This is a genomic window from Micromonospora coxensis (genome assembly GCF_900090295.1).
GTDB lineage: Bacteria > Actinomycetota > Actinomycetes > Mycobacteriales > Micromonosporaceae > Micromonospora > Micromonospora coxensis.
In genome coordinates, this window is record NZ_LT607753.1 from 4249995 (window position 1) to 4307665 (window position 57671).

50 protein-coding genes, 1 tRNA gene and 1 pseudogene (2 of these 52 cut by a window edge) are annotated in these 57671 nt (G+C 73.2%); 39 read left to right on the top strand and 13 right to left on the bottom strand.

The features are described 5' to 3' along the window. The 5 genes from rsmA to GA0070614_RS19540 form a co-directional block, all read left to right on the top strand. Positions 1–117: the 3' portion of a 16S rRNA (adenine(1518)-N(6)/adenine(1519)-N(6))-dimethyltransferase RsmA gene (rsmA, locus tag GA0070614_RS19520; RefSeq protein WP_088977317.1), read on the top strand. The gene continues 753 nt to the left of window position 1, outside the view; the window shows 117 of its 870 coding nt (coding positions 754–870); its start codon lies off the left edge, out of view; the stop codon is at positions 115–117. A 126-nt stretch (positions 118–243) separates the two neighbouring features. After that, positions 244–1200: a 4-(cytidine 5'-diphospho)-2-C-methyl-D-erythritol kinase gene (locus GA0070614_RS19525; RefSeq protein ID WP_088977318.1), complete on the top strand. Its 957-nt coding sequence runs from the start codon at positions 244–246 to the stop codon at positions 1198–1200. A gap of 230 nt (positions 1201–1430) precedes the next feature. Next, positions 1431–3230, top strand: coding sequence for an ABC-F family ATP-binding cassette domain-containing protein (locus GA0070614_RS19530; protein ID WP_088977319.1), 1800 nt, complete (start codon positions 1431–1433; stop codon positions 3228–3230). A 112-nt stretch (positions 3231–3342) separates the two neighbouring features. After that, entirely contained in the window at positions 3343–3798 is a 456-nt protein-coding gene (locus tag GA0070614_RS19535; RefSeq protein ID WP_088977320.1) for a DUF4383 domain-containing protein, read from the top strand. Positions 3799–3980: 182 nt separating this feature from the next. Continuing rightward, positions 3981–4457 carry a DUF4383 domain-containing protein gene (locus tag GA0070614_RS19540; protein ID WP_088977321.1) on the top strand — a complete coding sequence of 159 codons (477 nt, stop codon included), beginning with the start codon at positions 3981–3983 and terminating at the stop codon, positions 4455–4457. A gap of 9 nt (positions 4458–4466) precedes the next feature. On the opposite strand, the gene GA0070614_RS19545 is transcribed toward GA0070614_RS19540, so the two are convergent. Further along, complete coding sequence (locus GA0070614_RS19545) at positions 4467–5144, bottom strand: TetR/AcrR family transcriptional regulator (RefSeq protein WP_088977322.1); 678 nt, start codon at positions 5142–5144, stop codon at positions 4467–4469. Between the two features lie 284 nt (positions 5145–5428). On the opposite strand from GA0070614_RS19545, the gene GA0070614_RS19550 reads away from it, so the two are divergent. The 9 genes from GA0070614_RS19550 (at position 5429) to cysN (ending at position 13818) form a co-directional block, all read left to right on the top strand. Beyond that, the gene (locus GA0070614_RS19550) at positions 5429–6109 is read left to right on the top strand and encodes a helix-turn-helix domain-containing protein (protein WP_231933336.1); all 681 of its coding nucleotides are present in this window, start codon (positions 5429–5431) and stop codon (positions 6107–6109) included. 85 nt (positions 6110–6194) lie between these two features. After that, positions 6195–6265, top strand: a tRNA-Gln gene (locus GA0070614_RS19555). Positions 6266–6338: 73 nt separating this feature from the next. Continuing rightward, on the top strand, positions 6339–7862 hold the full coding sequence (gene glmU, locus GA0070614_RS19560; RefSeq protein WP_088977323.1) for a bifunctional UDP-N-acetylglucosamine diphosphorylase/glucosamine-1-phosphate N-acetyltransferase GlmU: 1524 nt from the start codon (positions 6339–6341) through the stop codon (positions 7860–7862). Positions 7863–7915: 53 nt separating this feature from the next. Continuing rightward, complete coding sequence (locus GA0070614_RS19565) at positions 7916–8896, top strand: ribose-phosphate diphosphokinase (protein WP_088977324.1); 981 nt, start codon at positions 7916–7918, stop codon at positions 8894–8896. Positions 8897–9189: 293 nt separating this feature from the next. Beyond that, on the top strand, positions 9190–9897 hold the full coding sequence (locus GA0070614_RS19570; RefSeq protein ID WP_088977325.1) for a 50S ribosomal protein L25/general stress protein Ctc: 708 nt from the start codon (positions 9190–9192) through the stop codon (positions 9895–9897). A 94-nt stretch (positions 9898–9991) separates the two neighbouring features. Further along, positions 9992–10582: an aminoacyl-tRNA hydrolase gene (gene pth, locus GA0070614_RS19575; RefSeq protein ID WP_088977326.1), complete on the top strand. Its 591-nt coding sequence runs from the start codon at positions 9992–9994 to the stop codon at positions 10580–10582. Positions 10583–10701: 119 nt separating this feature from the next. Then, positions 10702–11520, top strand: coding sequence for a 3'(2'),5'-bisphosphate nucleotidase CysQ (locus tag GA0070614_RS19580; protein WP_088977327.1), 819 nt, complete (start codon positions 10702–10704; stop codon positions 11518–11520). Positions 11521–11599: 79 nt separating this feature from the next. Further along, entirely contained in the window at positions 11600–12514 is a 915-nt protein-coding gene (gene cysD / locus GA0070614_RS19585; RefSeq protein ID WP_088977328.1) for a sulfate adenylyltransferase subunit CysD, read from the top strand. Continuing rightward, entirely contained in the window at positions 12514–13818 is a 1305-nt protein-coding gene (gene cysN / locus GA0070614_RS19590) for a sulfate adenylyltransferase subunit CysN (protein ID WP_088977329.1), read from the top strand. The genes cysD and cysN overlap by 1 nt, the downstream gene beginning before the upstream one ends. Before the next feature lie 183 nt (positions 13819–14001). Here the strand turns inward: cysN and galK are convergent, their stop codons facing one another. After that, positions 14002–15159 (bottom strand): galactokinase, encoded by a 1158-nt coding sequence (gene galK / locus GA0070614_RS19595; protein ID WP_088977330.1) that lies wholly within the window; start codon positions 15157–15159, stop codon positions 14002–14004. Further along, positions 15156–16085 carry a UDP-glucose 4-epimerase GalE gene (gene galE / locus GA0070614_RS19600; protein WP_231933721.1) on the bottom strand — a complete coding sequence of 310 codons (930 nt, stop codon included), beginning with the start codon at positions 16083–16085 and terminating at the stop codon, positions 15156–15158. Before galE ends, galK begins: the two co-directional genes overlap by 4 nt. Positions 16086–16315: 230 nt before the next feature. Here galE and GA0070614_RS19605 point away from each other — a divergent pair, with 230 nt between their 5' ends. From GA0070614_RS19605 to GA0070614_RS19635, 7 genes are all read left to right on the top strand, one after another. Beyond that, a complete protein-coding gene (locus tag GA0070614_RS19605) occupies positions 16316–17329 on the top strand; it encodes a hemolysin family protein (protein WP_088979527.1) in 1014 nt (337 codons plus the stop codon). Between the two features lie 33 nt (positions 17330–17362). Further along, entirely contained in the window at positions 17363–18388 is a 1026-nt protein-coding gene (gene trpS, locus GA0070614_RS19610) for a tryptophan--tRNA ligase (protein ID WP_088977332.1), read from the top strand. Positions 18389–18407: 19 nt separating this feature from the next. Next, complete coding sequence (locus tag GA0070614_RS19615) at positions 18408–18986, top strand: 2'-5' RNA ligase family protein (protein WP_088977333.1); 579 nt, start codon at positions 18408–18410, stop codon at positions 18984–18986. Between the two features lie 89 nt (positions 18987–19075). Beyond that, complete coding sequence (locus GA0070614_RS19620) at positions 19076–19981, top strand: YihY/virulence factor BrkB family protein (protein WP_088979528.1); 906 nt, start codon at positions 19076–19078, stop codon at positions 19979–19981. Position 19982: 1 nt separating this feature from the next. Next, a complete protein-coding gene (locus tag GA0070614_RS19625; protein WP_088977334.1) occupies positions 19983–20351 on the top strand; it encodes a GntR family transcriptional regulator in 369 nt (122 codons plus the stop codon). 272 nt (positions 20352–20623) lie between these two features. Beyond that, positions 20624–21250, top strand: a complete 627-nt coding sequence (locus tag GA0070614_RS19630) for an SRPBCC family protein (RefSeq protein WP_088977335.1) — start codon at positions 20624–20626, stop codon at positions 21248–21250. A gap of 88 nt (positions 21251–21338) precedes the next feature. Continuing rightward, complete coding sequence (locus GA0070614_RS19635; protein ID WP_088977336.1) at positions 21339–21785, top strand: hypothetical protein; 447 nt, start codon at positions 21339–21341, stop codon at positions 21783–21785. Positions 21786–22165: 380 nt separating this feature from the next. On the opposite strand, the gene GA0070614_RS19640 is transcribed toward GA0070614_RS19635, so the two are convergent. Together GA0070614_RS19640 and GA0070614_RS19645 are read right to left on the bottom strand one after the other, a co-directional pair. Next, a complete protein-coding gene (locus tag GA0070614_RS19640; protein WP_088977337.1) occupies positions 22166–23803 on the bottom strand; it encodes a glycoside hydrolase family 13 protein in 1638 nt (545 codons plus the stop codon). A 528-nt stretch (positions 23804–24331) separates the two neighbouring features. After that, positions 24332–25435 carry a LacI family DNA-binding transcriptional regulator gene (locus tag GA0070614_RS19645; protein ID WP_088977338.1) on the bottom strand — a complete coding sequence of 368 codons (1104 nt, stop codon included), beginning with the start codon at positions 25433–25435 and terminating at the stop codon, positions 24332–24334. Positions 25436–25633: 198 nt separating this feature from the next. Between GA0070614_RS19645 and GA0070614_RS19650 the strand changes: the two genes are divergently transcribed. The 12 genes from GA0070614_RS19650 (at position 25634) to GA0070614_RS19705 (ending at position 40837) form a co-directional block, all read left to right on the top strand. Further along, on the top strand, positions 25634–26884 hold the full coding sequence (locus GA0070614_RS19650) for a sugar ABC transporter substrate-binding protein (protein ID WP_088977339.1): 1251 nt from the start codon (positions 25634–25636) through the stop codon (positions 26882–26884). Further along, on the top strand, positions 26884–28524 hold the full coding sequence (locus GA0070614_RS19655) for an ABC transporter permease subunit (RefSeq protein WP_088977340.1): 1641 nt from the start codon (positions 26884–26886) through the stop codon (positions 28522–28524). Before GA0070614_RS19650 ends, GA0070614_RS19655 begins: the two co-directional genes overlap by 1 nt. Further along, a complete protein-coding gene (locus tag GA0070614_RS19660; protein WP_088977341.1) occupies positions 28521–29420 on the top strand; it encodes a sugar ABC transporter permease in 900 nt (299 codons plus the stop codon). Before GA0070614_RS19655 ends, GA0070614_RS19660 begins: the two co-directional genes overlap by 4 nt. Before the next feature lie 272 nt (positions 29421–29692). Next, the gene (locus GA0070614_RS19665) at positions 29693–31507 is read left to right on the top strand and encodes a glycoside hydrolase family 13 protein (protein WP_088977342.1); all 1815 of its coding nucleotides are present in this window, start codon (positions 29693–29695) and stop codon (positions 31505–31507) included. A gap of 126 nt (positions 31508–31633) precedes the next feature. Next, the gene (locus GA0070614_RS19670; RefSeq protein WP_088977343.1) at positions 31634–31975 is read left to right on the top strand and encodes a hypothetical protein; all 342 of its coding nucleotides are present in this window, start codon (positions 31634–31636) and stop codon (positions 31973–31975) included. 275 nt (positions 31976–32250) lie between these two features. Further along, on the top strand, positions 32251–33318 hold the full coding sequence (locus GA0070614_RS19675; protein WP_172892608.1) for a BMP family lipoprotein: 1068 nt from the start codon (positions 32251–32253) through the stop codon (positions 33316–33318). A 263-nt stretch (positions 33319–33581) separates the two neighbouring features. Then, positions 33582–35126 (top strand): ABC transporter ATP-binding protein, encoded by a 1545-nt coding sequence (locus GA0070614_RS19680; protein ID WP_331715114.1) that lies wholly within the window; start codon positions 33582–33584, stop codon positions 35124–35126. After that, positions 35123–36445 (top strand): ABC transporter permease, encoded by a 1323-nt coding sequence (locus tag GA0070614_RS19685; protein WP_088977346.1) that lies wholly within the window; start codon positions 35123–35125, stop codon positions 36443–36445. Before GA0070614_RS19680 ends, GA0070614_RS19685 begins: the two co-directional genes overlap by 4 nt. Before the next feature lie 3 nt (positions 36446–36448). After that, positions 36449–37729 (top strand): ABC transporter permease, encoded by a 1281-nt coding sequence (locus GA0070614_RS19690; RefSeq protein WP_088977347.1) that lies wholly within the window; start codon positions 36449–36451, stop codon positions 37727–37729. Between the two features lie 150 nt (positions 37730–37879). After that, positions 37880–38587, top strand: coding sequence for a cytidine deaminase (locus GA0070614_RS19695; protein ID WP_088977348.1), 708 nt, complete (start codon positions 37880–37882; stop codon positions 38585–38587). Positions 38588–38742: 155 nt separating this feature from the next. After that, a complete protein-coding gene (locus GA0070614_RS19700) occupies positions 38743–40023 on the top strand; it encodes a thymidine phosphorylase (protein WP_088977349.1) in 1281 nt (426 codons plus the stop codon). A 124-nt stretch (positions 40024–40147) separates the two neighbouring features. Then, complete coding sequence (locus GA0070614_RS19705; RefSeq protein ID WP_172892467.1) at positions 40148–40837, top strand: DUF4272 domain-containing protein; 690 nt, start codon at positions 40148–40150, stop codon at positions 40835–40837. A gap of 1 nt (position 40838) precedes the next feature. Here GA0070614_RS19705 and GA0070614_RS19710 read toward each other — a convergent pair whose 3' ends face one another. Then, positions 40839–41699 (bottom strand): putative RNA methyltransferase, encoded by an 861-nt coding sequence (locus GA0070614_RS19710; RefSeq protein WP_088979530.1) that lies wholly within the window; start codon positions 41697–41699, stop codon positions 40839–40841. A 149-nt stretch (positions 41700–41848) separates the two neighbouring features. Here GA0070614_RS19710 and GA0070614_RS19715 point away from each other — a divergent pair, with 149 nt between their 5' ends. Beyond that, positions 41849–42925 (top strand): adenosine deaminase, encoded by a 1077-nt coding sequence (locus tag GA0070614_RS19715; RefSeq protein WP_088977350.1) that lies wholly within the window; start codon positions 41849–41851, stop codon positions 42923–42925. On the opposite strand, the gene GA0070614_RS19720 is transcribed toward GA0070614_RS19715, so the two are convergent. After that, the gene (locus GA0070614_RS19720) at positions 42926–43444 is read right to left on the bottom strand and encodes an ATP-binding protein (RefSeq protein ID WP_231933337.1); all 519 of its coding nucleotides are present in this window, start codon (positions 43442–43444) and stop codon (positions 42926–42928) included. A gap of 277 nt (positions 43445–43721) precedes the next feature. Between GA0070614_RS19720 and GA0070614_RS19725 the strand changes: the two genes are divergently transcribed. The 4 genes from GA0070614_RS19725 to GA0070614_RS19740 all read left to right on the top strand — a co-directional run bounded on the left by GA0070614_RS19725 (position 43722) and on the right by GA0070614_RS19740 (position 48752). Beyond that, positions 43722–47276, top strand: a complete 3555-nt coding sequence (locus tag GA0070614_RS19725; protein WP_088977352.1) for a sensor histidine kinase — start codon at positions 43722–43724, stop codon at positions 47274–47276. Further along, positions 47273–47677 carry a roadblock/LC7 domain-containing protein gene (locus GA0070614_RS19730; RefSeq protein ID WP_013283992.1) on the top strand — a complete coding sequence of 135 codons (405 nt, stop codon included), beginning with the start codon at positions 47273–47275 and terminating at the stop codon, positions 47675–47677. The genes GA0070614_RS19725 and GA0070614_RS19730 overlap by 4 nt, the downstream gene beginning before the upstream one ends. A 102-nt stretch (positions 47678–47779) precedes the next feature. Next, positions 47780–48157: a DUF742 domain-containing protein gene (locus tag GA0070614_RS19735; protein ID WP_088964879.1), complete on the top strand. Its 378-nt coding sequence runs from the start codon at positions 47780–47782 to the stop codon at positions 48155–48157. A gap of 1 nt (position 48158) precedes the next feature. Beyond that, a complete protein-coding gene (locus GA0070614_RS19740; RefSeq protein WP_088977353.1) occupies positions 48159–48752 on the top strand; it encodes a GTP-binding protein in 594 nt (197 codons plus the stop codon). 190 nt (positions 48753–48942) lie between these two features. Here the strand turns inward: GA0070614_RS19740 and GA0070614_RS19745 are convergent, their stop codons facing one another. The 3 genes from GA0070614_RS19745 to GA0070614_RS19755 form a co-directional block, all read right to left on the bottom strand. Next, positions 48943–50157, bottom strand: a complete 1215-nt coding sequence (locus tag GA0070614_RS19745; protein ID WP_231933338.1) for an ABC transporter substrate-binding protein — start codon at positions 50155–50157, stop codon at positions 48943–48945. A 133-nt stretch (positions 50158–50290) separates the two neighbouring features. Further along, positions 50291–52675: a transposase gene (locus GA0070614_RS19750; protein WP_088977355.1), complete on the bottom strand. Its 2385-nt coding sequence runs from the start codon at positions 52673–52675 to the stop codon at positions 50291–50293. A 42-nt stretch (positions 52676–52717) separates the two neighbouring features. Next, the gene (locus GA0070614_RS19755) at positions 52718–53662 is read right to left on the bottom strand and encodes a DNA primase (protein WP_088977356.1); all 945 of its coding nucleotides are present in this window, start codon (positions 53660–53662) and stop codon (positions 52718–52720) included. Positions 53663–53780: 118 nt separating this feature from the next. Here GA0070614_RS19755 and GA0070614_RS19760 point away from each other — a divergent pair, with 118 nt between their 5' ends. Beyond that, positions 53781–54119, top strand: coding sequence for a PadR family transcriptional regulator (locus GA0070614_RS19760; protein WP_088977357.1), 339 nt, complete (start codon positions 53781–53783; stop codon positions 54117–54119). A gap of 116 nt (positions 54120–54235) precedes the next feature. On the opposite strand, the gene GA0070614_RS19765 is transcribed toward GA0070614_RS19760, so the two are convergent. From GA0070614_RS19765 to cydD, 3 genes and pseudogenes are all read right to left on the bottom strand, one after another. After that, on the bottom strand, positions 54236–54904 hold the full coding sequence (locus tag GA0070614_RS19765) for a permease prefix domain 1-containing protein (protein ID WP_088977358.1): 669 nt from the start codon (positions 54902–54904) through the stop codon (positions 54236–54238). 166 nt (positions 54905–55070) lie between these two features. Continuing rightward, positions 55071–56897: pseudogene (gene cydC / locus GA0070614_RS19770) on the bottom strand (thiol reductant ABC exporter subunit CydC); the annotation flags it as partial. Beyond that, positions 56822–57671 carry the 3' end of a thiol reductant ABC exporter subunit CydD gene (cydD, locus tag GA0070614_RS19775; protein ID WP_088977360.1) on the bottom strand. Its footprint extends 851 nt past the window's final position, so 850 of the gene's 1701 nt are visible here — the last part of the coding sequence; the start codon falls outside the window, past its right edge — the gene reads right to left on this strand; the stop codon is at positions 56822–56824. The gene cydD and the pseudogene cydC, both read right to left, overlap by 76 nt.

Here is a 57671-nt window from a genome sequence, read left to right on the forward strand (position 1 = left end):
GCCGCCGCGCTCACCGCCGCCGGGGTGGACCCCGGCGCACGCGGGGAGTCACTCACCGTGGAGCAGTTCGCCGCCATCGCCGCGTCGGCCCCGACCGCCGCCCCCACCGCCGGTTAGGCTGGCGCCGTTGCCCGCGCAGGGCCCACCGTTGTACGCCTACGACCCGGTCGACGCCCCCGCCGACCCTGCCGAGGAGCTGATCGTGAGCAAGCCGTTCGACATCCGCCTGCGGGACGTCGCTCCGTGACCGAGGCCTGGCGACCGGACGACGAGGACGAGCAGCGGCGGCGCGGGGCCGCCGGCCCGGTCAAGGTCCGGGTGCCCGCCAAGGTCAACCTGCACCTCGGGGTGGGGCCGCTGCGCCGCGACGGCTACCACGAGCTGAACACCGTCTACCACGCGATCTCCATCCACGACGAGCTGACCGCCCGGCGGGGTGACACGCTCACCCTGACCATGGAGGGCGAGGGCGCCGGCGAACTGGCCCTGGACGATTCCAACCTGGTCATCCGGGCGGCCCACGCCCTCGCCGGGTACGCCGGGGTCATGCCGCACGCCCGGCTGCACCTGCGCAAGCAGATCCCGCTGGCCGGCGGGCTGGCCGGCGGCAGCGCCGACGCGGCCGCCGCCCTGGTCGCCTGCGACGCCCTCTGGGGCACCGGCCTGTCCCGGGACGAGCTGGCCGGCATCGCCGCCGACCTCGGCTCCGACGTGCCCTTCCTGATCCACGGCGGCACCGCGCTCGGCACCGGGCGGGGCGAGGCGGTCAGCCCGGTGCTGGCCCGCCCCACCTCCTGGCACTGGGTGGTGGCCATCGCCGACGGCGGCCTGTCCACCCCCGCCGCCTACCGGGAGCTGGACCGGCTGCGGGACGCCGGCACCGCCGGTGAGCCGCTCGGCAGCACCGACGGGCTGCTCGCGGCGCTGCGCCAGCGCGACCCCCGGGTGCTCGCCGCCGCCCTCGGCAACGACCTGCAGGACGCCGCGCTGGCCATGCGCCCGTCGCTCGCCGACACCCTCAAGGCCGGCGAGGCGGCCGGCGCGCTCGCCGGCATCGTCTCCGGCTCCGGCCCGACCTGCGTCTTCCTCGCCACCGGCGCGGCCGACGCGGAGCGGATCGCCGGCGAGGTGGAGGCGGCCGGGGTGTGCCGGGAGGCGCGGGTGGCCCACGGCCCGGTGGCCGGGGCCCGCGTCGTCTGACCGTCGCACCCGCCCGACCCGGTCCACCCCCGAGGCCCGGACGCGAGATCGACCCGGTTTGCGGCGTGTCGCGCCTTCGCCCGCCAGGGACACCGCGACACGCCGCAAACGGAGTCGATCAAGAGCTGGGTCGGGCCGGAGTGGGGCGGGCTGGTCCGCGTACGCTGGGAGGCCAGGCGTCCCGAGGTGCCAGCCGGCACCGGGACGCCTTGATCATGGGAGGTGAGGTCGTGGCCAACATCGTCAACCTGGACCGGGTGTCCAAGGGGTACGGCGCCGCCGGGCCGCTGCTCACCGACGTCTCGCTCGGCCTCGACGACGCCGACCGGATCGGCGTGGTCGGCCTCAACGGCGCCGGCAAGTCCACCCTGCTGCGGCTGCTCACCAAGCAGGAGGAGCCGGACGACGGCCGGGTCACCCACCGCCGCGACCTGCGCGTCGCCTGGCTGCCGCAGTCCCTCCAGCTCGCCCCCGAGGCCACCGTCCGCGACGTCGTCCTCGGCACCGCGTGGCTCGGCCAGAGCATGGGCGCCGAGCACGAGTGGGCCGGCGACGCGGGCGTGCGCGCCATCCTCGACGGCCTCGGCATGCCCCACCTCGGCCTCGACCAGCCGGTCGGCCCGATGTCCGGTGGCGAGCGCCGCCGGGTGGCGCTGGCCGCGCTGCTGGTCCGCGAGGCCGACCTGCTGATCCTCGACGAGCCCACCAACCACCTCGACGTCGGCGGCGTCGACTGGCTGGCCAAGCACCTCATCGGCCGCAAGGGCGCCCTGGTCGTGGTCACCCACGACCGGTGGTTCCTCGACGCCGTCTGCACCACCACCTGGGAGGTCGCCGACCAGACCGTCCGGGCGTACGAGGGCGGCTTCGCCGCCTGGACCCTGGCCCGCGCCGAGCGGGAGCGGGTCGCCGCCGCCACCGAGGCCCGCCGGCAGAACCTGCTCCGCAAGGAGATCGCCTGGCTGCGCCGCGGCCCGCCCGCCCGCACCTCCAAGCCGCGGTTCCGTATCGACGCGGCCAACGCGCTCATCGCCGACGTCCCCCCGCCGCGCGACACCATGTCGCTGCAACGGATGGCCACCGCCCGGCTCGGCAAGCAGGTGTACGACCTGGAGCACGTCACGCTGCACGCCGGCCCCAAGGAGATCCTGCACGACGTCACCTGGCAGGTCGGCCCCGGCGACCGGATCGCGATCCTCGGCCGCAACGGCGCCGGCAAGACCACCCTGCTGCGCATGCTGGCCGGCGTCACCCGCCCCGACGGCGGGGGCCTGCGCACCGGCTCCACCGTCCGGCCCGCGTTCCTCTCCCAGGAGCTGGCCGAACTCCCCGGCCACCTGCGGGTCCTCGAAGCCGTCGAGGAGGTCGCCCGCCGGGTGCAGCTCGGCGACCGGGAGATCTCCGCCGCCCAGCTCGCCGAGGTCTTCGGCTTCGACGACCGGCGGCTCTGGACCCCGGTCAGCGACCTCTCCGGCGGGGAGCGCCGCCGCCTGCAGATGCTGCGGCTGCTCGCCGGCGAGCCCAACGTGCTCCTCTTCGACGAGCCCACCAACGACCTCGACACCGACACCCTGGCCTCGCTGGAGGACCTGCTCGACTCCTGGCCCGGCACCATCGTCGTGGCCAGCCACGACCGCTACCTGATCGAGCGGGTCACCGACGTCGCGTACGGGATGTTCGGCGACGGCCGGCTGGTGCACCTGCCCGGCGGCGTCGACGAGTACCTCGCCCGGGCCGCCGGCGCGAGCGCCCCGGCCAAGGCCGACACCGGTCCGGCCCCGGCCCCGGCGGCCACCACCGGGATGTCCGCCGCCGAGGCCCGGCAGGCCCGCAAGGAGCTGACCCGGCTGGAACGGCAGATCGGCAAGCTGGAGCAGAAGGAGGCGACGCTGCTCGACCAGCTCGCCACCCACGCCACCGACTACGGCAAGGTCGCCGAACTCGACGCGCAGCTCAAGGAGGTACGCGCCGAGCGGGAGCGGACCGAGGAGACCTGGCTCACCCTGGCCGACGAGATCCCGCCGCTCTGACCCCGCCCCGCGTCCCCCGCCCGCGACAGGCGGGGGCCGTGTGCGGCGTCACACTCCGGCGTGCGGGACAATCGTCGACGACCTCTCATCCGAACGCGTTGGAGACTCAGACATGGCCCATACCCCCGTCAACCACCCCGCGCGGCCGATCTACCGGGCGATCGGCGGGCTCGTTGGTCTGTACTTCGTGGTCTTCGGTGTGCTCGGCCTCATCACGAGCGCCGGCAACGACATCTTCGCCCAGGACGACACCAAGGTCCTCGGGCAGGGCACGAACCTCGGGTTCTCGCTGCTCAGCATCGTGATCGGCATCGCCGTCCTGGCCGGCACCGCGATCGGGCGCAACCTCGACGTGGCGATCAACCAGTTCATGGCGTACGCCCTGATGGTGCTCGGCCTGGCGGAGCTGGCGTTCCTGCAGACCGACGCCAACGTCCTCAACTTCACCATCCTCACCGACATCGTGGTGCTGACCCTCAGCCTCGTCCTGCTGATGGTCGGCATGTACAGCAAGGTCGGCACCGACGAGGAGAAGGAAGCCTGGCAGAAGGCCCGCCTGGTGCTCTGATCTCTGGTTACGGTTTCGGTTTCGCCGGAGCCCGACGCGTCGGGCTCCGGCGAAACCGTCCCTGGTCCCGCTCCACCCGTGCCTGCTGCCCGGTGGGGCGGGATCTTTCCGTTCGCCGGTCGTGCCGCCCCCAATGGGGGACAATCCTCCTGGACCGGTCATACCTGGACGGAGGAGGGACCATGGCGCACTTCCCGGTGAACCACCCGGCGCGCCCGCTCTACCGGGTCCTCGCCGGACTCGTCGGCCTCTACATCCTCGTCTTCGGGGTCTGGGGCGTCTTCCAGACCTGGGGCGACCCCCTCTTCGACCGGGGCAGCAACTGGGCCCTCGGACTCCGCACCAACCTGGCCTTCTCGCTGGCCTCCGTGGGCTTCGGGATCGTCCTCATCGTCGGCGCGTCCCGACGCGGCAACCTCGGCCACTACATGAACCTGACCGCCGGGGCGATCTTCCTGGTCACCAGCATCCTGATGATGTCCGTGCTGCAGACCTCGGCGAACTTCCTCAACTTCTCGATGTCGACCGTGATCGTGTCCATGCTCTTCGGCCTGCTCCTGCTCGGCACCGGCCTCTACGACAAGGTCGGCACCGACGAGCACGCCGAGGAGGAGCGACGCAAGCGCCAGCACCCGATCTCCGAGGCCGGCGCCCGCTGACCGCGCCGGTCAGGCCCGCTTGCGGGTGATCAGCCCCGGCTTCGCCTCCAGGTGCGACAACCCGTTCCAGGCCAGGTTCACCAGGTGCGCGGCCACCGTCTCCTTGCGCGGCTTGCGCACCTCCAGCCACCAGCGGCCGGTCAACGCCACCATCCCCACCAGCGCCTGCGAGTACAGCTCGGCCAGCTTCGGGTCGTACCCCCGGCTGGAGAACTCCGCGCCGAGGATGTGCTCCACCTGGTGCCCCACGTCGTTCATCACGCTGCTGAAGTTCCCCGTCGCCGACATCAGCGGCGACTCGCGGACCAGCACCCGGAATCCGGGCGTCTCCTCCTCGATGTACGTCAACAGCGCCAGCGCCGCCTGTTCCAGCAACTCGTGCGGGTGCCCGGCGGTCAGCGCGGTGGTGATCCGGTCCAGCAGGGCCCGCACCTCGCGGTCGACCACCACCGCGTACAGCCCTTCCTTGCCGCCGAAGTGCTCGTAGACCACCGGCTTGGAGACCTTGGCCCGCGACGCCACCTCCTCGATCGAGGTGGCGTCGAAGCCCTTCTCGGCGAACACCTGCCGGCCGATCGAGATCAACTGTTCGCGCCGCTGGGCCGCGGACATCCGCACCCGGGACGCCGGCTTCGCGCCCGCCGCCGGCACCGCCCGCCGCCGCGCGCCCGTGGTCCCGTCCGTCATGTCGTCACCTCGCCGGCGCTCGGTGACGCCCTGTCGTGGGATGTTCCTGCCGTCGTGCCCGTCTTCCTCGGTCACCCGGCCATCCTGCCAGGCTCGCTCCGAATCCACCGGCGGGATTCCCGCCGGGGTCGTACCTCCGTTCTAACGTCCCGTCGTGGATGACGTCACGGTGGGTGAGGTGCGGCGGCTGCGCGTGGAGGAGGGGCTCTCCGTGGCGCAGTCCGGGCTCGGACGGGGCTGGGGCGAAACCGGGTGCAGGACCTGCTGCGGGGGTGCTCCCGCCCGTGTGGACGCGGCGTCCGAGGGCCAAGGACGACCTGCGGGGGGCGGCGGTGGCGCTGCGCGGCGAGCGCCTGTCGGTGGGTGCGATCGCCGACCGGCTCGGTGTGGCGAAGTCGACCGCCTACTTGTGGGTACGACACTGCCGCTGGACCCGCGACGGTGCGGCCGAACGGGAGCGGCGCCGCGCCCACTCGAAGGTGGTGACGGACGCGCAGTGGGCCGCGCACCGCCAGACCCGCGACGCCGCGCGGGCGGAGCTGGCCGAGTTCGGCGCCGCATGGGTGTCCCGGCTGGACGGTCGGGAGTTGCTCCTGGTCGGGGCCGCCCTCTACTGGGTCGAAGGGGTCAAGGCGAAGCCCTGGCGACCCCACGACTGCCGGGTCCGGCTCACCAACAGCGATCCGGCGCTCATCGACCTCTTCGTCCGCTTCGTCGAGGAGTTGGGCGTGCCGCGCGGAGGTCTGCGGTTCCGGGTGAGCATCCACGAGACGGCCGACGCGGACGCGGCGGTCCGCTGGTGGGCTCGGCAGGTCGGCGTCGCCGTCGAGGCGTTCCAGCGCACCTCCCTCAAGCGGCACCGGCCCGCCACGGTCGGCACGACACCGGCGACGACTACCACGGCTGCCTGGTCGTCTCGGTGCCCGACTCCCGCCGGATGTACTGGGCCATCGAAGGGATCATGAAGGGAATGAGTGATGGCGTGGGCCGAGCGGGGCGCTAAGGTGTAGTGGAGTCCAGGCGCGCGAGCGTTTTGACCGTTTTAGACCGTCCCGGGTCGTCTAATGGCAGGACGTCAGGTTTTGGTCCTGATTGTAGGGGTTCGAGTCCTCTCCCGGGAGCTTCTGCTGATCGCCGGGTGATGTCTGGTTAGCATGGCCGCGAGACTGTCGCCTTCCCGACGGGAGCCACGTCGTGCCCCAGCCCCACCTCCGTACCGTCGTCGTGCTCGCCGCCGGTGAGGGCAAGCGGATGAAGTCGGCGCTGCCCAAGGTGCTGCACCCGCTGCTCGGCCGTACCCTGCTCGGCCACGTGCTGGCCGCGGCGGCGCCGCTGGCCGCGGACCGCACGGTGGTCGTGGTCGGTCACGGCGCCGAGCAGGTCCGGGCGCACCTGACCGAGATCGCCCCGGACGCCACCGCCGTCCTCCAGGCCGAGCAGCTCGGCACCGGTCACGCGGTACGGATCGCGCTGGACGCGGTGCCCGAGGTCTCCGGCACGGTGGTCGTGATCAACGGGGACGTCCCGCTGCTGCGCGCCGAGACGGTGGCCGCGCTGGTGCAGGCGCACGAGGGCGAGCGCGCGGCGGCGACCGTGCTGGCGGCCGAGGTGCCGGACCCGACCGGTCTGGGCCGGATCGTGCGGGACGCGGACGGCCGGCTGGAGCAGATCGTCGAGGAGCGGGACGCCAGCCCCGCGCAGCGCGCGCTGCGGGAGATCAACGCCGGCATCTACGCCTTCGACGTGGCCCGGCTGCGCGACGCGCTGGGCAAGCTCTCCACGGACAACGACCAGGGCGAGGAGTACCTCACCGACGTCTTCGGGCTGCTCGTCTCGGCGGGTGAGCCGGTGGGGGTGCACGTCGCGGCGGACCACGTGGAGACGCTGGGCTGCAACGACCGGGTGGAGCTGGCCGGCCTGCGCCGGCTGCTGCGCGACCGGGTCAACGAGGCGTGGATGCGCACCGGGGTGAGCATCCTGGACCCGGAGACCACCTGGATCGACGTCACCGTCACCGTCGAGCGGGACGCGGTGATCGACCAGAACACGCAGCTGCGCGGGACGACGGTGGTGGGCGCGGAGGCGGTCGTCGGGCCGGACGTCACGCTCGTCGACACGGTGGTCGGCGCGGCGGCGACGGTGCTGCGCAGCCACGCGATCAGCGCCGAGGTGGGGCCGGGCGCCAGCGTCGGACCGTACGCGTACCTGCGGCCGGCGGCGAAGCTGGCCGAGAAGGCGAAGATCGGCACCTTCGTCGAGGTGAAGAACTCCGAGGTGGGCGCGGGCGCGAAGGTGCCGCACCTGTCGTACGTGGGTGACGCCACGATCGGCGCGAAGGCGAACATCGGCGCGGCGACGATCTTCGTGAACTACGACGGGGTGAACAAGCACCGCACCACGGTCGGCGAGGCGGCCTTCATCGGCTGCGACACCAGCCTGATCGCCCCGGTCGAGGTGGGTCCGGGGGCGTACGTGGCGGCGGGCAGCGCGATCTCGCAGGACGTGCCGGCGGGCGCGCTCGGGGTGACCCGGGCGCCGCAGCGCAGCATCGAGGGCTGGGTGGCGCGCAAGCGGCCGGGCACGGCGTCGGCGGCGGCGGCCGAGCGGGCGCAGAGTGCGTCGGCGGACACGCCGGCCGCAAGGGAAGGTGAGGCAATCCACGAGGGCGCGGAGACCGTGGGTGGGCCGTCGTCGGCGGGGGATACTGCAACCGAATAGTCCCCGGCCACACCGCCGCCGGGCACCACCGACCAACGGGAGCAGACGGTTCCATGGGCAGCATCGTCGCCGAAAACCGCAAGAGCCTGATGCTCTTCTCCGGACGTGGCTTTCCGGAGCTGGCCAAGGAGATCGGTGAGGTGCTCGGCGTCGCGCCGACGCCTTCCGACGCGTACGAGTTCGCCAACGGCGAGATCTTCGTACGGTTCAAGGACTCGGTGCGCGGGTCGGACGCCTTCGTGGTGCAGTCCGTCACGCACGGCGTCAACACCTGGGTCATGGAGACCCTGATCATGATCGACGCGTTGAAGCGCGGTTCGGCCAAGCGGATCACCGTGGTGCTGCCGTTCTACCCGTACTCGCGGCAGGACAAGAAGCACCGCGGCCGGGAGCCGATCTCGGCCCGGCTGATCGCGGACCTGCTGAAGACGGCGGGGGCGAACCGGATCCTCACGGTCGACCTGCACACCGCGCAGATCCAGGGCTTCTTCGACGGCCCGGTGGACCACCTCTTCGCGATGGACGTGCTGGCCGAGTACGTGGAGCACAAGTTCAACGGCCGGCCGATGACGGTGGTGGCCCCGGACTCGGGCCGGGTGCGGGTGGCGGAGCGGTGGACGGACCGGCTGGGCGGCTGCCCGCTGGCGTTCATCCACAAGACCCGGGACCCGCTGAAGCCGAACCAGGTGGTGGCGAACCGGGTGGTCGGTGAGGTCGAGGGTCGGGTCTGCCTGATCGTCGACGACATGATCGACACCGGTGGGACGATCAGCAAGGCCGCCGACATCCTCAAGCAGTCGGGTGCGGCGGAGATCGTGGTGGCGTCCACCCACGCCCTGCTGTCGGACCCGGCGACCGAGCGGTTGAAGAACAGCCCGATCAGCGAGGTCGTGGTGACCAACACGCTGCCGCTGCCGCCGGAGAAGCAGCTCGACAAGATCACCGTGCTGTCGATCGCGCCGCTGCTGGCCCGGGCGATCCGGGAGGTCTTCGACGACGGTTCGGTGACCACCCTCTTCGGTGGCCTGAGCTGACCGGCTGATCCTGTCGGCCGGGGCGCCTCCGGCGCCTCGGCCGACGGCGTATTCGCGCTGCGCGCGAGACCGGACGGTGATAGAGGGGACTGCCGGCACCCTCGGAATCGGCTCGGGTAGACTGGCACGGTTGCCACGGCGAGGGTGTCCGGCGGGCCGCTGAGAGGCGCCGCACGGAGACACCGTCATCGACGCGGTGCTCCGGGCAGTCATGACGCACGAGCCCCAGCGAGCCCCTCGCCCAGCACCGCCAGTCGACAAGCCGCCGCAGCGAAAGCATCAGGAGTTTCCCCGTGTCCGAGGTAAAGATCAGCGCCGAGCCCCGTACCGAGTTCGGCAAGGGTGGTGCCCGTCGTACCCGCCGGGCCGGCAAGGTGCCCGCCGTGCTGTACGGCCACGGCGAGAAGCCGAAGCACATCGCGCTTCCGGCCCGTGAGTTCGCCGCCGCGATCCGCAAGGGCGGGGCCAACCAGCTCTTCGCGATCGAGGTCAGCGACGGCACCCAGGTGCTGGCGCTGCCGAAGGCGATCCAGCGTGACCCGATCCGGGACACCTTCGAGCACGTCGACCTGCTGCTGGTGCGCCGGGGCGAGAAGGTCACCGTCGAGGTTCCGGTCCAGCTGACCGGTGAGGCGGCCAAGGACACCCTGATCGTCCACGACCACGACACCCTGTCGGTGACCGCGGACGCCACCAAGGTTCCGGACCACCTGGAGGCCTCGATCGAGGGCCTGGAGGCCGGCAACCAGATCACCGCCGCCGACGTGGAGCTGCCGGCCGGTGTCGAGCTGGCCGCCGACCCGGAGACCCAGGTCGCCGCGGTGACCGCCGCGCCGACCGCCGAGCAGCTCGAGGCGACCCTGCCCGAGGTCGAGACCGCCGACGAGGAGGTCGAGGCCGGCGTCGGCGAGGAGACCGCCGAGTCGTCCGAGGGCGCCGAGGTCGGCGAGCCGGCCGCCGCGGGTGGCGAGGAGACCGCCGAGGCGAAGACCGAGGCCTGATCGGTCCGCGTCGTTGCGACAGGCGTCCCCGCACCGTCGGGGGCGCCTGTCGGCGTATCGGGACACCGACGTTTGACCCCGGGAGGGACGGGACGTGACGGACGAGGCGGGGCCGTGGCTGGTGGTCGGCCTGGGCAACCCCGGTCGGGAGTACGCCGGCAACCGGCACAACGTCGGTTTCATGGTGGCCGACCTGCTGGCGGGCCGGGTGGGCGCGAGGTTCGGCCGGCACAAGCGGGCGGTGGCGGAGGTCGCCGAGGGGCGGCTGGGCTTCGGCGGGCCGAAGCTGGTGCTGGTGAAGCCGTTGACGTACATGAACCTCTCCGGTGGGCCGGTGGCGGCGCTGGCCCAGTTCCACAAGATCCCCGCCGACCGGGTGATCGCCGTGCACGACGAGCTGGACATCCCGTACGGCCAGTTGCGGATCAAGCTGGGCGGCGGTGAGGGCGGGCACAACGGCCTGCGCTCGATGTCGAAGTCGCTGGGGACGAAGGACTACGTGCGGGTCCGGTTCGGCATCGGCCGGCCGCCGGGGCGGCAGGACCCGGCGGACTACGTGCTGTCGGATTTCGGCGCCGCGGAGCGCAAGGAGCTGGAGTTCCTGGTGGACCGGGCGGCCGATGTGGTGGAGTCGGTGGTCACCAAGGGTGTGGAGCCGACTCAGAACGCGTACCACGGGGTGTGACGCGCGGGGCGTACCCGACGGCGGCGCGTGCGGGGCCGGTAGTCTGCGCCTTCTGACGTGGCGCGACCGGCGACCTGGGCCGCGCGAGGCGACGGGAGCGTGGTGTGGGCAGTCCTCCGATGATCGACGGTGCGTTCGCCCGGTGGTTGGCGGCGCGGGCCGGGCAGGCGCTGCTGGCGTTGCGCTCCGACATGGGGTTCGAGGATCCGGGCGCGTTGAAGTCGGCGGGGGACAAGGTCTCGCACGACCTGATCCGTACCGAGCTGGCGCGGTGGCGTCCGGGGGACGCGGTGCTCTCCGAGGAGGACGAGGGCTCGCGGCTGGCCTGGGCGGCGCAGGTGAGCGCCGGGGCGGTGTCCCGGCTGGGCGCGGACCGGGTGTGGATCGTCGACCCGCTGGACGGCACCCGGGAGTTCTCCGAACAGGGGCGCTCGGACTGGGCGGTGCACGTGGCGCTCTGGGCGCGCAACGCGCCGACCTCGCACGGTCTGGTGGCGGGTGCGGTGGGGCTGCCGGCGCAGCACCGGGTGCTGGGCACGGACCAACCGCCGGCGTACCCGCCGTTGACGGTGGAGGCGGCGACGGCCGGTGGCGGGCGGACGCTGCGGCTGGCGGCGAGCCGGAGCCGGCCGCCGGTCTTCCTGACCGACCTGGCCGAGGACGTGGGCGCGCAGTTGGTGCCGATGGGTTCGGCCGGCGCGAAGATCGCCGCGGTGGTGACCGGCGAGGTGGACGCGTACATCCACGCGGGCGGGCAGTACGAGTGGGACTCGGCCGCGCCGGTGGCTGTGGCGACGGCCACCGGGCTGCACGCTTCCCGGATCGACGGTTCTGCGCTGAAATACAACGAGGCGGATCCGCGCCTGCCGGACCTGCTGGTCTGTCGCAAGGATCTCGCCACTCGGTTGCTTGCAGCGCTGCAGAGACATTCCGGGTAGCCTGAGCGCCTGTTCTTGATATATCCGACCGGAAAGGTCTGGAACCCATGAGCGGATCCACGCCGAGCGAGACCGTGTCATGACCGCCCCCGCCCGCTTCTACCAGGTGTCCCACCTCGACGCGCTCGAGGCGGAGAGCATCTTCGTGATGCGCGAGGTGGTCGCGGAGATGGAGCGCCCCGTGCTGCTCTTCTCCGGCGGCAAGGACTCCATCGTCATGCTCCGGTTGGCCCAGAAGGCGTTCGCGCCGGCCAACATCCCGTTCCCCGTCATGCACGTGGACACCGGCCACAACTTCCCCGAGGTGCTGGAGTACCGCGACCAGCGGGTCGCCGAACTGGGCCTGCACCTGATCGTGGCGAGCGTGCCCGAGGCCCTGGCCAGCGGGACGGTGCGCGAGCCGGCCGACGGCACGCGCAACCGGATCCAGACCCCGGTGCTGCTGGACGCGGTGGAGAAGCACCGCTTCGACGCGCTCTTCGGCGGCGCCCGGCGCGACGAGGAGAAGGCCCGGGCCAAGGAGCGGGTGTTCAGCTTCCGCGACGAGTTCGGCCAGTGGGACCCGAAGAACCAGCGGCCGGAGCTGTGGTCGCTGTACAACGGCCGGCACCACCCGGGCGAGTCGATCCGGGTCTTCCCGCTGTCCAACTGGACCGAGCTGGACGTCTGGCACTACATCGCCCGCGAGCGCATCCCGCTGCCGTCGATCTACTACGCGCACGAGCGCGAGGTGGTCGAGCGCGACGACATGCTCTACGCGGTCAACGAGTTCTTCCGCCCCCGGGCGGGCGAGGAGCGGTTCAAGGCCCGGGTGCGCTACCGCACCGTGGGCGACGCCTCCTGCACGGCGGCCGTCCGCTCGGACGCCGACACGGTGGAGAAGGTGATCGAGGAGGTGGCCGCCACGCGGATCACCGAGCGCGGCGCGACCCGTGGTGACGACCGGGTCAGCGAGGCCGCCATGGAGGACCGCAAGCGGGAGGGCTACTTCTGATGACCGCCGAGACCCTGGCCCCGGCCGGTCCCCCGGCCGAGGCGCGGCCGATGGACCTGCTGCGCTTCGCCACCGCCGGCAGCGTGGACGACGGCAAGTCGACCCTGATCGGCCGGCTGCTGTACGACACCAAGTCGCTCTTCACCGACCAGCTCGCCGCCGTGGAGGCGGTCAGCGCGGCCCGGGGCGACGAGTACACCAACCTGGCGCTGCTCACCGACGGCCTGCGCGCCGAGCGGGAGCAGGGCATCACCATCGACGTGGCGTACCGCTACTTCGCCACGCCGCGGCGGAAGTTCATCATCGCCGACACCCCGGGGCACATCCAGTACACCCGGAACATGGTCACCGGGGCCTCCACGGCCGACCTGGCGCTGATCCTGGTCGACGCCCGCAAGGGCCTGGTGGAGCAGTCCCGCCGGCACGCCTTCCTCTGCTCGCTGCTGCGGGTGCCGCACCTGGTCCTCTGCGTCAACAAGATGGACCTGGTCGACTACTCGCAGGAGGTCTTCGAGCGGATCGCCGACGAGTTCACCGCGTTCGCCGCGAAGCTGGACGTGCCGGACCTGACCGTGGTGCCGATCTCCGCGCTCAGGGGCGACAACATCGTCTCCCGCTCGGAGAGCATGCCCTGGTACGAGGGGCCGTCGCTGTTGCACCACCTGGAGCGGGTGCACATCGCCAGCGACCGCAACCTGGTCGACGTCCGCTTCCCGGTGCAGTACGTCATCCGCCCGCAGTCCACCACCGTCACCGACTACCGGGGCTACGCCGGCCAGGTGGCCTCGGGCGTGCTCAAGCCGGGCGACGAGGTGATGGTGCTGCCCTCCGGCTTCACCAGCCGGATCTCCTCGGTCGAGACGGCGGACGGCCCGGTGGCCGAGGCGTTCCCGCCGATGTCGGTGACCGTACGGCTGGAAGACGAGATCGACATCTCGCGCGGCGACCTGATCTGCCGGCCGAACAACGCCCCGGCCGTGTCGCAGGACATCGAGGCGATGGTCTGCTGGATGGACGAGACCCGTCCGCTCCAGATCGGCGGCAAGTACGCGATCAAGCACACCACCCGCTCGGCGCGGGCGATCGTGCGCGCGCTGCACTACCGGCTGGACATCAACACGCTGCACCGGGACGAGGCGGCCGGCGAGCTGAAGCTCAACGAGATCGGCCGGGTCCGGCTGCGCACCACGATCCCGCTGCTGGCCGACGAGTACCGCCGCAACCGCACCACCGGCGGCTTCGTCATCATCGACGAGACCACCAACCGCACCGTCGGCGCCGCCATGATCGTCGACGCCACCTGACCCACCCCGTAGCCGCCCACCCCCACCCCCGCCGGGGCCGACGCGCCCCGCCGGGGGCCGACGCGCCCCGCCGGGGGCCGGAGACGCAAATACAGAGAAAGAGTGGCTATCCACCGAGGAATAGCCACTCTTTCTCTGTATTCGGCCGCACGGGCTGGCGGGCGGGGTGCGGGGTGGGTGGGGTCAGGGGAGGCGGGTGGCGCCGGGGGCGGGGAGGACGGTGACGTGGCGGGGGGTGGTGAAGCCGCGCTCGGCGTAGGCGCGGGTGACGGCGTCGGCGACCGTGGTGGCGGAGGCCGCCTCGACCAGGGCGAGGACGCAGCCGCCGAAGCCGCCGCCGGTCATCCGGGCGCCGAGCGCCCCGGCCGCCAGCGCCGCCTCGACCGCGGTGTCGATCTCCGGCACGGTGATCTCGAAGTCGTCCCGCATCGAGGCGTGCGAGGCGGTGAGCAGCGGGCCGATCTCGCGTACCCGGCCGGCGCGCAGGAGCGCGACGGTGTCGAGGACCCGCTGGTCCTCGGTCACCACGTGCCGCACCCGACGGCGCGTCTCGTCGTCGGGCAGCCGGCCGAGCGCGGCGTCCAGGTCGGCGACGGCCACGTCGCGCAGCGCCGGCACGCCCAGCGCGGACGCCGCCGCCTCGCAGGACTTGCGCCGGGAGGCGTACTCGCCGTCGGCGTGCCGGTGCGGGGCCCGGCTGTCCACGACCAGCATGGCCAGGCCGGCGGCGTCCAGGTCGAACGGGATGTGCTCGACGGCCTCGGTACGGCAGTCCAGGAAGAGCGCGTGCCCCTCCCGGCAGCGGATCACCGCGGACTGGTCCATGATCCCGGTCGGCGCGCCGACGTAGGCGTTCTCGGCGCGCTGGGCCAGCCGGGGCCGGCGCTCGGCGGGCAGGTCCAGCCCGCCGAGGTCGACCAGGGCGGCGAGCACCGCCGCCTCCAGCGCGGCCGAGGAGGAGAGCCCGGAGCCGAGCGGCACGTCCGAGGCGATGGCCAGGCGCGCGCCGGGCACGGCGTACCCGGCCTCGCGCAGCGCCCAGACCACCCCGGCGACGTACGCGCCCCAGCCGGTGACCCGACCGGGCTCGTCCGCCTCGGCCGCGCCGAACTCGACCGGCTGGTCCGTCGTCTCCGAGAAGGCCGTCCAGCGCTCACCCGGTTGCGGGGACGCGGCGACGACGGTCCGCAGCGACAGGGCGAAGGGGAGCACGAAGCCGTCGTTGTAGTCGGTGTGCTCACCGATCAGGTTGGCCCGGCCGGGAGCCGCCCAGCGGCCCGCCGGCTGCTGCCCGTACGCCGACCGGAAGCCGGCGGTGGCGCGGGCCGCGACGTCGGTCATCGCTGCTCCAGGATGTGGGTGCGGTAGAAGGTCCAGGCGTCGCCGACCATGTCGTGCAGGGTCGGCTTCTCCGGCGTCCAGCCCAGTTCCTCGCGGGCCAGCGCGGAGGAGGCGACCAGTTCGGCGGGGTCGCCCTCGCGGCGCGGCGCCATCTCCACCGGCAGCGGCCGGCCGGTGACCTCGCGCACCACGTCCACCACCTGCCGGTTGGTGAAGCCGTTGCCGTTGCCGAGGTTGTAGATCCGGTGCCGGCCGGGCACGGCGGCGGTCAGCGCCAGCAGGTGGGCGCGGGCCAGGTCCTCGACGTGGATGTAGTCGCGTACACAGGTGCCGTCGACGGTCGGGTAGTCGTCGCCGAAGAGCTGGAGCTTCTCCCGCCGGCCGGCGGCGACCTCCAGCGCGATCGGGATCAGGTGCGTCTCCGGGTCGTGCCGCTCGCCGATCGCCATGTCGCCGCGCAGGTACGCCCCGGCGACGTTGAAGTAGCGCAGCGAGACGGCGGCCAGGTCGTGCGCGACCGCCTCGGAGGTGAGCGCCATGTCGACGGCGAGCTTGGTGGCCCCGTACGTGTTGGTGGGGGCCTTGACCGCGGTCTCCGGGATGGGCAGCTCGACCGGGTTGCCGTAGACGGCGGCGGTGGAGGAGAAGACCAGCCGGGGCACGCCGGCCGCGCGGACCGCGTCGATCAGGGCGATCGAGCTGACCGTGTTGGCGTGCCAGTACAGCTCCGGCTTGACCATCGACTCGCCGGCGGCGATGAGCGCGGCGAAGTGCAGCACCCCGTCGAAGCCCGCCTCCGGGGTGAGCACCCGGGCCGCCTCGTGGACCGGCAGGTCGACGTGGGTGGCGTCCGGGGCGAGCGCTTCGCGGTGTCCGGTGCGCAGGTCGTCCAGGACCGTCACGTCGTGGCCGTTGTCCAGCAGCATCCGGGTCACCACACTGCCGATGAAGCCGGCGCCGCCGGTGACGAGCAGTTTCACCTGGGGTCCTCCCTGCCTGGCCGTGTCCCGCCACGGCCGTTCGTGATCACCCTACGGCCGTACGGGGGGCCTGCGCCCGGCGTCGACCTGAGCCGCCATTCCATCATAAACCTTCAGGATTGAACAGATACGAACATGTGCCGTCCGGCGACACCGGCGGCCCTACCATCACCTGCATGCGGGAAGCGGCAGGTCCCGGGTCCCGGAGACGCGCGCCCGGACGACCACGGCGGGCACCCGGGCCGGTGGCGCGCAGCGTGGCCCGGCTCGTCGTCCGGGCCGCCGACGCCGCCACCCGGCTCGTCACCGACCTGCTCGGCGCCAGCCCGGCCGCCGGGCGGGAACGGATCAGCGAGGACGAGCTGCGCGACCTGGTCGCCGCCAACACGGTGCTCGACCCGGACGAGCGCCGGATCATCGACGAGGTGCTGGTCGCCGGGGCGAGCCTGGTGCGCGAGGTGATGATGCCCCGCACCGAGGTGGTCTTCCTCTCCGCCGGGATGAGCCTCGCCGAGGCCGGCCGGGTGGTCCGGGCCGACACGCACACCCGCTACCCGGTGGTCGACGGCACCCACGACGACGTGGTCGGCTTCGTCCACCTGCGCGACGTGCTGTTCCGCCCCGACCTCGACCCGCACGCCACGCTCGGCGAGCTGGTCCGCGAGGTGAAGCAGCTGCCCGGCAGCAAGCGGGTGCTCGCCGCGCTGACCGAGATGCGCCGGGAGGGCCACCACCTGGCGGTGGTGGTCGACGAGTACGGCGGCACCGCCGGCATCGTCACCCTGGAGGACCTGATCGAGGAGCTGGTCGGCGAGATCCACGACGAGTACGACGGGGTGCCCGAGCCGCCCCACGCCGGCCTGCCCGCCGTGGTCGACGGCCGGCTCAACCTCGCCGACTTCGCCGAGCGGACCGGGGTGGCGCTGCCGACCGGGCCGTACGAGACGGTCGGCGGTTTCGTGATGGCCGCGCTGGGACGGCTGCCGGTCGCCGGCGACGAGGTGCCGGTGGCCCCGCCCGACGCCGACGACCCGGAGACGCCCGGCGGCGGCTGGCTGGTGCGGGTGCTGGCCCTGGAGGGACGCCGGGTGTCCCGCATAGCGGTCTCCGCCGCGCGCCTGCCCGAGCAGCGACGCGAGGTCACGGCCCCGGGCGGGCCGACGGTGGGTCGACCCGCCGGCCCGTCATGACGTACGCCGGGGGTTGCTGACAGAATTGCCGGCATGTCCGACGTACCCGCCCGCCCGCGCGTCTTCTCCGGCATCCAGCCGACGGCCGACTCGTTCCACCTCGGCAACTACCTGGGCGCGGTACGGCACTGGGTGGCCCTGCAGGAGAGCCACGACGCGTTCTACTGCGTGGTCGACCTGCACGCGATCACCGCCGGGCACGACCCGAAGGTGCTCAAGCAGCGCAGCCGGGTGGCCGCCGCCCAGCTCTTCGCGGTCGGGCTCGACCCGGAGCGCAGCACCCTGTTCGTCCAGTCGCAGGTGCCCGAGCACTCGCAGCTGGCCTGGGTGCTCGGCTGCATCACCGGCTTCGGCGAGGCCAGCCGGATGACCCAGTTCAAGGACAAGTCGCAGAAGCAGGGCAGCGAGCGGGCCAGCGTCGGGCTGTTCACGTACCCGATCCTGCAGGCCGCCGACATCCTGCTCTACCAGGCCAACGCGGTGCCGGTCGGCGAGGACCAGCGCCAGCACCTGGAGCTCTCCCGCGACCTGGCGCAGCGGTTCAACTCGCTGTTCGGGCAGACCTTCACGGTGCCCGCGCCGCACATCGTCAAGGACACCGCGAAGATCACCGACCTGCAGGACCCGACGGCGAAGATGTCGAAGTCGTCCTCCTCGCCGGCCGGCATCATCGACCTGCTGGAGGACCCGGCCCGCTCGGCCAAGAAGATCCGTTCGGCGGTCACCGACACCGGCCGGGAGATCGTCTTCGACACCGAGACCAAGCCCGGCGTGTCCAACCTGCTGACGATCTACTCGGCGCTCTCCGGCCGGAGCATCGACGACCTGGTCGCCGCGTACGACGGCAAGGGCTACGGCGACCTGAAGAAGGACCTCGGCGAGGTGGTCCGGGAGTTCGTCACCCCGATCCAGGAGCGCACCCGCGGCTACCTGGACGACCCCGCCCAGCTCGACAAGCTGCTCGCCGCCGGCGCGGAGAAGGCCCGCGCGGTCGCCTCGGCGACGCTGCGCACGGCGTACGACCGGGTGGGCTTCTTCCCGCCGGTCCGCTTCGAGTAGCGGCCCCGGGTCGTCAGGGGTGGAGTCGGTGGCCGGAGGGGTGGCGCGGAGCGTGGATCGCAGGGACGGGGCGCCGAGGTCCGGTGACACCATCCAGATCGGGATCGCGGTGGACATCCCGGAGCCGTGGGGCGGCATGCTCACCCGGCGCCGGGTCGAGGCGGGCGATCCGCAGGTGGTGCCGGCGCACGTGACGCTGCTCGGGCCGACCGAGATCCCGGTGGCCGCGCTGCCGGCGGTCGAGGAACACCTGGCCCGGGTCGCCGCCACGCACCTGCCGTTCACCCTGCACCTGCGCGGCACCGGCACCTTCCGGCCGGTCACCCAGGTGGTCTTCGTGGCGGTGGCGGCCGGGATCAGCGAGTGCGAACTGCTCGCCGCCGCCATCAACGCCGCGCCCGAGCTGCACCGGGAGGCCCGCTTCCCGTACCACCCGCACGTCACCGTGGCGCAGGACGTCGCGCCGGAGGCGCTGGACCGGGCGTACGAGGACCTGGCCGACTTCTCGGCGATGTTCGAGGTCGACTCGTTCACCCTCTTCTCGCACAGCGGTCAGACCCGGTGGCAGCCGCGCCGGGACTTCCGGCTCGGCGGCTGATCCGGGCCCGGTGAGCACGAGCCCGCCCCGGTGGGCGGGAGATCGGCGAGGATGACGTGGTGGACGCGTGGGGCCGGCTGACGGCCGGCATGGACCGCCGGTTCACCACGGCCCGGCGGCGGTGGCCCCGGGTCGACCACCTGTGGCGGGCGGTCGACCTGTACGGCAACGTGCTCGGCGGCCGGCTCGCGGCGGCGATCGCGTACTACGGGTTCTTCGCCGTCTTCGCGCTCGCCCTGGTCGCGTACTCGATCTTCGGGGCGATCCTGGAGGACAACGACGAGGTCAGCGACGCGGCGGCCGACTTCCTGCGGCAGAACCTACCCTTCCTCGACCCGCAGCAGATCGCCCAGAGCAGCAACACCGTCGGCGTGGTCGGCCTGGTCATCCTGGTCTTCACCGGGATCGGCTGGGTGGAGGCGATCCGCTCGTCGCAGCGGCTGATGTACGGGTTCAACCAGCAGCCCGGCAACCTGGTGGTGCGCCGCCTGGTCGACCTGGGCGTGCTGCTGCTGGTCTTCGTCATGCTCGGGCTCTCGGTGGCGGCCGTGGACGCCCTGGAGTCGCTGCTGCGGTTCCTGCTGCGGGCCACCGGCTCGGTCGGGCTGACCACGATCAGCGCGGTGCTCAGCGTCCTGGTCAACGCGGTGCTCGCGGCGGCGCTGCTGGTGGCGGTGCCCCGGCTGCGGATGAGCCGGCGCCGGCTGCGGCCCGTGGTGCTGTTCGTCGCGGTGGGGATCACGCTGCTGAACACCGTCGGGCGCTACTACATCGTGCGGACCGAGCGGAACCCGGCGTACACGGTGGTGGCCGGCGCGGTGGCCGTGCTGCTCTACCTCTACGTGCTCAACCAGCTGGTGCTCTTCGGCGCCGCGCTGGCCGCGACCAGCCGGCACGGCCGGGTGGTCGACCTGGCCGAGGGGCCCGCCCCGGCGGACCTCGACGTCGAGCTGGACGCCGAACGCGATCCGGGTACGCCGGGAGGGGCGGGCTGACGTGCTGATCGAGATCGACCCGGACGCGACGACGCCGCCGTACGAGCAGGTGCGCGGGCAGTTGGCCGCGATGATCGGGGACGGGCGGCTGCCGGTCGGCACCCGGCTGCCCCCGGTCCGGCAGTTCGCCGGGGAACTGGGACTGGCGGTGAACACCGTGGCCCGGGCGTACCGGGAGCTGGAGGGCGCCGGGCTGGTGGAGACCCGGGGTCGGCACGGCACGTACGTCGCGCCGGGACGGGACGACGCGACGGACCGGTTGCAGCGCTCGGCGCTGCGCTACGCCGAGGAGGCGGCCCGGCTCGGCGTGCCGCCGGAGACGGCGCTGGCGCTGGTGCGCGCGGCCCTCGACGCCGCCCGCCCCGACTGACCACCACCGGGCAGCACCCGCGCGTCTGCCGGGCCGGCTCGGCGCGGTGTCCGCCCGTCGCCGCGCCGGCTCCTGGCCGGGACGCGTCGCCGTGGTGCTCGCTCCTTGCCGGGGCCGTGCCACCGTCGTGCGTGCCTGCCGCCAGGCCCACCCCGCCAGCCGGGCCGCGTCATCGACGCAGCCGGTGGTGGCCGGGCCGCGCCCGTGTCGGGCCTGTCGTCGCGGCACGGTGGGTGCTTGACCCGGTGCGGCGGGGCCGGGAGGGTGGGGCGATGACGGGGTTCGAGGTGCGCACGGTCGTGGCGGCGCCACGCGAGCGGGTCTGGTCGGCGTTGACCGAGCCGGCGGAGGTACGGCAGTGGTTCGGCTGGGAGCATCCCGGCCTGGACGAGGAGATCCGGTACATCTTCGTCGACCACGCGCAGGCGGTCCCGCCGGACCGGATCGTGCTCGCCGGCGGCCAGGAGATCGAGGTCGTCGACGACGGCGGGCGCACGGTCGTCCGGGTGACGATGCCGGGGGAGGGCGACGAGGCGTACGACGTGCTGGCGGAGGGCTGGCGGCTCTTCTTCGCCCAGCTCAGGTTCTGGCTGGAGCAGGCTCCCGCCGGTCACCGGCGTACGGTGCGGCTCAGTGGCGACGCCGACGGCCCCGGCCTGCTCGCGGCCCTCGAATCGGCCGGCGTGAAGGAACAGTGGCACCGCAGTCGGTACCTGCACATGGTGGTGGACGCCGACGGGCTGCTCGTCGCGGCCACCGCCGAGCGGCCGCTGACCGACGAGGAGTCGGGCCCGGCCGCCCTCGTGGTCAGCGGGTACGGTCGGGACCTCGCCGCGGTGCGGGCCGGCTGGGTCGCGCGTTGGCGGGCCATCGTGGGTGACGACCCGGTGGTGGAGTGAGCCGCAGGCAGGACGCCGACAGCCGAAGGAAAAGATGAATAGGGCAAATGCCGCACGGCTCGACGAGCCGACCGACCATGATGAGCCCGTGGGCGCACTCGTGACGTTGGACCTGCCGGACGACTCGCCGATGCTCGGCCTGCCGTGGATCATCACGTTCGGTCCGCTCGGCGATCCGGCGGAGTGGGAGCCGGTGGTCTGCGGCCCGTACGAGCGGCCGCACGCGCTCGCCCTGGCCGAGGCGGTGGTGGCCGAGGAGCAGCTGATGGCGGTGGTCGAGCCGCTGGTGCCGGCGCTCTCGGCCGACGAGGTCCGGGGTGAGATCGCCGCCGCGCAGATCGCCGCGCGGGACGAGGAGGCCCGGATCGAGGAGTCCGACCTCTACGGCGACTTCGGCGACGTCCTCGACGAGGAGTTGGAGCGGGCGGCCGCGCAGGAGGAGCACCCGCCGGAGCCGGTGCCCGCGCCGACCGAGGAGGAGTTGCGCGCCGGCTTCGAGCGGATCGCCGAGCAGTTGCGGCGCAAGGGGCGCTGACCCGCCGGTCCGCCGGCTACGGCCGTGCCCGTCACCGCCGGGAGATGAGCCGCGGCCGTGAAGCAACGGACCCGGCAACCCCACGCCAACCGGCCCATCGGCACCCGCAACATGGGCGACCGGGAGCGTTGCGACCAGCTGACGGGTCGATCGGTCCGGGACCCGGCCCGGCCGGTGGGCGGGCGGTGACCGGGCGTCGTGGGTCGAGCGGGCCACGCCGGGCGGCCCGGCCGGTGGTCCGGAATGGACACCGGCGCCCCGGGGAGCGGACTCCCCGGAGCGCCGGCATCACCTCACCCCCCACCACAAGGGGTCGGCTGCCCAGTCGCCCGTCGGCGCGGAGCACAACGGACGACCAGGTCGATGGCGGGTTACCCGGCTCAGCGCCGTTCGAACCACGCAGCTGCGTCGACCGGCAGGACGTGACCCGGTCCCTGCTCGGTGAGTTCCTCGCTGGCGACGAGCGGCCGGCCGTACCCCTCGACCACGACCGCCGCGCCGCTGATGTTGACCACGCAGGTCAGGGTGGTGGCGCCGTCGGTGCGGTGGAAGGCCAGCACGCCCGGCTCCGTCTCCAGCCAGGTCACGCCGCCGGTCGTGCCGGCCAGGGCCGGGTGCTCGCGCCGGATCCGCAGCGCCGCGCGGTACAGCTCCAGCGTCGAGCCGGGCACGCCGGTCTGGGCGGCCACCGAGAGGGCACGCCAGGTCGCCGGGGCCGGCAGCCAGCTCAGCTCGCACCCCTGCGGGCCGAAGCCGTACGGGGCCAGCTCGCCGCTCCACGGGATCGGCACCCGGCAGCCGTCCCGGCTCTCCCCGGTACGCAGGAACGCCGGGTCCTGGCGCAGCTCGTCGGGGATGTCCAGCACCTCGGGCAGGCCCAGCTCCTCGCCCTGGTAGACGTAGGCGCAGCCGGGCAGGGCCAGCATCAGCAGGGCGGCGGCGCGGGCACGGCGCAGGCCGACCTCGCCGTCGCCGTACCGGGTGACGTGCCGCTGCCGGTCGTGGTTGGACAGCACCCAGGTGGTCGGGGCGCCGACGATGGTCGACTCGGCCAGCGCGGTGTCGATGACCTTGCGGAACGAGTCGGCCGACCAGGTGGCGTCGAGGAAGTCGAAGCTGAACGCCTGGTGCAGCTCGTCCGGCCCGATGTAGCGGGCCAGTCGCTGCGGGGTCTCCGCCCACGCCTCCGCCACCGCCATCCGGCCGCCCGGGTAGCTGTCCAGGATCGGTCGCCAGGCGCGGTAGATGTCGTGCACCTCGTCCTGGTCGAAGTAGGGCAGGCGGCCCTTGCCGAGCAGCTCGGACTGGCGCTGGCCGGTGGTCATCGAGTTGAAGCCGACGTCCGGCAGCCCCTCGGCCTTGATCATCCCGTGCGCCACGTCGATGCGGAACCCGTCGACGCCGCGGTCGAGCCAGAAGCGCAGCACGTCCTCGAACTCGGCGCGGACCTGCGGGTGCCGCCAGTTCAGGTCGGGCTGGGCCGGGTCGAAGAGGTGCAGGTACCACTGGCCGTCCGGCACGCGGGTCCAGGCGGGACCGCCGAAGATGCTCTCCCAGTCGTTCGGCGGCAGCTCGCCGTTCTCGCCCTTGCCGTCGGCGAAGAGGTAGAACTCGCGCTCCGGGGAGCCGGGAGCGGCGGCGAGCGCGGCCTCGAACCACGGGTGCTTGCTGGAGGTGTGGTTGGGCACCAGGTCGACGATGATCCGCAGGCCCAGGGCGTGCGCGTCGGTGATCATCGCGTCGAAGTCGGTGAGCGAGCCGAAGAGCGGGTCGACGTCGCGGTAGTCGGCGACGTCGTAGCCGGCGTCGACCTGCGGCGAGGTGTAGAAGGGGGTGAGCCAGAGCGCGTCGACCCCGAGGTCGCGCAGGTACGGCAGGCGCTCGCGGATGCCCTGGAGGTCACCCACACCGTCGCCGTTGGCGTCGGCGAAGCTGCGGACGTAGACCTGGTAGACGACCGCGGAACGCCACCAGTCGTCGTCGGAGGTCAGCGGGGCCGGGTTGGTGGCGTCGGTCATCGGTGACGATCCCCGTTCTGTGGCGCGGGACGGCGTGAGCCCGCGCGGGGGGTGGGTGGACGGGCGCGGGTGTCAGAGCAGAATGCCGGCCGAGCGCTGCAAGAGTCAAGCATTCCTTGCGCAAGAAATGACGGCCGTCACCCTCCGGCCAGCGTAACGTCACCTTCCGGCGTGTCCCACCACGTGAGACGACGGGCACCGTTCCGGGACGCCCCGCCCCGCCGGCAGGTGGGAGCGCGCCCACCGGCCACTCCACCGCCCCCGTCCGACGGCCGACCCGGGACGGCCGGCCCCACCGCTTGCGGCGTATCGCGGTCTCGACGTGGCGGGACACCGTGACACGCCGCAAACCGCGGGCGACACCCTCGGTCGGGCGGATCCGACGGCGCTGCCGGTGGCGGCGGCGCGTCGTGTGCCGCGGGACGGTGGCAGGCCGGAACGGTGACAGGCCGGGGACGGCGAAGGCCGGGGGCGATGTCGGGCCGGGGTGGTGGCCGGGTGTCAGGCCGGGGCGGGGAGGGCCGGGTGTCAGGCCGGGACGGCGAGGGCCGGCGGCGCCGGGCGCTGCTGGCGGGGGCCACCGGCGGTCGGGCCGCCGGTCGTCGGGCCGGCGCCGGCCGGGCGGACCACGGCGGTGGAGCCGCGCACCACCAGCTCCGGGCGGAACAGGTACTCCGAGTGCGGGGCGGCGTGCCCGTTGATCTCGTCGACCAGGGCGCGGACCGCGGCGACCGCCATCGCGGTCACCGGCTGCCGCATGGTGGTCAGCGGCGGGTCGGTGAAGGCCATCAGCGGCGAGTCGTCGTAGCCGACCACCGAGAGGTCGCCGGGGACCGACATGCCGCGCTGCCGGGCCGCCCGGATCGCGCCGAGCGCCATCAGGTCGGAGCCGCAGACGATGCCGGTGACGCCGCGCTCGATCAGCCGGCCGGCGGCGGCCTCGCCGCCCTCGACGCCGAAGAGCGAGAGCTCGGCCAGCTCGGTCAGGTCCGCCTCGGTGGCCCCGGCCAGCCGGGTCATCGCGGCCCGGAAGCCGGCCACCCGGCGCTGTACCGGCACGAACCGGTCCGGGCCGGTGATCAGGCCGATCCGGCGGTGGCCGAGCGCGACCAGGTGGGCGACGGCCAGTTCGGTGGCCTCGCCGTCGTCGCAGGAGACGAAGGGGGCGGCGATGCCGGGCGCGTACCCGTTGATCATCACGATCGGCAGCGGGCGGGCGATCAGCGCCCGGTAGCGGTCGTGGTTGGCGGCCGTGTCGGCGTGCAGGCCGGAGACGAAGACGATCCCGGAGACCTGCCGGTCCAGCAGCATCTCGACGTACTCGTCCTCGGTGACCCCGCCGGGGGTCTGGGTGCAGAGCACCGGGGTGAACCCGCTCTGCGCCAGGGTCGACTCGATCACCTGGGCGAAAGCGGGGAATATCGGGTTGTCCAGCTCCGGTACGACCAGCCCGACGAGCCCGGCGCTGCGCTTGCGCAGCCGGGCGGGGCGCTCGTAACCGAGCACATCGAGGGCGGTCAGGACGGCCTGCCGGGTCTCGGGGGCCACTCCGGGGCGGTCGTTGAGCACCCGCGACACCGTGGCCTCGCTGACTTCGGCCTGCTGGGCGATGTCGGACAGTCGAGCGCGCATGGCGGCACTTTAGCTCACGGGCAAGTTCTTGCGTACACTTCTGCAAGCCCTTCCATTCTCTGCAACCTCTTGCTAACGTCCCCGCAACACGCGAGAGCAGCGGCGCAGCACTCTGGCGCCGGATGGCAAGAACTTACAGAGGTTTCCACTGGCGGGCCGCCCTTCCCCCGGCGGTCGGCCACAACGACAGGAGTACCGATGCGCATCCGTACCGCGGGTGTGGTCGCCGTTCTCGGTCTGGCGCTCGCTGCGTCCGGCTGCGGCGACAACAGCAAGGACGAGCCGGCCGCGAAGGAATCCCCCAAGGCCGCGAGCGGCAAGCTCGTCATCTGGGCCGACGACAAGCGGGCCGCGGCCCTCAAGCCGTTCGGCGACAAGTTCGGCCAGGAGAACGGCGTCACCGTCGAGGTCCAGGCCGTCTCCAAGGACCTGCAGACCAACTTCGTCACCGCCTCCCAGCAGGGCAGCGGCCCGGACGTCGTGGTCGGCGCGCACGACTGGATCGGCAACCTGGTCCAGAACGGCGCCATCGACCCGGTCCAGCTCGCCGCCGAGCAGAAGAGCGCCTTCAACGAGACCGCCATCAAGGCCGTGACCTTCAACGGCCAGCTCTACGGCGTGCCCTACGCCATGGAGAACGTGGCGCTGATCCGCAACACCGAGCTGGCCCCCGAGGCCCCGAAGACGATCGAGGACCTGGTCGCCGCCGGTAAGAAGCTCAAGGCGGAGAAGAAGGCCAGCGAGATCCTCTGCCTCCAGTCCGGCCAGAACGGCGACGCGTACCACATCTACCCGCTGTACACCTCGGCCGGCGGCTACCTCTTCGGCACCGCCGCCAACGGCGACTACGACCCGAAGGACCTGGGCGTGGGCAAGCCGGAGTCGATCGAGGCGTTCAAGAAGATCGCCAAGCTGGGTGAGAAGGGCGACGGCGCGCTGAAGCGCTCCATCACCGGCGAGAACTCGATCGCCACCTTCACCGGCAAGAAGTGCGCCTACCTGGTCTCCGGCCCGTGGGCGATCGCCGACGCCAAGAAGGCCGGCATCAAGTACGACATCTCCCCGGTCCCCGGCTTCGCCGGTGGCAAGGAGGCCGCGCCGTTCGTGGGCGTCCAGTCCTTCTACGTCGCCTCGAAGGGCAAGAACAAGGCGCTGGCCCAGGAGTTCGTCGCGAACTACGTGACCACCCCCGAGCTGGCCGTCGCCCTGTACAACGCCGAGCCGCGTCCGCCGGCGCTGACCGCCGCCCTGGACCAGGTCAAGGGCAGCGACCCGGACCTGGCCAAGTTCCAGGAGGCCGGCAAGAGCGGCCAGGTGCTCCCGGCGATCCCGGCCATGGCCGCGATCTGGGACCCGTTCGGCAAGGCGGAGGCCGCCATCATCGGCGGCGCCGACCCGGCCAAGACGATCACCTCGGCCGGTAACACGATCGCCGGTCAGATCAAGTAATGAGCACGTCGCTGTCCGGCCCGGGGTCTGCCCAGCAGACCCCGGGCCGGGGGCCCGTCCGCTCCGGGTCCCCGCGCACGTCCCGTACCGCGCGGAACCACGCGCCGATCACCCTGACCGGCCTCGTCGTCAAGGTGGTCCTGCTCGGCCTGGTGGCCGGGATCGCGATCTGGGCGGCCTTCCCGCTCATCGAGGCGAAGCTCTGGGTCGGCCTGGCCGTCCTGCTGGCGACCACCGCCGGCCTGTTCTACCTCTACCTGACCCCCCGGCACATCCCGGGCAAGTACCTGATCCCGGGCACGCTCTTCCTGGTGGCGTTCCAGGTCTTCCCGGTGCTCTACACCGCGAGCACCGCCTTCACGAACTTCGGCGACGGCCACCGCGGCAGCAAGGACGACGCGATCGTCGCCATCCAGAGCGGCTCGGTGAAGCAGGTCCCCGGCTCCACCCAGTTCCCGCTGACCGTCGCCACCAAGGGCGACCCGGCCACCGGCGCACTGGTCTTCCTGGTCACGGACCCGAAGACCGACACGGTCTCCGTCGGCGACACCGAGGGACTGCGTCAGCTCGACGCCGCCGACGTCACGGTCCAGCCGGGCGGCAAGGTCACCGCCGCCGAGGGCTACACCATCCTCAACTTCGGCCAGGCCAGCGCCCGTAGCCAGGACATCACCGACCTGGTGGTGCCGACCTCCGGCGGCGCGCTGCGCTCCTCCGGCCTGTCCCGGGCGTACGAGGGCAAGGCGGTCCGGGCGTACGACGCGGGCTGCGACTGCATCAAGGACAGCGAGAGCGGCAAGATCTGGAGCGCGGACGAGTCCGTCGGCTCCTTCGTCGCCGCCGACGGCGAGGCGCTGGCCCAGGGCTGGAAGGTCAACGTCGGCCTGGAGAACTTCTCCCGGGTGCTCACCGACCCGGCCATCTCCGGCCCCTTCTTCGGCACCCTGCTGTGGAACTTCGCCTTCGCGATCGGCTCCACCGGCTTCACGTTCCTGCTCGGCATGGGCATCGCGCTGGCGCTGCACTCGCCCCGGATGCGGGGCACGAACTTCTACCGGGTGCTGCTGATCCTGCCGTACGCCATGCCGTCGTTCGCGATGCTGCTGGTCTGGCGGGACATGTTCAACACCGACTTCGGCCTGATCAACAACCTGTTCGGGCTCGGGGTGGACTGGTTCGGCGAGACCTGGTCGGCCCGGATCGCGGTGCTGCTGGTCCAGCTCTGGCTCGGCTACCCGTACATGTTCCTGGTGGCCACCGGCGCGCTCCAGGCCATCCCGAAGGAGCTGACCGAGGCCACCTCGGTCGACGGGGCGTCGCCCTTCCAGTCGTTCAAGGCGGTCACCCTGCCGCTGCTGCTGGTGGCGATCTCGCCGCTGCTGATCGCGTCGTTCGCGTACAACTTCAACAACTTCAACGCGATCTACCTGACCACCGAGGGTGGGCCCTTCCCGGCGGACAACCCGACGGCCGGCGCCACCGACCTGTTGATCACGTACACGTACCGGCTGGCCTTCGGCGCCCAGGGCGCCGAGTACGGCCTGGCCGCCGCCGTCTCGATCTTCATCTTCACGATCGTGGCGACGGTGTCGGCGATCAGCTTCTCGCGGACCCGCAAGCAGGAGGAGGTGTACTCGTGAGCACGTACGCGGACGCCCCGGTCGCCAACCGCAACGTCAAGGGCAAATCCAGGAACCGCTGGTTCACCCAGGTGGGGTGGCGGCACCTGGTCGGGGTGCTGGCCGTGGCGTTCAGCCTCTTCCCGATCCTGTTCGTCCTCTCGGCGGCGCTCAACCCGCTCGGCACCCTCTCCTCCACCGAGCTGGTGCCGACCGGCGCGTCGATGGAGAACTTCACCAACCTGTTCGAGCGGACCGCCTTCGGGCACTGGTTCCTCAACTCGCTGCTGCTCGCCGGGGTGGCCAGCTTCGCGTCGATCTTCCTGTCGGCGCTGGCGGCGTACGCCTTCTCCCGGATGCGCTTCGCCGGCCGCCGGGTCGGGCTGCTGTCGCTGCTGCTGATCCAGATGTTCCCGCAGTTCCTGGCGATCGTGGCGATCTTCCTGATCTTCACCACGGTCACCGACCTGTGGCCGGCGATCGGCTTCAACACCCCGTGGGGCCTGTTCCTGCTCTACATGGGCGCGGCGCTCGGGGCGAACACCTGGCTGATGAAGGGCTTCTTCGACACCCTGCCGAAGGAGCTGGACGAGTCCGCGACCATGGACGGCGCCTCGCACGCCCAGGTCTTCTTCCGGATCATGCTGCCGCTGGTGGCGCCGATCCTGGCGGTGACCGGCCTGCTCGCCTTCATCGGCTCGATCAACGAGTTCCTGATCGCCAACGTGTTCCTCACCAACACCAACTCGAAGACCCTCGCGGTCGGCATGTTCGGCCTGGTGGCCGGTGAGCGCAACAACAACTTCGGGATCTTCGCGGCGGGCACCCTGCTCACCGCCATCCCGACGGTGCTGGTGTTCCAGCTCCTCCAGCGCTACATCGTCTCCGGCCTCACCGCCGGAGCCGTCAAGGGCTGAATCGGAGGGGTGGTCGCTCTCCGCGGAGGGCGAGGTCGGTGGTCCGGGTCCGTCCGGGCCACTGACCGGTGGCCGGGTACGTGCGGCCACCGACCGGCGGGCCGGGTCCGACCCGGCCGGCGGGTCGGGTCCGCACGGGTCCGGCCGCCCACCCCGACGAGCAACGCTGCGGCAAGGGCGTCGGCGTCGACGACGTACACCGGAGCAGTTCCGGGCCGACCGGGTGGTCGTCCCCTCTCCTCCTCGTACCTCGTACCCGAAAGGTTCGTGCCATGTCCCTGCAGCCGCACCACGACGGATCCGCCACCTACGTCCCGGAGCAGGAGCCGGCGCTCGGGCAGACCGTGCCGGTCTTCGTCCGCGTCCCGGCCGGCGCCGACGTCCGCCAGGTGCACGTCCGGACGACCGGGGACGGCGAGCCCCGCTTCGCCGAGGCCGTCGTCGACCGCACCGAGGGCGGTGACGTCTGGTGGCGGGCCGACGTCGAGGTCCGCAACCCGGTCAGCAACTACCGGTTCATGCTCTCCGGCACGAAGGGGTACCGCTGGCTCAACGCCGCCGGCCTGGTCGCCCACGACGTGCCCGACAACGGTGACTTCAAGCTGGTCAGCTACGCCCCGCCGCCGGCCTGGGCGCGGGACGCGGTGATCTACCAGATCTTCCCGGACCGGTTCGCCCGCTCCGCCGCCGCCGACTCGCGCACCGCGCCGGACTGGGCGATCCCCTGCGACTGGGACACCCCGGTCATCGGGCGCGGACCGGAGACGCCGCACCAGTTCTACGGCGGCGACCTGGACGGCATCACCGAGCGCCTGGACCACCTGGCCCGGCTCGGCGTCAACACCCTCTACCTCACCCCGGTCTTCCCGGCCCGCTCCAACCACCGGTACGACGCCGCCAGCTTCGACACCGTCGACCCGCTGCTCGGCGGCGACGCCGCGCTGGCCCGGCTCGCCGACGCGGTGCACGCCCGGGGCTGGCGGCTGCTCGGTGACATCACCAGCAATCACACCGGCGACGCCCACCAGTGGTTCACCGCCGCCGTCAGCGACGTCACCGCCCCCGAGCGGGAGCTGTACTACTTCGACCTGGCCGGCGGCTCGGACTACGAGTCCTGGAACGGGGTCAAGTCGCTGCCGAAGCTGAACTGGGGCAGCGCCGAGCTGCGCCGCCGCTTCGCCACCGCCGAGGACTCGCTGCTGCGCCGCTGGCTGCGCCCGCCGTACGCCCTGGACGGCTGGCGGGTCGACGTGGCGAACATGACCGGCCGGCGCGCCGCGGACGCGTACACCCACGAGGTGGCCCGGCTGCTGCGCGAGGTGGTGGCCGAGACCCGCCGCGACGGGCTGCTGCTCGCCGAGCACGGGCACGACCACACCGGTGACCTGGACCGCGACGGCTGGCACGGCACGATGAACTACGTCGGCTTCACCGACCCGGTCTGGTCCTGGCTGCGGCACGGCGAGGAGCCGGTGCCGAACTTCCTCGGCACCCCCGGCGGGGTGTGCCGGCGGGACGCCGACGCGGTGCTGGCGACCATGAACACCTACCGGTCGCTGATCTCCTGGCGGTCGTACACGCACTCCTGGCAGCTGCTCGGCTCGCACGACTCGGCCCGGATCCGCACCGTGGTCGGTGACGCGGCCCGGCAGGAGGTGGCCGCCGGTCTGCTCGCCACCATGCCGGGCACCCCGGTGGTCTTCGCCGGTGACGAGCTGGGGCTGACCGGCACCAACGGCGAGGGCTCGCGCACCCCGATGCCGTGGCACCGGCCGCAGAGCTGGGACCGGGCGACCTTCGCCGCGTACCAGGGGCTGCTGGCGCTGCGCCGCGACGAGCCGGCGCTGCGCCACGGCGGCCTGCGCTGGGTGCACGCCGACGCCGACACGCTGGTCTTCCTCCGCGAGGCTCCCACCGGCTCGGTGCTGGTGCTGGCCCGCCGGGCGCCGGGCGCCCCGGTCCGGCTGGCCGGCCTGCCGGCCGGGGAGAACGCCTACGGCGGCGCGCCCGCCCTGCGCCCGGACGCCGACGGCGTGGTCACCCTGCCGGGTGACGGCCCCACCTTCCAGGTCTGGCGCCTGGTCTGAGACGCCCCCGGCCGGGTCGCGGACGACCCGTGGCCCGGCCGGCCGGGCCGCCGTCGAGATCACGGATCGGAGACGGCCGGCCGGCCCACTACTACAAACCGTCGTTGGTAGGGGAGGATGGCCCCCGTGGAAGCTCTTCGACTCGTACTCCTCTACGTCCATCTGATCGGGTTCGCGCTGCTGCTCGGCGGCGCCGTCGCCCAGTACGTCGGCGGCCGGCTGCGGATCAACGCGGCCATGCTCTGGGGCGCGGTGATCCAGCTGATCACCGGCATCGGCCTCTCCGCGCCGCTGCGCGACGGTGACGAGCCGGCCCCCGCGAAACTTGTTACCAAGTTGGTGCTGGCCCTGCTGATCTTTGTCATGGTCTTCTTCTCCCGTAAGCGGGAGCAGGTGGCCCGCGGCCACTTCCTCGCGATCATCGGGTTGACCCTGGTCACCGCCGCCGTGGCGGTCTTCTGGCGGTAGTCCGCCGGAGCTGTCCGGGGGTCGCCGGAAAGGGACGTACGGGACACCCGCAGGGTCACTCGCCAGTACGGTGAGTGATCTGCCCCACGCCACGGTCACACCCGGATAACAGGCGCTCAACAGTCGTGCACGATTGTCGGCCGGTGGTCGGGCGCGGGCGTACGCTCCCGTCCGTAACGTGGGATGCCGGCAGCACAGCGCTCGTCGGTCAAAGGCTGCCACCGCATCAACCGCGGTGAGCAATGGAAGGAGACGTCTTGCGCTCTGTGCGTGGGATGCGGATCGCCTCCGCCTTCGTGGCGGGTGGGCTCGTGCTGGGCGCCGCCGCGTGTGGTGAGGCTCCCGAGGACGACAACAACGCCGGCACCGGCGGCAAGAAGTACAGCGCCTGCATGGTGACCGACGTCGGTGGCATCGACGACAAGTCCTTCAACACCTCCGCCTGGAAGGGCCTTCAGGAGGCGAAGAAGGAGAACGACAACATCGACATCAAGTACGTCGCGTCCAAGGCCGAGGCGGACTACGAGGTCAACCTGACCGGGTACGTCAACCAGAAGTGCGACTTCATCCTGGCCGTCGGTGGCCTGATGGGTGACGCGACCGGCAAGATCGCGAAGGCGAACCCGAACCAGCAGTTCGCGATCGTCGACGCGAAGCTGCCGGAGACGAACGTCTACCCGATGCAGTTCGACACCGCCCAGGCCGCCTTCCAGGCCGGCTACCTGGCCGCCGGGATGAGCAAGACCGGCAAGGTCGGCACCTACGGTGGCCTGCCGATCCCGCCGGTGACCATCTTCATGGACGGCTACGCCGACGGCGTCGCGTACTACAACAAGGCCAAGGGCAAGAACGTCCAGGTCCTGGGTTGGGACAAGGCGACCCAGAAGGGTTCCTTCACCAACGACTTCCAGAAGCAGGACGAGGGCAAGAAGGTCTCCGACGCGCTGGTCGCCCAGGGCGCGGACATCATCATGCCGGTCGCCGGCGGCGCCGGCCTGGGCACCACCTCCGCGGCCAAGGCCTCGGGCGGCAAGTACTCGGTCATCTGGGTCGACGTCGACGGCTGCGAGAGCACCCCGGACTGCTCGGCGCTGCTGACCACCGTCGTGAAGAACATCCCGGACGCCGTCAAGGAGGCCGTGCTCAAGGCCGCCGGTGGCGAGAAGCTGCAGGCCACCCCGGGCTTCGTCGGCAACCTGGCGAACAACGGCGTCTCGATCGCCCCGTACCACGAGTTCGACAGCAAGGTCCCGGCCGAGCTGAAGGCCGAGGTCGAGAAGATCAAGGCCGACATCGCCGCCGGCACCATCACGGTCACCTCGAAGGCCCAGCCGACCAAGTGACCGCCTCCCCGGCCGCCGCGATGGGATCATCGGCAGCGGAGGCCGGCGGGCACCAGGCATGACGATCGGCCGCCTCGGCCCACGTGGGGTAGAACCCACGGACGCCGGGGCGGCCGATCCGCTCCACCGGCCGGCCCACCCCGTCGGGCGGCCGGCCCACCGGCAGCTACGCTGCACCATCGCTCGCACTCCAGGAGGTTGCGCTGAGACTCGAACTGCGCGGCATCACCAAACGGTTCGGTGATCTGGTCGCCAACGACCACATCGACCTGACGGTGGAGCCTGGAGAGATCCACGCCCTGCTCGGCGAGAACGGCGCCGGCAAGTCGACCCTGATGAACGTCCTCTACGGGCTCTACCAGCCCGACGAGGGCGAGATCCTGGTCGACGGCAAGCCGCTCAAGCTGAAGGGCCCGTCGGACGCGATCGCGGCCGGGATCGGCATGGTGCACCAGCACTTCATGCTCGTGCCGGTCTTCACCGTCGCGGAGAACATCATGCTCGGCGCCGAGCAGGTCCGGGGCGGCATCGTCGGCTTCCTCGACCGGCGGCGGGCCCGGCGCGAGGTCGCCGAGGTCTCCGAGCGGTACAACCTGCGCGTCGACCCGGACGCGGTGATCGAGGACCTGCCGGTCGGCATCCAGCAGCGGGTGGAGATCGTCAAGGCGCTCACCCGCGACGTCGACCTGCTCATCCTCGACGAGCCGACCGCCGTGCTCACCCCGCAGGAGACCGAGGAACTGCTCGCGGTCATGCGGTCGCTCAAGGCCGCCGGCAAGTCCATCGTCTTCATCACCCACAAGCTGGGCGAGGTCAAGGCCATCGCCGACCGGATCACCGTCATCCGGCGCGGGAAGACCGTCGGCACCGCCTCCCCGGAGGCCAGCCGCGACGAGTTGGCCGCGCTGATGGTCGGCCGCAGCGTCAAGCTCACCGTGGACAAGCAACCGGCCACCCCGGGCAAGCCGATCCTGGAGGTCAGCGGCCTGGTCGTGGACGACGACCGGCAGGTGCGCGCGGTCGACGGCGTCGACCTGACCGTGCACGCCGGTGAGGTGCTGGGCGTCGCGGGCGTACAGGGCAACGGCCAGACCGAGCTGATCGAGGCGATCATGGGGCTGCGCCCGACGCTCGCCGGCACGGTCACCCTCGACGGCCAGCCGATCCACGGCTGGTCCACCAAGAAGGTGCTGCACGCCGGGGTCGGCTACGTCCCCGAGGACCGCAGCGTCGACGGGCTGGTCAAGGAGTTCTCCGTGGCGGAGAACCTGGTCCTCGACATCTACGACCGGCCGCCGTTCGGCAAGGGCCTGGCCCTCAAGCCGGACGCCATCGCCAGGTCGGCCAAGGAGCGGATCGAGCAGTTCGACGTCCGTACCCCGTCGGCCGACGCCGCGGTGGGCACCCTCTCCGGCGGCAACCAGCAGAAGGTGATCGTGGCCCGGGAGCTGTCCCGGCCGCTGAAGCTCTTCATCGCCGCCCAGCCGACCCGGGGCGTCGACGTCGGCTCCATCGAGTTCATCCACAGCCGGGTGATCCGCGAGCGGGACGTCGGCACCGCCGTCATGGTCGTCTCCAGCGAACTGGACGAGGTGATCGGGCTCGCCGACCGGATCGCGGTCATGTACCGCGGCCGGATCATCGGCCTCGTCGGCCCGGACACCCCCCGCGAGGAGATCGGCCTGCTGATGGCCGGCATCACCCCGGACACCGCCGGCGCGACCCCGACCGGCGGCGCTCCCGGCGGGACGGACGCCGCCACCCCGGCCCCGACCCCCGAGAGCCCTGGCAACGAGGACAAGGCATGACCCACTCCAACCCGGCGTCGGGCTCCCCGGACAAGGAGCCGGCGACCGAGGCGGCGCAGGCCGAGGCCGCCGGTGCGAACCGCGCGACGACCATGACCGCCCCGAAGCGCCCCGACGAGCCCCGTCCCTCGCTGGGCCGGCTCTTCCTGGAGAACCTCTGGGCCGCCAACACGGTCACCGTGACGGTGCTCGCGCTGCTGTTGGCGATGCTGTTCGGCGCGGTCCTGATCATCGTGTCGGACCCGGAGGTGCTGGCCACCTACGGCTACATCACCGCCCGTCCGGCGGACGCGCTCAACGCCAGCTGGACGGTGGTCAGCGAGGCGTACGCGAACCTGTTCAAGGGCGCGGTCTTCGACCCGGACGCCTCCGGGTTCTCCGCGGCGATGGGCCCGATCTCCGAGACGCTCACCTACACCGCGCCGCTGGTCTTCACCGGCCTGTCGGTCGCGCTCGCCTTCCGCGGCGGCCTGTTCAACATCGGCGCGCAGGGGCAGGCGACGATGGGCGTCATCCTGGCCGCCGTCGCCGGCTTCGCGCTGCCGCTGCCGCCGGTGGTGCACCTGATCGTCGCCCTGATCGCCGGCGCGATCGGCGGCGCGGTCTGGGGCTTCATCCCGGGCATCCTCAAGGCGCGCACCGGCGCGCACGAGGTGATCAACACGATCATGCTCAACTACGTCGCGGTGTACTTCCTGTCCTGGGTGATCATCCAGAACGGCGTGCAGAACCCGGAGCGGGCGGACGCGATCAGCAAGCCGGTCGACTCCTCCGCCCAGCTGCCCCGGCTGCTCGGTGACGACCTGCGGGTGCACGCCGGCATCCTGCTCGCGGTGCTGGCCACCTGGTTCGTCGCGTGGCTGCTCAACCGCTCCACGCTCGGCTTCGAGCTGCGCGCGGTCGGCGCCAACCCGGACGCCGCCCGGACCGCCGGCATCAGCGTCACCAAGACGTACGTGCTGGTGATGGCGATCGCCGGTCTGCTCGCCGGCCTCGGCGGCAGCCAGATGGTGCTCGGTTCGACCGCGAACGCGCTGACCCCGCTGGTCGTCGCGCAGATCGGCTTCGACGGCATCCTGGTGGCGCTGCTCGGCCGGGTGAAGCCGTGGGGCGTGCTGCTGGCGGCGCTGCTCTTCGGCGCGCTCCAGGCCGGCGGCAACCGGATGCAGTCGTACTCCGGGATCTCGTTGGAGCTGGTCACCGTCCTCCAGGCGCTGATCGTCATCTTCATCGCCGCACCGGCCCTGGTGAAGGCGATCTTCCAGCTCCGGGCCGCCCGCGCGGCCCGGCTGCAGACGAGCCTCGCGAAGGGCTGGTGAGGCATGTCCACCATGGCTGTTCCCGACGTCGCCACCGCCACGGTCGACGAGGGCTTCTGGACGCGCAACCGCAAGGTCGGCGCGGCCCTGCTGGCGCTGGGCGTGCTGGCCGCGGTGCTCTTCGGGGCGCTCGCCACCGACCAGCAGGCCCGTTTCACCCTCAGCGAGACCGAGGGCGGCGCGGCGCTGGAGATCAACGGCACGATCGGCGCGATCCTGTTCGGCGTGATCGCCGCCGCGGCCGGCGGCGCGCTGCTGGCCGGGGTGCCGAAGCGCTGGTTCACCCTGGTGCTCGGCGTCGGGCTGGTCACCTTCGTGCTCAGCTTCCTCTGCTGGCAGGTCTCCGCCGCCCCCGAGGGCCGCAACTTCATGCCGATGGTCAACATCGTGCGGGGCACGTTCATCCTGGCCCTGCCGCTGATCTTCGGCGCGCTGGCCGGCGTGCTCTGCGAGCGCTCCGGCGTGGTGAACGTGGCGATCGAGGGCCAGCTGCTGATGGGCGCCTTCAGCGGCGCGCTCTTCGGCAGCCTGTTCAACAGCGTGTGGGTGGGCCTGGTCGCCGCGGCGATCGGTGGCGCGTTCATCTCGCTGCTGCTGGCCGTCTTCGCCATCCGCTACCTGGTCGACCAGGTGGTCATGGGCGTCGTGCTCAACCTGCTGGCGGTCGGCATCACCGGCTTCCTCTACGAGCGGCTGATGCAGACCAACGCGGAGAAGTACAACAGCGCGCCCCGCTTCACCAACTGGGAGATCCCGCTGCTGGAGGACATCCCGGTGATCGGGCCGGCGCTGTTCCGCGGCAACCTCTTCCTCTACCTCGGCCTGCTGCTGGTGCTGGTCATCCACATCGCGCTGTTCCGTACCCGGTGGGGTCTGCGGACCCGCTCGGTCGGCGAGCACCCGACCGCGGCGGACACCCTCGGCGTCAAGGTGCTGGGGCTGCGCTACCGCAACGTGCTGCTGGCCGGTGTCGTCGCCGGCATCGGTGGCGCCTCGTACACGCTGGCGCTGTACAGCTTCACCAAGAACATGATCGGCGGTAAGGGCTTCATCGCCCTCGCCGCGCTGATCTTCGGCCGGTGGAGCCCGACCGGCGCGCTGCTGGCGGCGCTCTTCTTCGGCTTCGCCGACCAGCTCGCCACCTACCTCGGCGCGATCGGCAGCAGCATCCCCAGCCAGTTCCTGGCGATGCTGCCCTACCTGGCGACGATCCTGGCCGTGGCCGGCCTGGTCGGCCGGGTCCGGGCGCCCGCGGCGGACGGCAAGCCGTACGTCAAGGGCTGACGCGTACCGACGATCCGTGCCCGGTGGGGAGTTCCCCGCCGGGCACGGTCGTCTCCGGCCATCGGCCGCCCCGGCCCACCGGCGGTGTCGACGGCCACCGGAGGGGACCCTTCCCGCGTCCGACCAGGCCGACTTCGGCAGAATGGTGGGATGACCGACATCGACTGGGAGCGGCTGCGGGCCGCCGCCACCGAGGTGATGCGGCACGCGTACGTGCCGTACTCCAAGTTCCCGGTCGGCGCGGCCGCCCTGGTCGACGACGGGCGGATCGTGGTCGGCTGCAACGTGGAGAACGCCGGCTACGGCGTCACTCTCTGCGCCGAGTGCGGCGTCGTGTCGTCGCTGCACGCCACCGGGGGCGGCCGGCTGGTCGCCATGTCCTGCGTCGACGCCACCGGCGAGCCGCTGATGCCCTGCGGCCGGTGCCGGCAGCTGCTCTGGGAGAACGGCGGCCCGGAGTGCCTGGTGGAGACGAAGGGCCGGCCGCTGCGGATGGCCGAGCTGCTGCCGCACGCCTTCGACGTGGCCGACATCGAGGCGGTCACCGGGGAGCACCCCGTCCCGGTGGTGCCCGACCGGCTGGCCGCCTGGCGGGGCCGGGGCACCGTCTTCGTCCACCCCGACATGTCCGCCGGGCAGCAGGTGTGGACGGCGTACTGGGAGCGGTCCGCCGGTGACGAGGGCGCCGAGACCGGCGTGCTGGAGGAGGGGCCCAGCTGGGACGACCCGGCCGAGGCGATCACCTGGGGGCTGGCGCGGACGCCGCGCGTGGTGGTGGTGGACGCGTCGGGCACCATCTTCTGGGCCGGTGAGGGGGAGCCACCGATGGAGGTTCCGCTCCGCTGGTCTGCTTCTTGAGCTCGGGGGATCGGGCCGACGGCGACCCGGCTCCGGGCGGTCAGGCTTGATCCCTCCGCCGGTCACCGTCGGCCCGATCCCCGGCGGTTCCGGCCCGTGCGGCGGTGCGGCCTGGTGCCCGACGCGACTTTCGATCTATCTGATGGGACTCAAAGGTGAGTGCGTTCACGGCGGTTGACGTCATCCGGACCAAGCGGGACGGGGGTGTGCTGAGCGACGCCCAGATCGACTGGGTGGTCGACGCGTACACCAAGGGGCTCGTCGCCGACGAGCAGATGTCGGCGCTGGCCATGGCGATCCTGCTGCGCGGCATGTCCGCGCCGGAGATCGCCCGGTGGACCGCCGCGATGATCGCCAGCGGCGAGCGGCTGGACCTGTCGCCGGTGGCCCGGCCGACGGTCGACAAGCACTCCACCGGCGGCGTCGGTGACAAGATCACGTTGCCGCTCACCCCGCTCGTCGCCGCCTGCGGCGCCGCGGTGCCGCAGCTGTCCGGGCGCGGCCTGGGCCACACCGGCGGCACCCTGGACAAGCTGGAGTCGATCCCCGGCTGGCGGGCCGCGCTGAGCAACGACGAGTTCATCGCCCAGCTGCGCGACGTCGGCGCGGTGATCTGCGCGGCCGGCGAAGGGCTCGCCCCGGCCGACCGCAAGCTGTACGCGCTGCGCGACGTCACCGGCACCGTCGAGGCGATCCCGCTGATCGCCAGCTCGATCATGAGCAAGAAGATCGCCGAGGGGACCGGCGCGCTGGTGCTCGACGTCAAGGTCGGCTCCGGCGCGTTCATGAAGTCCGTCCACGACGCCCGCGAGCTGGCCCGCACCATGGTCGAGCTGGGCGGCGCGCACGGTGTGCGGACGGTCGCCCTGCTCACCGACATGTCCACCCCGCTCGGCCTGACCGTCGGCAACGCGGTCGAGGTGACCGAGTCGGTGGAGGTGCTGGCCGGGGGCGGGCCCGCCGACGTGGTGGAGCTGACCCTGGCGCTGGCCCGGGAGATGCTGGACGCGGCCGGCCTGCCGGACGCCGACCCGGCCGCCGCGCTGCGCGACGGGCGGGCGATGGACTCGTGGCGCACGATGATCCGCGCCCAGGGCGGCGACCCGGACGCCCCGATGCCCACCGCCAACGAGGTCGAGGTGGTCCGCGCCGAGGCCGACGGCTTCGTCGAGTCGGTCGACGCGTACGCGATCGGGGTGGCCGCCTGGCGGCTCGGCGCCGGGCGGGCCCGCAAGGAGGACCCGGTCAGCGCCGCCGCCGGCGTGGTGCTGCACAAGCGTCCCGGTGACCCGGTGCGGGCCGGCGACCCGCTCTACGAACTCCGCGCCGACCAGGGCACCCGGATCCCGGCGGCCCGGGCCGAGGCCGAGCGGGCGGTCCGCATCGCGTCGGCCCCGTCCACCGCGTCGCCGCTGGTCATCGAGCGGATCAGCTGAACGGTCGGCCCCCGGGGCCGGTCGGCCGACCGCCCTGCCGGGCCATGGTGCCGGCCAGTCCGGACGGCTATCCTCCCTGGCCAGGGGGGATGGACCGGCGTCAGCCGGATGTGAGCAGACAGGGATGCAAGCCGTGCGCGTACCCGCCCCCGATCCACGGGAAGTCCGTGAGGCGAGCCTGGACGAGCTGTCCCGGCTGCGCCTGCCGTTGCCGCCCGCGCAGTTCCCGCTGGTGTGGGAGCCGGGCGACGAGATCGAGCTGCGCCCCACCGGCGAGATCGAGGCGCGGATCGCCGTGCTGCACCTGATCCTGGCCCGCTGCTTCGGGATGCCCCCGCGAGCGGCGATGGAGTGGCTGCTCGCCTCGCACCTGGTGGACATGGTCACGCCGCCGGAGTGGGAGTTCGTGATGGGCGGCAAGGGCGACCACCGCTCCTTCGTGCTGCACCACGACGCGCTCTTCTCGCTGGCCTGGGTGCTCGGCCTGACCAAGCAGCTCGACCCGACCATCCCGGTGGACGAGCGGCTGGTGGAGCGGATGCCGCACATCGCCGGCGGGGAGCTGTTCGGCCAGTGGCGGGCCCGGATCCTGGCCGCGCCGCAGCACCCGGCGGACGCCGCTGCCCTGCTCGACCTGCACTACTGCCTGGACTGGGCGTACCTGGAGACGGAGCGGGCCGGCCGGCGCCTGCCGGGGCTGGTCGACGCCAACGCGATCGGGCAGCGGCGCTGGGCGCTGGAGTGGGCGGTGGTGCTGCGCGGGCCGTACCACGACGAGCCGCCGGGCTGGGAAGAGGTCGACCTCTCCACCTGACTCAGCGGGGCCGCCAGACGGTGAGCCGGATCTCGGCGGTGACCGCGACCGGCCGGGGGAGCGCCGCGATCCGGTCGGCCAGCCGCTGCGGGTCGGTGTGCCACGCGCTCGGTCCCATCCCGACCAGCGTCGCCACCTCGTCGCCGGTCAGCGTGAGCCGGGCGGCGTGCGTCTCGTCGCGCTCCGGGGTGAAGTGGCCGGCGAGGCTGTCGGCGACCCGGTCGGCCTTGGCCGGGTCGACCCGGAGCAGGTCGAGCGCGTCCACCAGTTCGGCGAGGTGAGCCCCGGTGGGGGTGACCACCAGCAGCGCCCCGTCCGGGTCGAGCACCCGGTGGAACTCCGCGCCGTTGCGCGGCGCGAAGACGTCGAGCAGCACGGCCGTCGAGGCGTCCGCCAGCGGCAGCCGCTGCCAGGTGTCGGCGAGCGCGGCGGCGGCCCGGGGGTGGGCGCGGGCCGCGCGGCGCAGCGCCGGCTTGGAGACGTCCAGGGCCAGGCCGACGGCGTCGGGCAGCGCCGCCAGCACCGCGGCGAGGTGCCGGCCGGTGCCCGCCCCGGCGTCCACCACCAGCGGGTACGCCCCGGCGACCCGCTCGGCCACCGGCCGGGCCGCCTCGGCCAGGGCGGCGGAGACGACGTCGTAGTGCCCGGCGGCCAGGAAGTCGGCCCGGGCGGCGACCATCTGCGCGGTGTCCCCGACGTGCGGGGCACGGCCGGTGAGCAGGTTGACGTACCCCTGGCGGGCCACGTCGAAGCTGTGCCGGCGCGGGCAGCGCAGGCTGCCGGCGCCGCCGGTGGCGGCCTCGGCCAGCGGCTCGGCGCAGACCGGGCAGCGCAGCCGCGCGAGGACCTGCGGGTGCGTCACGGCCACCGGCTGCTCGGACGGGTGCGGCGCGCTCACCCGGGAAGCGTACGTGCCCGGGTCGGGCCGGGTGTCCGGGTAGGTCGTCGGCCGGTGACGGGGCGTCGAGGGTCGTCCCGCCGGTCGGGTCGTCGGCTGACTAGGGTCTGAGCATGGTCGCAATCCGATACGAGGACATCGTCAAGGTCCCGAAGGCGCTGCTGCACGATCATCTCGACGGCGGCCTGCGGCCGGCGACGGTCGTCGAACTCGCCGCCGAGGTGGGCCACGAGCTGCCCACCACCGATCCGGAGGCGCTCGGCCGCTGGTTCGTCGAGGCCGCCAACTCGGGGTCGCTGGAGCGCTACCTGGAGACGTTCGCGCACACCGTCGCCGTCATGCAGACCGCACCGGCGCTGCGTCGGGTGGCCCGCGAGTGCGCGCTGGACCTGGCCGCCGACGGGGTGGTCTACGCCGAGGTCCGGTTCGCCCCGGAGCAGCACCTCGAACAGAACCTCACCCTGGACGAGGTGGTGGAGGCGGTGGTGGCCGGCTTCACCGAGGGCGCCGCCGAGGCCGCCGCGGCCGGCACGCCGATCCGGGTCGGCACCCTGCTGACCGCGATGCGGCACGCCGCCCGCTCGCAGGAGATCGCCGAACTGGCCGTCCGGCACCGGGACGCCGGCGTGGTGGGCTTCGACATCGCCGGCGCGGAGGCGGGTTTCCCACCCACCCGGCACCTGGACGCCTTCGAGTACCTCCAGCGGGAGAACTTCCACTTCACCATCCACGCCGGCGAGGCGTTCGGCCTGCCGTCGATCTGGCAGGCCATCCAGTGGTGCGGCGCCGACCGGCTGGGTCACGGCGTACGGATCGTGGACGACATCACCCCCGGCCCGCGGCCGGTGCTGGGCCGGCTGGCCGCGTACGTCCGGGACAAGCGCATCCCGCTGGAGCTCTGCCCGTCGTCGAACGTGCAGACCGGGGCCGCCGCGTCGATCGCCGAGCACCCGATCGGTCTGCTGCGTGACCTGCGCTTCCGGGTGACGGTGAACACCGACAACCGGCTGATGAGCGGCACCTCGATGTCGCGGGAGATGGCGCTGCTGGTGGAGGCCTTCGGCTACGGCTGGAAGGAGCTCCAGTGGTTCACCATCAACGCGATGAAGAGCGCCTTCATCCCGTTCGACGAGCGGCTGGAGATCATCGACGAGGTGATCAAGCCGGCGTACGCGAAGCTGCTGGGCTGATCACTGCCGTGGGTGGCCGGCGACCATGCCGGCCACCCGCGACAGGATCTCGCGGGCCCGGGCGGCCTCGGCCCCCAGGCCGGTCTGCCGGCGCAGGACGGCCGGTTCCGCCCGCAGCAGCGCCACTCCGCGCCGGATGAGCACCTTCGGCGCCTTGCGCTGCTCCGCCAGGTCCCGGGCCAGCCGCCGGACGAAGGTGGCCCCGCGCGGCCGGCGCAGCGCGTACGCTCCGGCCAGCAGCCCGCGACGGCGGCACTCCTCGACGATCTCGGCGGCAAAGATCCCTTCGGCGATGAAGAGTGGCGATCCGGTCACCTCGAACGGCCGGGTGGCCACCCGCCGGTCGGCACCGATCGCATAAACCGGCACTTCGGCCTTGCCCTCATGGGCCAGTCGGGCAATTGTTTCCACGGCTGTTCCGGCGTCCCAGGACTCCGGCGAGTCCCAGTCCACCAGCCCGTCGCGGCGCGGCAACGTAGGGTCATCGCCGTCCTTGTAGAAGTCGTCCAGACACAGCACCGGAAGTCCGGTTCGCTGCGCTATGTACGACTTTCCGGAGCCGGAAGGGCCGGCGAGGAGGACAACGCGGTGACGGTATTCCATTACGTTCGGTAACTCCGGCCAGACGGATTGCTATCAAATTGCATCAACATCTCATCACACCCTCAGCGACCGCCAACCTGGGCTTTCTCTTTCTGAGACGGCGTGATGGAATCTCGGGGGTCCGACCCGCCGGGTCGGTCGCTGGGCGTTGCCCGGGGCAACGCGGGGACGCTGCAATCGCGAGGGCGGTGACGTGAGCAAACGGCCAAAGACGGCGGGCTCCTTCCTGTCGCGTCTGCGTCGGCCGGCCGGCCGACTCCGCGACATGCCGATCTGGTCCAAGCTCGGTCTCATCATGATCGTGCCGACCATCGCCACGGTCGTGGTGGGCACCAGTGGCCTGGTCGACAACCTGCAGACGCTCAACAACGCCAACCGGGCCGGTGACCTGGCGAACCTCGTCGGTCACTCCGGTGACCTGGTCAACAGCCTCCAGGACGAGCGCACCGCCGCGGTCCTGCTGCTCGGTTCGCAGAAGGGGCAGGCGCGGGAGCAGTACCAGGAGGCGTACAACCGGGTCAACTCCCGGGTCGACCGGTCCAAGCTGCCGTACCTGCAGCAGCGGGCCCAGCTGGAGGACCTCCCGGGCAGCCTGGAGACCCTGCTCGACCGGATCGACCAGGAGCTGACCGACCTGCCGGGCACCCGCAGCCAGGTCTACAACGGCAAGCTGACCATCAGCAACGCCGTCGGGTCGTACCAGGGGCTGATCGACCAGCTCATCAGCATCCGGGACTCGGTCACCCAGCTCGCCGGCGACAACGACCTGAGCGACCGGATGCGGGCCGCCACCGCGGTGGCCCGGTCCAAGGAGTTCCTGTCGCTGCGCCGCGTCGCGGTGCACCAGGTGCTCATCCAGAAGGCGTACATCTCGCCGCTGCGCCGGGACTACATCGCCAGCCAGGCCGGTGAGGGCCTGGCCCTGCAGACCTTCAACTCGGTGGCCACCCGGGCCGAGCGCGAGTTCCTCGAGCAGACCGTCACCGGCGCCGACCGGCGTCAGGCCGACAACTACAGCGGCTGGATGGACAGCCGCTCCACCGAGAGCATCGCCGGGGTGCCCTTCGGTCCGGACCAGTGGGACGCGGCCATGGTCTCCAACGCGGCGCTGATCCGCACCGTGGAGGTCAAGCTCGACGGCAACGTGGTCCGCCAGGCCGACGAGCTGCGCTCCGACGTGCAGCGCACCGTGTTCCTGCAGACCGGCCTGCTGCTGAGCATGCTGCTGCTGGCCATCCTCTTCGCGTACCTGGTCGCCCGGTCGATGGCGCGCTCGCTGCGCGACCTGCGTCAGGGCGCCCTCTCCATCGCCCAGTACGGCCTGCCCCAGGCGGTGGCCCGGCTGCGCGACCCGCAGGTCACCGGTCAGCTCTCCCCGGTCCAGCTCGCCAACCAGATCGCCGAGCCGCTGCCGGTGCGCAGCAAGGACGAGTTCGGCCAGGTGACCGAGGCGTTCAACGCGGTCCACCTGGAGGCGGTCCGCACCGCCGCCGAGCAGGCCGCGCTGCGCTCCTCCGTCGCGACGATGTTCGTCAACCTCGCCCGCCGTTCGCAGATCCTGGTCGACCGGCTGATCGGCCACCTCGACCGGCTGGAGCGCGGCGAGGAGGACCCGGACCGCCTGGCCGAGCTGTTCCAGCTCGACCACCTGGCCACCCGGATGCGCCGCAACGACGAGAACCTGCTGGTCCTCGCCGGCGCCGACTCCACCCGCGTCCAGCGCGAGCCGGCCGCCCTGATCGACGTGCTGCGCGCCGCGCAGTCCGAGGTCGAGCACTACACCCGCATCGAGTTCGGGGTCATCGACCGGGACATCGAGGTCGCGGCCCACGCGGTCAACGACATGGTGCACCTGGTCGCCGAGCTCTTCGACAACGCGACCGCCTTCTCGCCGCCGGACTCGCACATCATGGTCGAGGCGCGCCGGATCGGGGACCGGGCCACCCTCTACGTCGAGGACCACGGCATCGGCATCAGCGCCGAGCAGCTGGCCGACCTCAACGAGCGGCTCGCCACGCCGCCGCAGGTGGACGTCGCCGTCTCCCGGATGATGGGCCTGGTCGTGGTCGCCCGGCTGGGTTCCCGGCACGGGGTCAAGGTCGAGCTGCGACCGGGCACCGACCGGGGCACGGTCGCCGAGGTCACCATGCCCACCAGCGTGCTGGTGCCCCGGGCGCTCTCCGGCCGGGGTCCGCAGGCCGCCGCGCTGCCCGCCGGCACGCCCGCCCCGCAGCCCGGTCCGACGCCGGTCTTCGGCGCGCTGCCCGCGCTCGGCAACGGCCCGGCTCCGCGCACCGGTGAGTCCGGCAACCAGGTCACCCTCGGCGGCCGGCCGTTCGAGCCGACGCAGCGCAACGGCGCCCCGGCCAACGCCGGTGGCGGTCGCGCCATGCCGGCCTGGTCGGACCTGACCGGCGCCAGCGGGATCAACGGCGACGACAGCTTCGCCCCGCGGACCGCCAACGGGCAGCCGATCGACCCGCTGCCGCAGCGGCGCTCCTCCGACGGCGACCCGTCGGTCACCGGCCAGCAGCCGGTGATCCCGCGGCAGCTGCCGAGCAGCCCCGAGGCGCGTCCGTACAGCTCGCCGCCGTTCCCGCCGGTCTCCGGGCCCCCGGTGGTCCCGCCGGTCTCCGCCCCGCCGCTGCCGCCGGTCTCCGGCGTCCCGGTCTCGGGCCACCCGGTCTCCGCCGCCCCGGTCTCCGGTCACCCGGTCTCCGGTCACCCCGTCTCCGCCGCGCCGGTCTCCGGCCAGCCGGTGTCGGCCGCGCCGGTCTCCGTCCCGCCCCGGCAGACCCCGCCCGGCGCGGGAGCGCCGCCGGCCTGGCCGCCGGTGGCCAACCCCGAGCGGGACGCGGCCGCCCCGCCGGTGCCCGAGCGGCTCGCCGCCGCGCTCGACATGACCACGGAGCTGCCCCGGGTGGCCCGTCCCGAGCCGTCGGCGCCGGCCACCCCGCCGGTGACGCCGGCCCCGGCCGCCCCGCCGGCGGTTCGGCAGCCCACCGCGCAGCCCGCGGTGCCGCAGCCGCGCGCCGGCCAGACCGCGCCGGTCAACCGGCCGCCGACCCCGCAGGAGACGGCCAACCGGCAGCGGTACGCGGACGAGACGATGGAGCTGCCGATCTTCCGGGAGCTGGAGTCGGCCTGGTTCCGTACCCGCAAGCCGGGCCCCGAGGAGGCGGCCGGCGCGAAGGCGTCCAACGGCACCGCGGCCCAGCAGACGCCCGCCGCCGACGCCGCCGGTCGACCCGTCCAGAACACCGCACCACGGACGGCAGGTGTCGCACCGATGGCAAACACTCCGACCGCCGGAGGGACGCCGTTCGACAACGGTTCGGCGGCGAACGGGGGCGCCCGCCCCGGGCACACCGACGGCCTGCCCCACCGCCGGCCCGCCCCGCAGCAGTCCCCGGGCTGGCAGACCGCGGCCGACGACGGCTGGCGTGCCGCCGTGGCCGCCTCCGAGGTGCCGGTGGCCGCGACCACCCAGACCGGCCTGCCGAAGCGGACGCCGATGGCGCAGCTCGTCCCCGGTGCGGTGGAGAAGCCGACCACCTCGGTGCAGCGGCGTTCGCCGGAGGCCGTGCGCGGCCTGCTCTCCGCCTACCATCGAGGCGTGCAGCGCGGCCGCAGCAACCCCTCGGACAGCAACCCCACCAACCCGGAGGCGACTTCGGGAGGGCAGCAATCCTCGCAGTCTGGCTCCGGCCCGGCGGCCGGGAGCGGGCAGAAGGAGCAAGAAGGATGACAACTACGCAGGATCTCGGTTGGCTGCTCGCCAACTTCGCCGACCGGGTGCCCGGTGTCGCGCACGCGGTCGCCGTCTCCGCGGACGGCCTGCTCCTCGCGTCGTCACGGGACCTGCCGCGGGACCGGGCCGACCAGTTGGCCGCCATCGCCTCCGGCCTGGTCAGCCTGACCCAGGGTGCGGCCCGCTGCTTCGAGGGCGGCGCGGTGTTGCAGACCGTGGTCGAGATGGACAACGGCTTCCTGTTCCTGATGTCCATCTCGGACGGCTCCTCGTTCGCCGTGCTGGCCGCCCGTAGCTGCGACGTCGGCCAGGTCGGCTACGAGATGGCGCTCCTCGTCGACCGGGTGGGCGACGCGCTGACGCCGCAGCCGCGTACGGCTGTCGGGATGATGGGCTGACCGAGCTGACCAGGCGGTCGGCACGGCGGCAACGACACAACAACAACGACGGGTGCCACCGGGCGAGAGCCGGTGCCGGGTACGAAGGAGGTGAGCGGCGACATGGCCGATCGTGACGAACCGACCGGAGCGTTGGTCCGTCCATACGCCGTGACCCGTGGTCGTACCCGTCCCCGGCTCGACATCGCCATGGAGGCGCTCGTCGAGACGACGGTGCGCGGTCGCGCCGCTGCCAGTGGCAACGGCGGCCAGGGCCGTGAGCACCAGTACATCGCCGCGCTGTGTGACGGACGCGTGCAGTCGTTGGCCGAGATCGCGGCGCGGATGCAGCTCCCACTGGGTGTGGCCCGGGTGCTCATCGCCGACATGGCGACGGACGGCCTGGTCGCGGTCCACGAGCCGACCATTCTGGACGACTCGGACGACGCGGTGGGCACTGAACTGCTGGAGAGGGTGCTGAGTGGACTTCGCAGGCTCTGACATGTCGCACCGGCCGCCGGCCCCGAGCGGGCGCGTGACGTCGGCGAAGATCGTTATCGCCGGTGGTTTCGGCGTCGGCAAGACGACGCTGGTCGGTTCGGTCTCGGAGATCACGCCGCTGACCACCGAGGCGATCATGACCTCCGCCGGCGTGGGCGTCGACGACACCCGGCAGGTGCCGGGCAAGACGACGACCACCGTGGCGATGGACTTCGGTCGTATCTCGATCGACCGGGACCTGATCCTGTACCTGTTCGGTACGCCTGGCCAGACGCGGTTCTGGTTCATGTGGGACGAACTGGTGCGTGGCGCCATCGGCGCGGTGGTCCTGGTCGACACCCGCCGGTTGGCCGACTGCTTCGCGGCGATCGACTTCTTCGAGCACCGGCGGCTGCCGTACCTGGTGGCCATCAACTGCTTCGACGGGATGCAGTACCACGACCCGCAGGACGTCCGGGACGCGCTGGCGATCTCGCACGACGTGCCGGTGGTGGCCTGCGACGCCCGTAACCGGGAGTCGACCAAGCACGTGCTGATCTCGCTGGTCGAGTACGTGCTGACCATGCGTCGCTCGCGCGCGGTCGCGCCGGCCTGACGGCTCCCGACGCGCCCGTTGGCGGCTCCGGCCGTCACCGGGCGCGTCGTCGTGTCCTCGGCCGGGTGCGGAGGGGCGGCCGGCCGTCCCCGTCCGGCACGAGTCCGGGCCGGGGCGGGGTGGCGCACACGACAGCGCCCGGCCGGCGACGCCGACCGGGCCCACCCGGGCCACCGGCCCGGCGGCTCGCTCAGGAGATCCGGACCCAGCTGCCCCGGGACACCGTGTAGACGCCCAGCGAGTCGCGCTCCAGCCCGCTGTGCCGGATCGGGGTGAAGGCGTACGGGCCGACCATGCCGTCGGTGACCAGCGTCTGCAGGAACGCCCGGATCCGGCCACGGTCGACGCTGGTGGACAGCCGGGCGGCGTCCGCGATGAGGTGGAGCCCGTCCGAGGCGTACGGGGCGAAGCCGCTGAACCCGCCGTGCTGCTGGATGTAGCGGAACACGAAGTCCCGACGGGCCAGCGCCGCCGTGGTGGTGTTGGTGAGGGTGGAGCCACCCAGACAGGCGGGATGCACCGCGTACGCGCCCTCCACGGCGGTGGCGTTGCTGCCCTCCAGGGTCTCCTCGGTCACCGCCGCGGCGTCGAGGAACAGCGGCCCGCGCCAGCCGGCCCGACGCAGTGCCCGGGCGGCGCCCCCGGCGTCCGGGGCGGCGGCCCAGAGGAACACGCCGTCCGGCTCGTCGGCCACCGTCTCCTCGGCCGCGTCGGCGAAGTCGGCGCCGCCTCGGGGGAGCCGTACCGTCCGGTCCAGCTCGACCCCCACGGCCCGCAGGGCGGCCGTCAGGGCCCGGACCCCGGCGTCGCCGTGCAGCCCGTCGGCGGCCAGCACCGCCACCCGCTCCAGGCCCTGTGAACGGGCGAGCTGGGCCAGCCGTCGGGCCACGTCGACCGCGTCCGGGGTGAGCTTGTAGATGTAGGTCCGCTGGGCCAGCGGCAGGACGATCCCGTCGCCGTGGGCGAGCGAGACGAACGGGGTGCGCAGCCGCTGCGCCACCCCCGCCACGGCCATGGCGGTCTCGGGCAGCGTGGTGCCGAGCAGGGCGTGCACGCGATCGTTGCGGATCAGGTCGGTGGTCTGCGTGGCGGCGAGCCGGGCGTCGCCCCGGTTGTCCCGCACCAGCAGCCGTACGCGCCGACGCAGGTTGCCCACCTGGACGCGTTCGACGTTGATGTCCTCCACGCTGATCTGCAGGGCCCGTTCCTGGGGCACACCGAGGGCGGCGCCCCGGCCGGTCAGCTCCAGGCTGACCCCGATCAGCAGCTCCGGGCCGCCCGGGGAGGCGGTGCCGTCCGGCTCCGTGTCGTCCTGCGTGCCGGCCGGCGCGCAACCGCCGAGCAGCAGGGCCCCGGCCGCCGCGCTGAGCACACCCCGGCGGGTGAGCACGGTGGAGTCGGTCATCGGTGTCGCCATTGGAGTCGCCTTCCCACCCCGGCGTCACCTGTCGCCGACGGTTCCGCCGGTATGCTCCCGGCCGTCGCGACCCGGCGTCAAATTGCCCGGGTGTGGGCAGGAACACGCAGGTGGAAGGCGTTCAGGAGCGGTAGCCGGCGGACCGGAACTCGTACTCCCGATCGTCGTCGCGCTCGGCCGGGTCGCGGCTGAAGTCCCAGCCGCCGGCCGACTCCCGACCCGGTCGCCCACCCACGGCGAACCCGCCGATCTCCTGGCCGCGACGCCAGCCGCGGAAGTAGCCGGTGGTGTTCTCGGCGAGGCTGGCCGCGTCGCGGACGATCCGCAGCGGACGCTCGTCGCGCAGCGGCGAGCCGGGCACCAGGTTGGCCTGCGGGACCCGCTTGGGCAGGCCGGCGGAGGTCTCCGCGCCGACGGCCGGGCGGGCCGCCTGCTCGGCGGCCTGCCAACCGGTGTCCGCGGTGGTCGACCAGTCCAGCTCGGACTCGGCCTCCTCGCCGTGCCCGACGAACCAGGCGGACCTGGCCTGCGCGAAGATCAGCAGGTCGCCGTCCCCCTCGTCCGAGATCGGCGGGGGTCGGTGCTCCATCGGCGCGGGCCGGCGCTCGACCGGGTCCGGACGACGCTCGGGCGCCGGCCGCTCGCCCCGGGGGGCGCGGCCGGCCCGGCCCGCCTCCTCGCGGTCGACCAGGCGCAGCGGCGGCGTCTCCAGGCCCGGATCGGTGGGCGGGTTGGCGCCGCTGCGCAGCGCGCGGTCGGCCAGCGGCGGCGGCTCCACGAGCCGCAGCATCGGCGGCTCCTGCGGCAGGTCGTCGGCGAGCCAGGGCGGGGTGACCCGTCGCTGGGCGCCCGGCTCGGCCGGGGCGTCCGCCGGGCGGCCGGCCCGCTCGCCGTACGACGGCGCCGGCTTGTCGGCGGGACCGTCGACCGGCTCGTCCGGGTTGTTGACCAGTGGCCAGTTGGCCCGGGAGCCGGGCGGCGCGGCCTCCGGCTCGGGGCGCGGGGTCGGCACCGGCACGTTCAGGTCGGTCGCGCTGAAGCCACCGGTGGGTGCCGAGAGCGCGCCGCTGGGCTTCGGGCGGGGCGGGATCACGGTGCGCTGCCGCTCGGCGCGGGCGCTGTTGATCGCCGCCGTGGTCAGGGTGGGCCGGAACGGCTCGCCGGCCTCGGCGGGCGGCACGGCACCGCGCTGCGCCGGCGCGATCGGCGTGATGCCGGGCGGCGGCGGGGGCGGCGCGGAGACCGGACGGTTGGTGGGCGCGTCCACCCCACGGCGCACCAACGGCATGGCGGGCTCGGTCCGCGCCGGCGGGGCGGAGGCGGGCCGCGCGGACGCGGCCGGGGCGACCGGCTGCGGGGCGACCGGTGGCGGCGCGACGGGGCTGGGGGCCACCGGCGGCGGGCCCAGCGGCCGGGGCGACGCCGGCACGGTACCGCCGGAGACCGGCTCGGGGCGGCTGCGCCGACCGGTGGGCAGGGGGGCCTCCGGCTCGGCGGGCCGGACGGGACGCAGCCCGGACGGGCTGCCCGCGCCGGGCAGTTCGCCGACCGCCTCGCCGCGGCGGGCGGCGGCCCGGCGGCCGGGTGCCGGGGCGGGGGTGACCCGGGCGCCGAGCGCGCCGACCAGGGCCTCGCAGCCGGCGTCGCAGGCCCGCACGGCGGCGACGGCCTGCCGGACGGTCTCGGCGACGGCGGAGGTGAGCGCCCGGTTGACGGTGGCGCGGCGGGGCGTCTCGGAGATGGCCACCCGCAGCGCGGTCACCGCGGCGTCGATCTCCGCGGCCTCGGCCACGCCGTCGGCGGCCAGGTGGGCCGCCACCGCGTCGGCGGCGACGGAGACCTCCCGGCCCTGGGCCGTCGTGCCGGCCAGCATGCCGGGTTCCGGCAGGGCGTCCAGGACGGCCAGCGACACCGGCTCGGCCGGGTCCGGGTACGCCCGCAGGGCGGCCGGGTAGAGCTCGCGCAGCACCTCGCGCAGCGCCACGGCGGCCGAGTGCCGACCGCTGGACAGGGCGGCGTGCGCCGCCAGGACCTGCTTGTAGCCGGCCAGGTCGCGGGGAGCGGGGAGGGTGACCGCGGAGAGCGCGCCGGCCTGGAGGGCGCGGGCCAGGCCCACCGCCCGTCGCTCGGCCGGCGGGGACTGCATCTCCTCCAGGGAGTCGTCGTCGGCGAACCGCTCGGCGAAGTCGTCGACCGAGTCGTCGTCGGCGATTGCGAGTGGACGCCCGGCGGCGCTGAGCAGCGAGGTGACCGTGTGGTCGTCGCTGTCGGCCGCGATCGCCGCGCCGCTCGGCCCGCCCGACCGCTCCACGAGCAGCGCGACCAGCCGGGCGTAGCCCGCCGGGTCGTCACCGATCTCGCAGACATGCAGCAGACGGCCTGCGTCGTCGACCACAGCGGACGTCAGCGCCGAACCGGTCGATGCCGGTCGGTCGGCCGGATCCGCCGAGGCCAGACCGCAGTACACGCGCACGAGCGCCACGGCGTCGTCCTCCTCCCGGGACACAGGTCTTGTTATCTGCCAGAGACTGATGCTCCCCGCTCGGGGTCAGTCGCGCCAGTCCACGACGGCAGAGATCTTGCCGACAATGGTGCGCCAACCCAAACTCGCGGTTTGTGCCCCGATTTTCTTCAGCCGCCGCCGACCGAAGAATCCTCCGATCCCACCATTGACAGACGCGCGCAGCGCCTCGTCCAGATCGTCCAGGCTGGACCCGGCGGAGAGCATGTCCAGCACGGCCGGTAGCCGCAGCGCGTACGCCACGTCACGGGCGACCTCGCCGGCCTCGATCAGCAGCGCCGGGTCCCAGGTGTCGTGCCCGCCGCGCAGGTTCTCCACGACGAGGTCCAGCTCGTAGGTGTCCTCGTCGAGGGGCACCACGTCGGCCGGTTCCACCCGTTCGGACAGTTCATTCCAGCTGTCCAGTTGGGACATGTCGTGGGGCGCGCCGGAGCGGACGAAACTGACCAGCGCCTCGGGGGACTTGAAGAGCAGCAGCCGGCCCTTGTGGGTCAGGAAGAGCGGCACCTCCTCGTCGCCGGCCTCGTCCTGCTCCTCGGCGTCCTCGTCGTCGGTCGAGTCGGCGGCGTCGCCGGCACCCTTGCGCCGCGCGGCCTTCTCCTCGTCCTCGTCCTCCTCGGCGGTGAGGGCGGCGAACTCCTCGTCGAGGATCACCACCTCCTCGTCCTCGTCCTCGGTCTCGACGACCTGACGGCGGGCCAGGAACGGGTCGTCGGAGTCGCGCTCGGCGACGTCGGTCGGGGTCAGCTCCCGGGCCGGCCGGTACGCGCGCAGCGTGAAGCCGGTGCCGGCGGGCAGCGCGATCTCCACCGGGTCGATGCGCACCTCGTCCCAGAGGGCGCGGTCGATCGTGCCGCGCTCCGGCGCGGTCTCGACCGGACCGTCGGTGGCGTCGAGCTCGGGCTCGTCGGCGTCGGGCCGTTGGGGCGACTGGCGGGCCACGCTGACCTCCGTGTGCGTCGGGTTGCGCACTCGCCGGCGTCTCGGGCCGGCCAGTGACTCTGGGCACATACCCTAGTGGTCCGTCCGCCGGGTGCCGACCCCGCACCCCGCTGGCGGTCCGTACGGCCGACAAGTAGCCTAGCTACGTATGAAGGCCCAGTCGCTGCACGGACACCTCGACGCGCTGCTGCTGGCGGTGCTGGAGCAGGGCGCGCTGCACGGTTACGCCATCATCGAGGCGCTGCGCGCCCGCAGCGACGGCAGCCTGGATCTGCCCACCGGCACGATCTACCCGGCGCTGCGGCGGCTGGAGCGGGCCGGTCACGTGGCCAGCTCGTGGAGCACCGTCAACGGGCGGGAGCGGCGCACGTACGAGCTCACCGACTCCGGTCGCCGGGCGTTGGCCGGGGAACGGCAGGGCTGGCACGAGTTCAGCGCCACCGTCGGCCGTTTCCTCGGCCCCGACACCCCGCCCACCCCCGCCTGACCCACCCGGCCACGCCGACGGGCCGGATGGTCGCGGTACGGCATGCGGGGTGTCGCGGTGTCCGCGCGCCCGGACGCCGCGACACGCCGCAAACGGTGCGGATCATGAGGGTGGGGTCAACGGACGGTGGTCAGCCAGGTGTGGGCGGCTCGGCCCAGGAGGACGTAGGCGGCGCCGGCCAGCACTGCTCCGACGATCATCGGCGGCCAGGTCAGCGCGGCCTCCCAGAGCCCCAGCGACCAGGCGAACAGGGCGACCCCGGCGAGCGAGCCGAGCGTGAGCGCGCCGGTGAGCCCCAGCCCGAGCAGCCGGCCCGACGCGGGGACACCGGCCCGGCCCCGGCGGGCTCCCCGCGTCCCGAGCACCAACCCGGCCAGGGCGAGACCGGCGACGGCCAGCCAGATCCCGTTCAACGACGCGGAGAGGAGCAGGTAGCCCTCGGGCGGCGGTGGGCCGGCGCTCCAACTCGACCCCCGCCAGGTGAGGTCGCCCGCGGCGACCAGGACCATCGCCACCGCGAGTGCCCGCAGCGACAGCCCGCGCAGCGCCCCCGCCGCCAGCTCCGCCTGGTAGGCGGGGGCGAGCTGCGCCGGGGTGCCGAACTCGGCCACCGCCCGGCGCTGCGCCTCCGTCGCCGGCAGCCCACCCTCCCGGTACGCCTCGGCGGCGTCGCTCAGCGCGTCCCGCAGCTCGACGATCAGTTCGGTCTTGGCCCGGGCTGGCCCGCGCAGCCGGCCGGCCAACTCGCGCAGTCGCTCCTCCACCACGTCGTCGCACCCCCGCATGCGCTCCAGCCTGCCACCGTCGGCGGGCCGGGGCGTCAGGGAGATCCCCGGAGTCGGCCGGTCGACCGGCCGCTCGTCGGGGCGGGCCTGCGGAGTCCGGAGGCGTCGCGTCCAGGCGCGACGTCCGGAGGGATTGCGTCCAGGCGACGGGCGCCCGGTCCGGGCCTCAGGGGGCCAGGGCCAGGTAGCCCCGCTCGGCGGCCTCCTGGAGCCGCCACTGGTCCCGGTACCAGCCGGGGACGGCCACCAGGTCGGCGTGCCGGCCGCGCTGGACGATCCGCCCGGCGTCGAGCACCACGACCTCGTCCAGCCCGTCGAGGCCGCTGAGCCGGTGGCTGATCAGCAGCACCGAGTGCCCCGCCGGGGTGGCGGCCAGCGTCGAGGCGAGCACCGCGTCGGCGGCGGACGGGTCCAGCCCCTCGGTCGGCTCGTCGAGCACCAGCACCGGCGGTGCGGCGAGCAGCGCCCGGGCCAGGGCGAGCCGCTGCCGCTGCCCGCCGGAGAGCTGCCCGCCCTCCTCGCCGACCACGGTGTCCCAGCCGTCGGGCTGTTCGCGTACCCAGTCCAGCAGGCCGGCGGCGCGGGTCGCGGCGGCCAGCTCCTCCTCGTCCGCGCCCGGACGGCCGAGCAGCAGGTTCTCCCGTACCGAGGCGTGGAAGACGTACGCCTCGGCGAGCAGCCCGCCGACGGCCCGGGGCAGTTCCTCGGCCGGGTACGCCGACAGGTCCTCGCCGTCCAGGGTGACCCGGCCGGCGTCGGGGCGCACCGCGCCGGTGAGCACGGCGGCGAGGGTGCTCTTGCCGGCGCCGCTCGGCCCCACCACGGCGATCCGGCGGCCGGCCGGCAGGTCCAGGTCGAACCCGTCCAGGGCGGGCGCCGCGCCGTCGCGGTAGCGCACGCGTACCCCCTCGAAGCGCACGTGGTGCGACCCGGCGGGGTCGACGCTCCGGCCGGCGGCCGGCGGTGGGCCGGGCTCGACCGGCGCGGCGAGCAGGTCGGCGACCCGGGCCAGGCCGGCCCGTAGCTGGGTCCGTTGCCGGGCCGCGCCGACCAGGGCCAGCGCGATCTCCACGGCGGCGAGGGCGCCGACGGCCAGCACGCCGACCAGCACCCCGCCCACCTCGGCGCGCAGCGCGACGAGCACCACCCCGGCGGCGGTCAGCCCGGCGACGAGGACCCCGGCCGCGTCGACCGCGAAGCCGGTCGCGGCGAGCCGGCGCTCCAGCCGGGCCAGCCGGTCGGCCCGTTCGGTGGCGGCGCGCAGCGCCCGCCCGGTGGCGCCGAAGGCGGCCAGGTCGGCGGCGCCGTGGGTGAGGTCCACCGCGTCGGTGGCGAGCGCCCCGCGCAGCGGCGCCACCTCGTCGGCGGCGCGTCGGGTCAGCGCGGTGGCCAGCGCCGGCAACGCCACCCCGGCGACGAGCAGCCCCAGCGCGAGCACCCCGGCGGCGGGCGGCGAGACCAGCGCGGCCCCACCGACGGCCAACAGGCCGACCAGGGCCGCCGCGGCGCCCGGCACCAGGACCCGCAGCAGCAGGTCCTGGACGGCCTCGACGTCGGAGACGAGTCGACTCAGCGCGTCGCCGGTGCGCTGCCCGGCGGGTCCCCGGCGGGCGGCGAGGGTGGCGAAGACCCGGGCCCGTACGTCGGTGATCATGCGGAGCACCGCGTCGTGCCCGGCGAGGCGTTCGGTGTAGCGGAACACGCCCCGGCTGATCGCCAGGGCCCGGACGGCGACGATGGCGACGGTCAGCCGGTCCAGCGGGGGCCGGCCGGCGGCGCTCATCAGCAGCCAGGTGGCGGTGGCCATCAGGGCCAGCCCGGCGAGTTCGGTGGCCGTGGCGAGCAGCCCGGCGCCGGCCAGCCGGCCCAGGTACGGGCGGGCCAGCCGCAGGACGGTCCGCTCGGCGGAACCTCGGCTCATCGGGTCGCCTCCCCGGCCGGCGCCCGGGTCAGCTCGGTGACCCGCCCGTCCTCCACGCGCAGGATCCGGTCGGCGTCGTCCAGCAGCGCGGGCCGGTGGGCGACCAGCAGCGCGGTCCGCCCCGCGACCAGTCGCCGGGTCGCCGCGAGCACCACCGCCTCGCTGGCCGTGTCGAGCCGGGCGGTGGGCTCGTCGAGGAGCACCAGCGGGGCGTCCCGGAGGAAGGCCCGGGCCAGCGCCACCCGCTGCCGCTGCCCGCTGGACAGCCCGTGCCCGCGCTCGCCCAGCGTGGTGGCCAGCCCGTCGGGCAGGGCCGCGACGACGTCGTCCAGCGCCGCGTCGGCGACCGCCGTGGCGAGCGCCGCGTCGGAGGTGTCGGGGGCGCCGAGGCGGATGTTGTCGGCCAGCGAGGCGGCGAAGAGGTGGGCCCGCTGCGGGACCCAGGCGACCTGCCGCCGCCAGGCGTCCGGGTCCACCCCGGCCAGGTCGACACCGTCCACGGTGACCCGGCCGGCGGTCGGGCGGACGAAGCCGAGCAGCAGGCCGAGCAGGGTGCTCTTGCCGGCGCCGCTGGGGCCGACGACGGCGATCCGTTCGCCGGGCCGGACGGTCAGCGTGACGTTCCGCAGCGCGGTCGTCCGCTCGTACTCGACGGTGACGTTCTCGAAGCGGATCTCGGCGTGTCCGCCCGGGGCGGCGGCGGGCGCGGCGGCCGGGGCGGCGGCCGGGGCGGCCGGGGCGGCGGCGGCCGGGGCGGCGGTGACGGTGAGCGCCTCGTCCAGCGCGGCCAACCCCTCCATGCTGGCGTGGAACCGGCTGCCGGCCGCCCGCAGCGGCAGGTACGCC

Coding starts and splice junctions, on each gene's coding strand:
- GA0070614_RS19535 (WP_088977320.1), top strand. CDS start 3,343: ATGGCCCATACCCCCGTCAACCACCCCGCGCGGCCGATCTACCGGGCG.
- GA0070614_RS19540 (WP_088977321.1), top strand. CDS start 3,981: ATGGCGCACTTCCCGGTGAACCACCCGGCGCGCCCGCTCTACCGGGTC.
- GA0070614_RS19545 (WP_088977322.1), bottom strand. CDS start 5,144: ATGACGGACGGGACCACGGGCGCGCGGCGGCGGGCGGTGCCGGCGGCG.
- GA0070614_RS19565 (WP_088977324.1), top strand. CDS start 7,916: ATGGGCAGCATCGTCGCCGAAAACCGCAAGAGCCTGATGCTCTTCTCC.
- GA0070614_RS19580 (WP_088977327.1), top strand. CDS start 10,702: ATGATCGACGGTGCGTTCGCCCGGTGGTTGGCGGCGCGGGCCGGGCAG.
- cysD (WP_088977328.1), top strand. CDS start 11,600: ATGACCGCCCCCGCCCGCTTCTACCAGGTGTCCCACCTCGACGCGCTC.
- cysN (WP_088977329.1), top strand. CDS start 12,514: ATGACCGCCGAGACCCTGGCCCCGGCCGGTCCCCCGGCCGAGGCGCGG.
- galK (WP_088977330.1), bottom strand. CDS start 15,159: ATGACCGACGTCGCGGCCCGCGCCACCGCCGGCTTCCGGTCGGCGTAC.
- galE (WP_231933721.1), bottom strand. CDS start 16,085: ATGCTGCTGGACAACGGCCACGACGTGACGGTCCTGGACGACCTGCGC.
- GA0070614_RS19605 (WP_088979527.1), top strand. CDS start 16,316: ATGCGGGAAGCGGCAGGTCCCGGGTCCCGGAGACGCGCGCCCGGACGA.
- trpS (WP_088977332.1), top strand. CDS start 17,363: ATGTCCGACGTACCCGCCCGCCCGCGCGTCTTCTCCGGCATCCAGCCG.
- GA0070614_RS19620 (WP_088979528.1), top strand. CDS start 19,076: ATGGACCGCCGGTTCACCACGGCCCGGCGGCGGTGGCCCCGGGTCGAC.
- GA0070614_RS19630 (WP_088977335.1), top strand. CDS start 20,624: ATGACGGGGTTCGAGGTGCGCACGGTCGTGGCGGCGCCACGCGAGCGG.
- GA0070614_RS19640 (WP_088977337.1), bottom strand. CDS start 23,803: ATGACCGACGCCACCAACCCGGCCCCGCTGACCTCCGACGACGACTGG.
- GA0070614_RS19645 (WP_088977338.1), bottom strand. CDS start 25,435: ATGCGCGCTCGACTGTCCGACATCGCCCAGCAGGCCGAAGTCAGCGAG.
- GA0070614_RS19650 (WP_088977339.1), top strand. CDS start 25,634: ATGCGCATCCGTACCGCGGGTGTGGTCGCCGTTCTCGGTCTGGCGCTC.
- GA0070614_RS19655 (WP_088977340.1), top strand. CDS start 26,884: ATGAGCACGTCGCTGTCCGGCCCGGGGTCTGCCCAGCAGACCCCGGGC.
- GA0070614_RS19665 (WP_088977342.1), top strand. CDS start 29,693: ATGTCCCTGCAGCCGCACCACGACGGATCCGCCACCTACGTCCCGGAG.
- GA0070614_RS19675 (WP_172892608.1), top strand. CDS start 32,251: ATGCGGATCGCCTCCGCCTTCGTGGCGGGTGGGCTCGTGCTGGGCGCC.
- GA0070614_RS19685 (WP_088977346.1), top strand. CDS start 35,123: ATGACCCACTCCAACCCGGCGTCGGGCTCCCCGGACAAGGAGCCGGCG.
- GA0070614_RS19690 (WP_088977347.1), top strand. CDS start 36,449: ATGTCCACCATGGCTGTTCCCGACGTCGCCACCGCCACGGTCGACGAG.
- GA0070614_RS19695 (WP_088977348.1), top strand. CDS start 37,880: ATGACCGACATCGACTGGGAGCGGCTGCGGGCCGCCGCCACCGAGGTG.
- GA0070614_RS19705 (WP_172892467.1), top strand. CDS start 40,148: ATGCAAGCCGTGCGCGTACCCGCCCCCGATCCACGGGAAGTCCGTGAG.
- GA0070614_RS19715 (WP_088977350.1), top strand. CDS start 41,849: ATGGTCGCAATCCGATACGAGGACATCGTCAAGGTCCCGAAGGCGCTG.
- GA0070614_RS19730 (WP_013283992.1), top strand. CDS start 47,273: ATGACAACTACGCAGGATCTCGGTTGGCTGCTCGCCAACTTCGCCGAC.
- GA0070614_RS19735 (WP_088964879.1), top strand. CDS start 47,780: ATGGCCGATCGTGACGAACCGACCGGAGCGTTGGTCCGTCCATACGCC.
- GA0070614_RS19740 (WP_088977353.1), top strand. CDS start 48,159: ATGTCGCACCGGCCGCCGGCCCCGAGCGGGCGCGTGACGTCGGCGAAG.
- GA0070614_RS19745 (WP_231933338.1), bottom strand. CDS start 50,157: ATGACCGACTCCACCGTGCTCACCCGCCGGGGTGTGCTCAGCGCGGCG.
- GA0070614_RS19760 (WP_088977357.1), top strand. CDS start 53,781: ATGAAGGCCCAGTCGCTGCACGGACACCTCGACGCGCTGCTGCTGGCG.
- GA0070614_RS19765 (WP_088977358.1), bottom strand. CDS start 54,904: ATGCGGGGGTGCGACGACGTGGTGGAGGAGCGACTGCGCGAGTTGGCC.